Origin of the sequence: Flavobacterium supellecticarium (assembly GCF_004801375.1) — a bacterium.
Lineage (GTDB): Bacteria > Bacteroidota > Bacteroidia > Flavobacteriales > Flavobacteriaceae > Flavobacterium > Flavobacterium supellecticarium.
Map to the genome: position 1 here is coordinate 173,014 of NZ_SSNZ01000003.1, position 57,671 is coordinate 230,684.

Annotated in this window: 54 protein-coding genes (2 of these 54 only partly in view); 44 read left to right on the forward strand and 10 right to left on the reverse strand. The window is 38.5% G+C overall.

What is annotated here, in order from left to right; genetic code table 11:
- From E6C50_RS09985 to E6C50_RS10065, 17 genes are all read left to right on the forward strand, one after another.
- A protein-coding gene (locus E6C50_RS09985) for an oligosaccharide flippase family protein (RefSeq protein WP_136403091.1) crosses the window boundary here: on the forward strand, positions 1-140 show its end. It extends 1,357 nt beyond the left edge of the window; 140 of the gene's 1,497 nt are visible here — the last part of the coding sequence; the start codon falls outside the window, past its left edge; it ends in the stop codon at positions 138-140.
- Between the two features lie 229 nt (positions 141-369).
- Positions 370-1,458, forward strand: coding sequence for a non-hydrolyzing UDP-N-acetylglucosamine 2-epimerase (gene wecB, locus E6C50_RS09990; RefSeq protein ID WP_136403092.1), 1,089 nt, complete (start codon positions 370-372; stop codon positions 1,456-1,458).
- Between the two features lie 120 nt (positions 1,459-1,578).
- Complete coding sequence (locus E6C50_RS09995; RefSeq protein WP_136403093.1) at positions 1,579-2,820, forward strand: EpsG family protein; 1,242 nt, start codon at positions 1,579-1,581, stop codon at positions 2,818-2,820.
- A 90-nt stretch (positions 2,821-2,910) separates the two neighbouring features.
- Complete coding sequence (locus E6C50_RS10000; RefSeq protein ID WP_136403094.1) at positions 2,911-4,014, forward strand: glycosyltransferase; 1,104 nt, start codon at positions 2,911-2,913, stop codon at positions 4,012-4,014.
- 56 nt (positions 4,015-4,070) lie between these two features.
- The gene (gene asnB / locus E6C50_RS10005; protein WP_136403095.1) at positions 4,071-5,885 is read left to right on the forward strand and encodes an asparagine synthase (glutamine-hydrolyzing); all 1,815 of its coding nucleotides are present in this window, start codon (positions 4,071-4,073) and stop codon (positions 5,883-5,885) included.
- 187 nt (positions 5,886-6,072) lie between these two features.
- A complete protein-coding gene (locus E6C50_RS10010; RefSeq protein WP_136403096.1) occupies positions 6,073-7,140 on the forward strand; it encodes a glycosyltransferase in 1,068 nt (355 codons plus the stop codon).
- On the forward strand, positions 7,140-7,829 hold the full coding sequence (locus tag E6C50_RS10015) for a glycosyltransferase family 2 protein (RefSeq protein WP_136403097.1): 690 nt from the start codon (positions 7,140-7,142) through the stop codon (positions 7,827-7,829). The genes E6C50_RS10010 and E6C50_RS10015 overlap by 1 nt, the downstream gene beginning before the upstream one ends.
- Before the next feature lie 155 nt (positions 7,830-7,984).
- Positions 7,985-9,019, forward strand: coding sequence for a GNAT family N-acetyltransferase (locus E6C50_RS10020; RefSeq protein ID WP_136403098.1), 1,035 nt, complete (start codon positions 7,985-7,987; stop codon positions 9,017-9,019).
- A gap of 9 nt (positions 9,020-9,028) precedes the next feature.
- Complete coding sequence (locus E6C50_RS10025) at positions 9,029-9,793, forward strand: polysaccharide deacetylase family protein (protein ID WP_136403099.1); 765 nt, start codon at positions 9,029-9,031, stop codon at positions 9,791-9,793.
- 5 nt (positions 9,794-9,798) lie between these two features.
- Positions 9,799-11,016, forward strand: coding sequence for a glycosyltransferase family 4 protein (locus tag E6C50_RS10030; RefSeq protein ID WP_136403100.1), 1,218 nt, complete (start codon positions 9,799-9,801; stop codon positions 11,014-11,016).
- Complete coding sequence (locus tag E6C50_RS10035) at positions 11,016-11,618, forward strand: sugar transferase (RefSeq protein WP_136403101.1); 603 nt, start codon at positions 11,016-11,018, stop codon at positions 11,616-11,618. Before E6C50_RS10030 ends, E6C50_RS10035 begins: the two co-directional genes overlap by 1 nt.
- A gap of 1 nt (position 11,619) precedes the next feature.
- On the forward strand, positions 11,620-12,210 hold the full coding sequence (locus E6C50_RS10040; protein WP_136403102.1) for an acetyltransferase: 591 nt from the start codon (positions 11,620-11,622) through the stop codon (positions 12,208-12,210).
- 38 nt (positions 12,211-12,248) lie between these two features.
- Entirely contained in the window at positions 12,249-12,821 is a 573-nt protein-coding gene (locus E6C50_RS10045) for a sugar transferase (protein ID WP_136403103.1), read from the forward strand.
- 143 nt (positions 12,822-12,964) lie between these two features.
- Positions 12,965-14,125, forward strand: a complete 1,161-nt coding sequence (locus E6C50_RS10050; protein ID WP_136403104.1) for a DegT/DnrJ/EryC1/StrS family aminotransferase — start codon at positions 12,965-12,967, stop codon at positions 14,123-14,125.
- 47 nt (positions 14,126-14,172) lie between these two features.
- Entirely contained in the window at positions 14,173-16,152 is a 1,980-nt protein-coding gene (locus E6C50_RS10055) for a polysaccharide biosynthesis protein (protein ID WP_317128620.1), read from the forward strand.
- A 37-nt stretch (positions 16,153-16,189) separates the two neighbouring features.
- Positions 16,190-16,969, forward strand: a complete 780-nt coding sequence (locus E6C50_RS10060; protein WP_136403105.1) for a polysaccharide biosynthesis/export family protein — start codon at positions 16,190-16,192, stop codon at positions 16,967-16,969.
- Between the two features lie 6 nt (positions 16,970-16,975).
- The gene (locus tag E6C50_RS10065) at positions 16,976-19,366 is read left to right on the forward strand and encodes a GumC family protein (protein WP_136403106.1); all 2,391 of its coding nucleotides are present in this window, start codon (positions 16,976-16,978) and stop codon (positions 19,364-19,366) included.
- Positions 19,367-19,417: 51 nt separating this feature from the next.
- On the opposite strand, the gene E6C50_RS10070 is transcribed toward E6C50_RS10065, so the two are convergent.
- Positions 19,418-20,149 carry a tyrosine-protein phosphatase gene (locus E6C50_RS10070; RefSeq protein WP_136403107.1) on the reverse strand — a complete coding sequence of 244 codons (732 nt, stop codon included), beginning with the start codon at positions 20,147-20,149 and terminating at the stop codon, positions 19,418-19,420.
- A 175-nt stretch (positions 20,150-20,324) separates the two neighbouring features.
- Between E6C50_RS10070 and E6C50_RS10075 the strand changes: the two genes are divergently transcribed.
- The 22 genes from E6C50_RS10075 to E6C50_RS10180 all read left to right on the forward strand — a co-directional run bounded on the left by E6C50_RS10075 (position 20,325) and on the right by E6C50_RS10180 (position 44,368).
- Positions 20,325-21,608, forward strand: coding sequence for an ABC transporter ATP-binding protein (locus E6C50_RS10075; protein WP_136403108.1), 1,284 nt, complete (start codon positions 20,325-20,327; stop codon positions 21,606-21,608).
- Positions 21,605-22,423, forward strand: coding sequence for a class I SAM-dependent methyltransferase (locus E6C50_RS10080; protein ID WP_168732781.1), 819 nt, complete (start codon positions 21,605-21,607; stop codon positions 22,421-22,423). The genes E6C50_RS10075 and E6C50_RS10080 overlap by 4 nt, the downstream gene beginning before the upstream one ends.
- Positions 22,423-23,325: a glycosyltransferase family 2 protein gene (locus E6C50_RS10085; RefSeq protein ID WP_136403110.1), complete on the forward strand. Its 903-nt coding sequence runs from the start codon at positions 22,423-22,425 to the stop codon at positions 23,323-23,325. Before E6C50_RS10080 ends, E6C50_RS10085 begins: the two co-directional genes overlap by 1 nt.
- Complete coding sequence (locus E6C50_RS10090; protein WP_136403111.1) at positions 23,322-24,308, forward strand: glycosyltransferase family 2 protein; 987 nt, start codon at positions 23,322-23,324, stop codon at positions 24,306-24,308. The genes E6C50_RS10085 and E6C50_RS10090 overlap by 4 nt, the downstream gene beginning before the upstream one ends.
- 46 nt (positions 24,309-24,354) lie before the next feature.
- Positions 24,355-25,329, forward strand: a complete 975-nt coding sequence (locus tag E6C50_RS10095) for a glycosyltransferase family 2 protein (protein ID WP_136403112.1) — start codon at positions 24,355-24,357, stop codon at positions 25,327-25,329.
- Between the two features lie 37 nt (positions 25,330-25,366).
- Positions 25,367-26,395: a glycosyltransferase family A protein gene (locus tag E6C50_RS10100; RefSeq protein ID WP_136403113.1), complete on the forward strand. Its 1,029-nt coding sequence runs from the start codon at positions 25,367-25,369 to the stop codon at positions 26,393-26,395.
- A 10-nt stretch (positions 26,396-26,405) separates the two neighbouring features.
- Positions 26,406-27,209, forward strand: a complete 804-nt coding sequence (locus E6C50_RS10105; RefSeq protein ID WP_136403114.1) for a hypothetical protein — start codon at positions 26,406-26,408, stop codon at positions 27,207-27,209.
- Positions 27,206-28,282, forward strand: a complete 1,077-nt coding sequence (locus E6C50_RS10110) for a glycosyltransferase family 2 protein (RefSeq protein ID WP_136403115.1) — start codon at positions 27,206-27,208, stop codon at positions 28,280-28,282. The genes E6C50_RS10105 and E6C50_RS10110 overlap by 4 nt, the downstream gene beginning before the upstream one ends.
- Before the next feature lie 27 nt (positions 28,283-28,309).
- On the forward strand, positions 28,310-29,416 hold the full coding sequence (locus tag E6C50_RS10115; RefSeq protein ID WP_136403116.1) for a glycosyltransferase family 4 protein: 1,107 nt from the start codon (positions 28,310-28,312) through the stop codon (positions 29,414-29,416).
- Positions 29,413-30,090, forward strand: a complete 678-nt coding sequence (locus tag E6C50_RS10120; RefSeq protein WP_136403117.1) for an acylneuraminate cytidylyltransferase family protein — start codon at positions 29,413-29,415, stop codon at positions 30,088-30,090. Before E6C50_RS10115 ends, E6C50_RS10120 begins: the two co-directional genes overlap by 4 nt.
- Complete coding sequence (neuB, locus tag E6C50_RS10125) at positions 30,087-31,127, forward strand: N-acetylneuraminate synthase (RefSeq protein ID WP_136403118.1); 1,041 nt, start codon at positions 30,087-30,089, stop codon at positions 31,125-31,127. Before E6C50_RS10120 ends, neuB begins: the two co-directional genes overlap by 4 nt.
- 7 nt (positions 31,128-31,134) lie before the next feature.
- The gene (neuC, locus tag E6C50_RS10130; protein WP_136403119.1) at positions 31,135-32,256 is read left to right on the forward strand and encodes a UDP-N-acetylglucosamine 2-epimerase; all 1,122 of its coding nucleotides are present in this window, start codon (positions 31,135-31,137) and stop codon (positions 32,254-32,256) included.
- A 4-nt stretch (positions 32,257-32,260) separates the two neighbouring features.
- A complete protein-coding gene (locus E6C50_RS10135; protein WP_136403120.1) occupies positions 32,261-33,655 on the forward strand; it encodes a glycosyltransferase family protein in 1,395 nt (464 codons plus the stop codon).
- Positions 33,652-34,803, forward strand: a complete 1,152-nt coding sequence (locus tag E6C50_RS10140; RefSeq protein ID WP_317128622.1) for a glycosyltransferase family 4 protein — start codon at positions 33,652-33,654, stop codon at positions 34,801-34,803. The genes E6C50_RS10135 and E6C50_RS10140 overlap by 4 nt, the downstream gene beginning before the upstream one ends.
- Positions 34,800-36,338, forward strand: a complete 1,539-nt coding sequence (locus tag E6C50_RS10145; RefSeq protein ID WP_136403121.1) for a glycosyltransferase family 2 protein — start codon at positions 34,800-34,802, stop codon at positions 36,336-36,338. Before E6C50_RS10140 ends, E6C50_RS10145 begins: the two co-directional genes overlap by 4 nt.
- Positions 36,335-37,336: a glycosyltransferase family 2 protein gene (locus E6C50_RS10150; protein ID WP_136403122.1), complete on the forward strand. Its 1,002-nt coding sequence runs from the start codon at positions 36,335-36,337 to the stop codon at positions 37,334-37,336. Before E6C50_RS10145 ends, E6C50_RS10150 begins: the two co-directional genes overlap by 4 nt.
- Before the next feature lie 19 nt (positions 37,337-37,355).
- Positions 37,356-38,474 carry a glycosyltransferase gene (locus E6C50_RS10155; RefSeq protein WP_136403123.1) on the forward strand — a complete coding sequence of 373 codons (1,119 nt, stop codon included), beginning with the start codon at positions 37,356-37,358 and terminating at the stop codon, positions 38,472-38,474.
- Between the two features lie 80 nt (positions 38,475-38,554).
- A complete protein-coding gene (locus E6C50_RS10160) occupies positions 38,555-39,484 on the forward strand; it encodes a glucosamine inositolphosphorylceramide transferase family protein (RefSeq protein WP_136403124.1) in 930 nt (309 codons plus the stop codon).
- Positions 39,466-40,539 (forward strand): glycosyltransferase family 4 protein, encoded by a 1,074-nt coding sequence (locus E6C50_RS10165; RefSeq protein WP_136403125.1) that lies wholly within the window; start codon positions 39,466-39,468, stop codon positions 40,537-40,539. The genes E6C50_RS10160 and E6C50_RS10165 overlap by 19 nt, the downstream gene beginning before the upstream one ends.
- Positions 40,529-41,878: an O-antigen ligase family protein gene (locus tag E6C50_RS10170; protein ID WP_136403126.1), complete on the forward strand. Its 1,350-nt coding sequence runs from the start codon at positions 40,529-40,531 to the stop codon at positions 41,876-41,878. The genes E6C50_RS10165 and E6C50_RS10170 overlap by 11 nt, the downstream gene beginning before the upstream one ends.
- Entirely contained in the window at positions 41,847-42,863 is a 1,017-nt protein-coding gene (locus E6C50_RS10175; RefSeq protein WP_136403127.1) for a glycosyltransferase family 4 protein, read from the forward strand. Before E6C50_RS10170 ends, E6C50_RS10175 begins: the two co-directional genes overlap by 32 nt.
- A gap of 155 nt (positions 42,864-43,018) precedes the next feature.
- Positions 43,019-44,368 carry a sugar transferase gene (locus E6C50_RS10180; RefSeq protein ID WP_317128624.1) on the forward strand — a complete coding sequence of 450 codons (1,350 nt, stop codon included), beginning with the start codon at positions 43,019-43,021 and terminating at the stop codon, positions 44,366-44,368.
- A 2-nt stretch (positions 44,369-44,370) separates the two neighbouring features.
- Here the strand turns inward: E6C50_RS10180 and E6C50_RS10185 are convergent, their stop codons facing one another.
- Both E6C50_RS10185 and E6C50_RS10190 read right to left on the reverse strand, forming a co-directional pair.
- Positions 44,371-45,492, reverse strand: coding sequence for a lipoprotein N-acyltransferase Lnb domain-containing protein (locus E6C50_RS10185; RefSeq protein WP_136403129.1), 1,122 nt, complete (start codon positions 45,490-45,492; stop codon positions 44,371-44,373).
- Between the two features lie 18 nt (positions 45,493-45,510).
- Positions 45,511-46,581, reverse strand: coding sequence for a putative type IX sorting system protein PorV2 (locus tag E6C50_RS10190; RefSeq protein ID WP_449404234.1), 1,071 nt, complete (start codon positions 46,579-46,581; stop codon positions 45,511-45,513).
- Between the two features lie 147 nt (positions 46,582-46,728).
- Between E6C50_RS10190 and E6C50_RS10195 the strand changes: the two genes are divergently transcribed.
- Entirely contained in the window at positions 46,729-47,478 is a 750-nt protein-coding gene (locus E6C50_RS10195; RefSeq protein ID WP_136403130.1) for a CDP-alcohol phosphatidyltransferase family protein, read from the forward strand.
- Positions 47,479-47,482: 4 nt separating this feature from the next.
- Positions 47,483-48,367 (forward strand): glycoside hydrolase family 25 protein, encoded by an 885-nt coding sequence (locus E6C50_RS10200; protein ID WP_136403131.1) that lies wholly within the window; start codon positions 47,483-47,485, stop codon positions 48,365-48,367.
- A 34-nt stretch (positions 48,368-48,401) separates the two neighbouring features.
- Here E6C50_RS10200 and lptB read toward each other — a convergent pair whose 3' ends face one another.
- The 4 genes from lptB to E6C50_RS10220 all read right to left on the reverse strand — a co-directional run bounded on the left by lptB (position 48,402) and on the right by E6C50_RS10220 (position 51,371).
- Entirely contained in the window at positions 48,402-49,142 is a 741-nt protein-coding gene (lptB, locus tag E6C50_RS10205; protein WP_136403132.1) for an LPS export ABC transporter ATP-binding protein, read from the reverse strand.
- A 98-nt stretch (positions 49,143-49,240) separates the two neighbouring features.
- On the reverse strand, positions 49,241-49,585 hold the full coding sequence (locus E6C50_RS10210) for a carboxymuconolactone decarboxylase family protein (protein WP_136403133.1): 345 nt from the start codon (positions 49,583-49,585) through the stop codon (positions 49,241-49,243).
- A 2-nt stretch (positions 49,586-49,587) separates the two neighbouring features.
- Entirely contained in the window at positions 49,588-50,406 is an 819-nt protein-coding gene (tatC, locus tag E6C50_RS10215) for a twin-arginine translocase subunit TatC (protein WP_230978992.1), read from the reverse strand.
- Positions 50,406-51,371, reverse strand: a complete 966-nt coding sequence (locus tag E6C50_RS10220) for a KpsF/GutQ family sugar-phosphate isomerase (RefSeq protein WP_168732782.1) — start codon at positions 51,369-51,371, stop codon at positions 50,406-50,408. The genes tatC and E6C50_RS10220 overlap by 1 nt, the downstream gene beginning before the upstream one ends.
- Before the next feature lie 87 nt (positions 51,372-51,458).
- On the opposite strand from E6C50_RS10220, the gene recQ reads away from it, so the two are divergent.
- Positions 51,459-53,654, forward strand: coding sequence for a DNA helicase RecQ (recQ, locus tag E6C50_RS10225; RefSeq protein WP_136403134.1), 2,196 nt, complete (start codon positions 51,459-51,461; stop codon positions 53,652-53,654).
- Between the two features lie 81 nt (positions 53,655-53,735).
- Here the strand turns inward: recQ and E6C50_RS10230 are convergent, their stop codons facing one another.
- Positions 53,736-53,975 carry a hypothetical protein gene (locus E6C50_RS10230; protein ID WP_136403135.1) on the reverse strand — a complete coding sequence of 80 codons (240 nt, stop codon included), beginning with the start codon at positions 53,973-53,975 and terminating at the stop codon, positions 53,736-53,738.
- Positions 53,976-54,104: 129 nt separating this feature from the next.
- On the opposite strand from E6C50_RS10230, the gene E6C50_RS10235 reads away from it, so the two are divergent.
- Positions 54,105-55,667: an NAD(P)/FAD-dependent oxidoreductase gene (locus tag E6C50_RS10235; protein WP_136403136.1), complete on the forward strand. Its 1,563-nt coding sequence runs from the start codon at positions 54,105-54,107 to the stop codon at positions 55,665-55,667.
- Between the two features lies 1 nt (position 55,668).
- On the opposite strand, the gene E6C50_RS10240 is transcribed toward E6C50_RS10235, so the two are convergent.
- Positions 55,669-56,610 carry a S41 family peptidase gene (locus E6C50_RS10240; RefSeq protein ID WP_136403137.1) on the reverse strand — a complete coding sequence of 314 codons (942 nt, stop codon included), beginning with the start codon at positions 56,608-56,610 and terminating at the stop codon, positions 55,669-55,671.
- A 65-nt stretch (positions 56,611-56,675) separates the two neighbouring features.
- Positions 56,676-57,152, reverse strand: coding sequence for a GNAT family N-acetyltransferase (locus E6C50_RS10245; protein ID WP_136403138.1), 477 nt, complete (start codon positions 57,150-57,152; stop codon positions 56,676-56,678).
- A 148-nt stretch (positions 57,153-57,300) separates the two neighbouring features.
- On the opposite strand from E6C50_RS10245, the gene idi reads away from it, so the two are divergent.
- A protein-coding gene (gene idi, locus E6C50_RS10250; protein WP_136403139.1) for an isopentenyl-diphosphate Delta-isomerase crosses the window boundary here: on the forward strand, positions 57,301-57,671 show its 5' portion. It continues 157 nt past the right edge of the window; only the first 371 of its 528 coding nucleotides appear in the window; the start codon lies at positions 57,301-57,303; its stop codon lies off the right edge, out of view.

The following is a 57,671-nucleotide window of genomic DNA, read 5'->3' on the forward strand; positions in this document are numbered from 1 at the left end:
CCATTGAGAATAGTTTAATGAATCTTATTGTGGCAGGACTGTTGTATGCGACGTTAGTTTTAATGACAGGGCGTTTTTTGAAATTGAATTATTTAGAATTTTTATATCCATTACTTAATAAAATTAAAAAAAATGGTTGATGGATTTAGTTGGGCAAATAGAAAATGAAAATGTTCTGAGTGGTTCGCTTTTCTTTTGCTTAAAATACGAATAATTAAATTGCTAGATAAAATATCTTTATGATTAAAAAGGACTATAGAATTGTATCGGTCTCCTAAAATTACAAACAATAATTTTGAAATTTATAGTTAGAATGTGTTTTATGAATAGGATTGCTATAGTATATCTGATAACCATAATCTTTAAAAAATGAAAATAACCTTAATTGCAGGGGCAAGGCCTAATTTTATGAAAATTGCTCCTATAATACATGCTATTCAGAATGCACAAAAAAAGGGAAAAGACATCTCATTTCGATTAGTGCATACTGGGCAGCATTTTGACGAAAAAATGAGTGCTACCTTTTTTAGAGAGCTTAACATTCCGCAACCGGATGTTAATTTAGAATGCGGAGGAGGTAGTCAGGCAGAACAAACGGCAGCTATTATGATTGCTTTTGAAAAAGAATTGTTAATGAATCCTGTTGATTTGGTTTTGGTGGTTGGTGATGTGACATCAACAATGGCCTGCAGTATTGTTGCTAAAAAAGTAAATATAAAAGTGGCTCATGTTGAAGCAGGTATTCGTTCTTTTGATTTAACCATGCCGGAAGAAATAAATCGGATGGTTACTGATAGTATTACCGATTATTTTTTTACTACATCGGAAATTGCTAATGCTAATTTGAGAAAATCGGGGGTTTCAGAAGAAGCCATCTTTTTTGTAGGTAATGTCATGATAGATACTTTGTTGGAAAATATACCGCGCTTTTTAGCTCCCTCAGTTTTTTCCACTCTGGGGTTGCAGAAAGATAATTATCTCGTAATGACTTTACATCGCCCTGCCAATGTAGATCAAGGTGAAAAATTAAAAGAGCTGATACTAACTATTGTTAATAATGTTGATGGATTACCAGTTTTGTTCCCAATACATCCAAGAACAGCCAAAATTTTCAGTGATTTAGGAATACAAGCTGAGAATCTTTTTATAATAGATCCTTTGGGTTATTTAGAATTCAATTATTTGGTTGCAAATGCCAAGGCAGTCATAACTGATTCAGGAGGAATCACTGAAGAAACAACCGTGATGGGGATTCCCTGTATTACTTTAAGAGATAACACAGAACGACCGGAAACAATTACTATTGGGACTAATGAATTGGTTGGTACTAACCCATTAGCTTTACTTCCGGTATTGTCACAATTGCTAAATGGAAAGTGGAAAAAAGGAGGAATTCCTGAGAAATGGGATGGAATGGCAGCAGAAAGGATAGTTGAATGTCTTTTAAATTTACAGTAGTCACTGGGTTAAAGTTTTTTTGATCGTTCTGATAAGGTTATAATATTTGTCAAGCTTTGAAAAAATAAAAATGATGATTGGCGGAAGTGTAAATTGTTTAGATCTAATAATATAGTTTAAATGAATACTAAGCAAAAAGCGTGGAGTGTAAAAGAAAATAATTTAGATAGATTTATTAAAATTGTTTTTTTTATAATTAGTCCTTTTATCGGGTTTTTATATTCTTTAAAAAATATAAAAACCAAATCGTCGTATGTTATTTTCTTCCTAACAGCAATTTGTTTTGGTATTAGTTTTACTATAGAAAAACGAAGCGGAAATGAGAATGATTTAGATAGTTTTTTTTATCGGGAAGAATTTGAGTCTTTTCAAAGCCTAAATTATTTCGAGTATATAGAGGGTTTAAAAGATTTTTTAAGTTTTGACGAAGGAAGAAAAGATTATTATTATGAAACGATAGCTTTTTTTGTTTCTAGATTTACAGATAACTATCATTATTTGTTTGCTGTTTTTGCTATAGTTTTTGCTTTTTTTGCCTTAAAAACGTTTCGGTTTTTAACAGAAGAAAAGAATTTCAAAAATGATTTATCGTCTTATATTCTAGCCTATATATTTTTAACAAACCAGATTTTTAATATCAATGGAGTTCGATTTTGGACAGCAGCTTGGGTAGCTGTTTTTATAGTATTTCAGGTTTTTAGAAATAAAAAATACCACTATTTAGTATTGATGCTACTACTACCATTTATACATGGTTCGTTTTGGATATTTATTTTTGTTGTTTTTTTATATTTAATATTAAGTCGATTTTATAAAATTTTTATTGTTTTATTTTTCTGTAGTTTTATTTTTTCTTCAATATCGTTACAATTGGCAAAAGATAGTACCGATTTTTTACCAGTTTTTCTAGCTAAATTAATAGATTCTTATACCAGTACAGAAACGATTGAGAGGTTAAGTGCAGAGGGAACCGGTTTTTTTTGGATAGCTAAGATTTTCAAAACGATATCCTTTACCTATATGAATTTACTGGTGTATTTGTTTATACGAAATGAAAAATTAATTATAGGAAACTTTAAAACGGAAAGTCTTTATAAATTCCTATTAGTATTAGTCACTTTTGCAAATTTTACTATGAGTATCCCGTCTCTGGGAGGAAGATTCTTTACATTGTCTTACCCGATAATAGCTTATATATGGCTAATCAATTTTGGAAAGAACAGGTATAAATATTTACTGTACTTTTTTCCTATTGCATTCTTTTTCAATATTTATGAGCAACTTACTTTGTATTTAATGGTTACGGGCGTGTATTTTTATATTTCAAGTCCATTTTATATTGTTTATGAATACTTGTTCTAGAAGAGTTTTAGGTTGGGTGATTGTGTGGCGAATAAAGACTTCGTTTATGTGTATTTAAAATGAAAGTTGATGTAAAATGTTTTAATAAAAATGAAAAATAAAAAAATTATAATTATTGCGAGTGCTATTTTTCCATTTCAATCTCCTAGAGCTAATAGAGCGACTGAACTAGCTAAAGAGCTTGGTAAACAAGGACATGATGTAGCCCTATATGGCGTATTAGGGGATTATGATTATTCAGCGTTTGAAGCTAAAAATAACGTCAAAGTTAAAAACATTGAAAAAATGACTTTTGCAACTTTGAATAGCGATAATTCTAGTAAAGACACTTTTATAAATAAAATTTTAAGACGTTTATTAGGACGTTGGCTGGAGTTTCCAAATATTGAATTCATGTTTAAGATGACTAAAATTCTTAAAAAAGAAAAAGGGACAGACATGTTGATATCCATTGCGTATCCGCATCCTATTCATTGGGGATGCGCATTAGCAAAAATGCGAATGGGAATCGCGTTTCCTAAGCTCTGGGTGGCTGATTGTGGAGACCCTTATATGGGAAATCCAATTGAAACACCAGCTTTTTATTTTAAATATATTGAAAAATGGTTTTGTAGGAATGTAGATTATATTACGATTCCGATAGAAGAAGGCAGATCGGCATATTATTCTGATTTTAGGGATAAAATTAAAGTCATTCCACAAGGTTTTGATTTTGATTTAGTGCGTATAGATTCAAGAGAACCTAATAATGAAGTGCCGACATTTATTTATTCGGGCGTGTTTTATCAGGGAGTTAGAGACCCTAGAATGTTTCTGGATTACCTTTCAAAAGTGCCAATTAATTTTAAGTTTATCATTTATACACAATCAAAGGATATATTGGAACCTTACAAAAGTAAATTAGGAGAAAAACTTATTATAAAAGATTATTTAACCAGAGAGGAATTATTAGTAGAATTGGCTAAAGCTGATTTTTTGGTAAACTTTGAAAATGGAAACACTGTACAGTCTCCCAGTAAGTTAATTGACTATGCGTTAGCAAAAAGACCTATAATGTCAGTATCGTCTTTTACAATAGATGAAAATAATATTGATAGGTTTCTGAAAAGAGATTATAGCGGAAAGTTAGAAGTCCATAATATAGAGCAATATAATATAAAAAATGTAGCTGATAAGTTTATTGCACTTAATTAAGGCGATTTATTAAAGTAGTCTTTAGGATTATAGTATAGTGTAAAATAATAATAGTAATGTGTGGTATATATATAACTAACATTCCTTATGAAAAGGAAGAAGTGTTAGACAAACTTAACTTAATAAAGTTTAGAGGACCTGATAATTTAGGGTACTCAAAAAAAGGGAATATTTCTTTAGGTCATCTACGATTGGCTATTGTCGATTTGGATGTTCGTTCCAATCAACCATTTTTTTACGATAAATATAGTATCGTTTTTAATGGTGAAATATATAATTTTCAAGATATCAGAGATGAATTGGAAACGCTGGGGCACTCTTTTGAAACAACTGGTGATACAGAAGTTTTAGTAAAGGGATATGCAGTATGGGGTAAAGATATTTTACAAAAGATTAATGGAATGTTTGCATTCGCGATTTATGACTTTGAAAATGAAAAAGTTTTTTGTGCAAGAGACCGGCTTGGTGTAAAACCATTTTATTATTATTGGAAAGATGGTCTTTTTGAAATTTGTAGCCAATTAAAACCGCTAATGAATTCAAAGAGTGAAGTATCTGAAGAAGCGATTTCAATTTATTTAGATTGCGGTTATGTACCTTCTCCATATTCAATTTTGAAAAATGTATTCAAGTTAAGTCCTGGGAAATGTATTGAAATTGATTTAGTGGCTCAATCGATGAATATTTCTGAATATTGGAATTTGGAATCCGTTACGACTAAAGATATTTCCTATGAGAAGGCTAAAGAAGAATTACACAAATTATTAATCGATGCTGTAAAAATAAGGATGGATTCAGATGTTCCTTTAGGAACGTTTCTTTCTGGAGGAATAGATTCAGCATTGGTTACAGCTATTGCGTCTAAAATAACAGCAGAAAAGATAAATACATTTACTATTGGATTTAATGATCCAAAGTTTGATGAAAGTAAAATAGCAGAAGAGTTTTCAAAAATTTTAGGCACCAATCATAAAACTACATTTTGTGATGCCAATGATGCCTTAAAATTACTGCCGAAATTTCAAGAAGTTTATGATGAACCTTTTGCTGATAGTTCCGCTTTACCTTCATTGTTATTGAATTTAGTTACAAAAAAAGGAGTCACTGTCGCTTTATCCGGTGATGGTGGTGATGAAAGCTTTCTGGGATATAATTATTTTGAAAGTATCCGAAAAGCTACAGTTTTTTTTAAAGTTCCCTACTTTATTAGAAGTTTTATGGGGCTTTTCATAATAAATAAAAAATCAAAATTTAAAGAGTGGCTTTCAATCAAGAATATTGATGATTTTATAGTAAGGATTTTTGTTTCAATGAATAGTTTAAATTTAGTAAAAAACGATTCATGGATCAATACACATTACTCAATATTTAAAAAATTAGCATCAGATGAAAAGCAAAGAGCAGCGGATCTAAATATTAAACTTTGGTTAGAAAATGATAGTAATGTTAAGGTCGATAGAGCGAGTATGGCTTATGCCGTAGAAGTCAGAAGTCCTTTTTTAGATTATAGAATAATTGAATTTGCCAGAACGTTACCCGTACGTTTTAGATATCAAAAAGAATTAAGAAAAAAGATTTTAAGAGATATATTGGAAGAATATATACCTAGTTCCGTTTTTAATCAGCCCAAGAGAGGATTTTCTATACCATTAGATGATTGGATTAAAAATGACCTGAAAGAGGATGTTTTAAATTGTTTGAATGATTCCTTTTTGAATGGAGTGCCTAACCTGGATGTGAAAAAATTCAAAAAACAATTGTATAATCATATGGAAGGGACGGAGATGAACGGAAACAATATCTGGAAGTTATATGTACTTGCGAAATGGTCAGAGTACAATAATATCAGTCTGGCTTCAAAAATGAATTAAGACGTATTAGTGTTTTTCCGTTGCTTATAAATGAAAGAATATTGATTATTCGGGGTACTAATGTTTCTTGTTCGAAATTTTTATGTAATATGATCAGATCATGGAGTATTGAAATTATCATTGATGTCGTTACGGATCGTCTGACTCGAAATCTGAAATTAAATTAAAATAAAGAAAGGATCTTATTATGAAAAAAAAGAGCGTCGTTTTTGTTGCGGCTTCTACTCAGGGTGGCGGTGCCGAAAGAATGCAAATCAATATTATGCATTCGCTTTCTATTGAAAAATACGATGTCTTTTTTGTGAATACCAGCAGTGAGCCTAAACCGCAAACCTTAAAGCCACATATTACATATATTCAGTATAATAAAAGCCATGCTAAAAGCGCCTATCGCTTGTTGTCTAAAGAGTTAAAGGATATTAATCCACATTATATTTTTACCACATCCATTGTTGTGGCCTATTTGTTGCAGATCATACGTATGATGTCCCGACTCAAATCCAGGTTGATTGTTCGTATTGCTGTACCACCATCAGAATCGCCTCATAAGGGGGTGAAATCAGCTATTCTAAGTAGGATGAATTCGTTTACGCTTAAGCATGCCGATCTGATAATTGCGCAGACCGAATTTTCGAAAATAGATGTCGCCAGACACTACAAAGTTCCGTTGACAAAAATAAAAGTAATCAGAAATATTGTTGATCAATCGTTATTGGACGAAAGTGGCGCACTGTATTTTCCGGGTGAATTTAGTAGCGGGAATTATAATATAGTAGCTGCGGGAGCCTTGTATTCTGTAAAAGGATTTGACCTTTTGATCCATGCGATGAAAGAAGTGGTAAAGCACAATATAACGACCCGTTTATATATTCTAGGTGATGAACGATATGAGACGGGATATAAAGCCCAATTGTCGCATCTGATACAAGAGCATCAATTAACCAATCATGTTTTTTTATTGGGTCACCAATCGAATCCGTATCCGTATTATAAAAATGCCGATTTGTTTGTACTGTCTTCACGTAAAGAAGGTTTTCCAAATGTTGTTTTAGAAGCATTATATTATGGTATTCCGGTTGTTGCAACCAATTGTGTGGATTTTTCGGAGGTCATCAATAATGGGGTCAATGGATATATTGTTCCTAAAGATTCTGTAAATGATTTATCGGAAGGGGTAATTAAGGCTATAGAGCATTTGAAAAAAACTACGACTAACAAAATTGATAATTATAATTACGAGCAAATTTTTAGCTGATGTATCTAGTTTCTGTTATTATTCCGACCTATAAATCTGGTGATTATATCTATAAATGCTTCGAGTCGCTTGCTGTTCAAACTTGCGGTAATGCGGTATTTGAGGTTGTAGTGGTGTTAAATGGTGAAAGAGATCCGTATTATGATAGTATAGCGGCAGCTTTGGAAAAGCATAATTTTAACTACAAGCTGTTCTATACCGATAGCCCCGGGGTATCAAATGCAAGGAATATAGCGCTTGATTATGTCGCGAATACCAATACACCATATGTTACCTTTTTGGACGACGACGACAGATTAAGTCCGTCTTTTATAGAAGAATGTCTAAAAAAGGCACAACTGGATGGCATTGTGGTTTCCAATACCAAAACCTTTGTTGAAAACACAGACGAAAAGCTCGGCGATGATTATCTCTCCGGTTGTTTTAAAAAAAATCAGGAAAAAAAATATAATATCGTCAATTACAGGAGTTTTCTGTCAACAGTATGCGCAAAACTCATTCCGTTAGCGGTAATTGGAAAAACCAGATTTGATACACATTTTGCTATCGGTGAAGATTCCTTATTTGGTTTTGAAATATCCGGCAGAATAAATGAAATGAACTTGACAGACGAAAAAGCGGTTTATTTGAGAGGTTTACGGCCTTTGTCGGCAAGTAGAAAAAAACAAAAAAAATACCCCGTATTTTAGGTAGCTTAGGCTTGTGTAAAAAGTACTCACAGGTTTATTTTCCACATTGGAGACAGTACAATTTTAAATTATATGTAACGCGAATTTTAGCTGAAATGCAATATATTTTTAAAATCATTATCCATTAATAATAACCGACTTAAAGCAAATAAATAATGAAATATACTTTTGAAGTTATTACATCTCCCGATATGTTGTGGGATAAAATGGCCTCATGCTATGACCATACTGTATTTAAGTCCAAAAACTGGGCCAATTTTCTAAAGGAATTCTATAAGGTGGCTCCGTTTGTTGTTGCTGTATCTGAAAAAGAGAAAGAAATCGGTTATTTTTATGGACATAAAATAAAGAAATTAGGCGTTCCGATAGTAGCGTCGCCTTTTGAAGGGTGGTCAACATCGTATCAGGGTTTGTCGATGTTAAAAGAGATAACGGTGAATCAAAGATTGGATATTTACGAAGAATTAATAGCATGGTTGTTTAAGAACAAGCACTGTCGTTATTTCCAGGTTTCCGATTGGCAATTGGAAGTTGCAGAATGCCTGCATCGTAATTTTACTATTGAATTACAGAAAGGTTATGTGCTAGATCTTACCAAAGATAAGGAGGAACTGTATAAAAATATGAGTTACAGCAGTGTGCGTTATTCCATTAATAAAGCCAAAAAAAAGGGAGTAGTAGTAAAGGAGATTTCGGATGTAAAGGAATATGCTCACGAATATTATAAACAACTGAAAGAGGTTTTTCAGAGACAAGGTTTAGCGCCTACCCATTCTATGGAGCAAACCAGGACAATGTTGCAGCATACCTTTTCGGAGAATATGGTTGCGCTTTATGCCGTTAATCCTGAAGGCGAATGCCTGGCGTCAGCATTTTTTCCGTATGCGGGTAATTATGGATTCTTTTCAGGAGGAGCAAGCTACCAATCGGCACAAAGTTACTGTCCCAATGAACTGATCATGTGGAATGCTATAGAAATGTTGAAAGATAAAGGGGTGAAATATATGGAATTCGGAGGAGGACGTCGTTATAAAGAAAAGTACGGACCTACGGCGTATGTGAAACCAAAAATTATTGCATCGAGTCTGCCCTGGCTTATTCCTGCCAAAGCATTTGCCAAATCGGCCTTTTATGCCGTTAGAAAAATTGGAGCATTGCTCAAAGGTAAAAGCGTTAATGAAGGGGTGTAATACTAGTAAATGATGGGAAAAATGATTTCTTTAATGTATCATGATGTATACGAATATACAGTTCAGGAAAGTGGTTTTCAAACAGATCCAGCTAATAAATATAAAATTTCAAAAGAGGAATTTGTTAAACAAATTCAAAGGATATCCCAATATTGTAGCGATAGAAATATTTTAAAAGAAAATGTGATGCTGACCTTTGACGATGGTGGGGGTTCTTTTTATTCCATAATTGCTCCGATTTTAAAAGAGTATGGCTTTAAGGGATATTTTTTCATTAGTACCGCATTTATCAATACGAAAGGGTTTTTAACATCAGATCAGGTGATTTCGCTGCATGAAGAAGGACATTTTATAGGAGCACATTCGCATACACATCCGGGTATGCTCAATAAATTGCCGTTAGTAGAACTGGAAGAAGAGTGGTCTGTTTCTATCACAATATTAAATGAGTTGCTAAAGACTAAAACGACTTATGTGTCAATTCCTGGCGGTTCCTTTTCTAAGGAAATGGGAAATATACTCGCCAATAAGGGAATTGAATCGATATTTATATCACAGCCTACCAGTAAAATAGCGCTTATTAGTGATAATTGCCGCACTATAGGAAGATTCACAATTTATAACAATACAAAAGTTTCTGAAGTTGAAGATTTACTGAAGACTGTTTCGGTAACGCGTTTACGACAGATAGTAAAATGGAAAAGTTTACTGCTGTTTAAGTATGTATTAGGAACAAATTATTTAAGGATTCGGAAATTTTTATTGAAATCATAAAAAGCATGAAGATTTTATACCTACATCAATATTTTAAATTTCCCAATGAAAATGGAGGGACACGTTCCTATGATCTGGCTACTGGATTTGTAGAAAAAGGATATGAAATCGAAATAGTGACCTCTACTTCAGATCCGGAATATAATCAGGCGAAACGTTGGGTAAAATTGCAAAAAGATGGCTTAATAGTACATTACATTTATTTGCCGTATGGGAATCACTTATCGTATTTTAAAAGGAGTCTGGTTTTCTTTCAGTTTCTTTGGTTTGCATCATTTAAGCTGTTAACAATAAAAGCAGATTTGGTTTTAGCTACTTCTACACCTTTGTCTATAGGTATTCCTGCTTTGATAAAAAAATGGATGACTAAAACACCATTTGTTTTTGAAGCAAGAGATGTATGGCCGGAAGCGGTTATTGCTATAGGTGCAATCAAAAATATTTATTTACAGAAATTATTGTACCAACTGGAAAGAATAATTTATAAAAATGCAGCTGCTATTGTTCCGCTATCGGTTGATATGAAAAAATCCATTGTCGATAGATATCCACAATTTAAAATGAAGCCTATTCAGATCATAGAGAATATTTCTGAAATCAGACGCTTTCAAAACAACTTTAGTCAGGACAAATCATTATTGAAAGAAAAAATAGGTTTTATTCCCCGATTTACGGTTTTATATGCCGGTACTTTCGGTCGTGTAAATGGAATAGATTATGTTGTCAAATTAGCCAAAGAAGTTATAACAATAGATCCGACCGTTGTTTTTATATTAATTGGAGCTGGGGCTGAAAAAGAAATGATCAAAAAGCTCGCTTTAGATGAGGATGTTTTGGATAAAAATGTTTTTATACTGGATCCGGTTTCCAAACAAGAGTTGCCACAACTGTATTATGAATGTAATATGGGAAGTTCTTTTGTGATACCGGTAAAAGAATTGTGGGCTAATTCAGCTAATAAATTTTTTGATACTTTGGCGGCAGGAAAACCGATATTGATTAATCATCCCGGATGGCAGAAAGATAAGATAGAATCGGAGGATATGGGGTATGTACTTTCGGAAAAAATTGACAAATTTGTAGCGCGTGATTTCGTAAGCTATACTCAAAATGATGCGCTGATTCTAAAGCAATCCGCTAGGGCTTTGGAAGTTGCGAAAGATAACTATTCATTGGAAATAGCAGTTAAAAAGTATATAGCGGTTTTTAATAAGATAGTATAATGTATAAAAATTATTGTAAACCTTTTTTCGATTTTATAGTGGCTTTTTTTGGACTGCTGATTTTGAGTCCGATAGTTATTATCGTAATGATTGCTTTGTTTATTGCAAACGATGGAAAGCCTTTTTTCTTTCAGATCAGACCCGGAAAAAACGAACGCCTTTTTAAAATCGTTAAATTTAAAACGATGAATGATAAACGTGACGAGAACGGAAATTTACTGCCGGATTCCGAACGCCTGACAAGAGTCGGAAACTTTGTGCGTAAAACATCGTTGGATGAAATTCCACAGTTGTTAAACGTTTTAAAAGGTGATATGAGCCTGGTTGGACCACGACCATTACTGCCTCAGTATTTGCCTTTGTATAGCGAAACGCAAAAAAAACGCCATTTAGTAAAACCAGGAATTACCGGTTGGGCTCAGGTAAATGGACGAAATGCCATTAGCTGGCAGCAAAAATTTGAATACGATGTTTTTTATGTCAACAATATTAGTTTTAAGATTGACATGAAAATTATAATTTTAACGGTTAAAAAAGTCGTCGTTAGGGAAGGAATTTCGGCCGAAGGTGTAGCGACTATGGAAGTGTTTAAAGGAAATTAAGATGTATTTATACGGAGGGAGCGGACATTGCAAGGTTATTATAGATATCGTCGACTCGACAAAAGAGTATAAGATTGACGGAATTTTGGATGATAATCCAAAGGCGGAACATATTTGTGGTATACCGGTATTGGAGAGCACGGAATTAACAAAATTAAAAAACGAAACGTTTATCGTATCTATTGGAGATAATGCGATTAGAAAAAAAATAGCCACTTTAATAGCCGCAGATTTTGTAAGTGCGATTCATTCTAAAGCGGTTGTTTCGCCGCATGCTGTTATCGGTAACGGAACGGTAGTCATGCCCAATGCGATTGTGAATTCCGGAGCAGCAATAGGAAAGCATTGTATTGTGAATTCAGGGGCTGTAGTGGAACATGATTGCGTGTTGGAAGATTTTGTTCATATTTCTCCAAATGCTGCTTTGGCTGGAGGAGTTGTTGTGGGCGAAGGCGCTCATATTGGAATAGGAGCTACTGTGATTCCGGGAATAACGATTGGTAAATGGGCTGTCGTTGGTGCGGGAGCGGTCATCATCAGGGATGTCCCCGATGGTGCTATTGTGGTGGGTAATCCCGGAAAAGAATTGTAAGCCTAGCGATTGTTTATTTTTTATAATACTACTAAATAGTGGGAAAGCGATTTTTTGATTTCTTTTTAGCGTTGTTGTTATTGATCTGTTGTTCAGGCTTAATTGTCATAATCTGGATCTTGGCTGCTATTGAAACAAAATCCTCAGGAATATTTCTCCAAAAAAGAATCGGACAGTATGGAAAACCGTTTACCATAATAAAATTTAAAACGATGCGTTTAGTGTCTGTGAGTGGTACCAGGAGTGAAGTTGTAATTCCAACGATAGCCGCCTTTTTCCGCAAATATAAATTGGACGAGTTGCCACAGTTACTCAATATACTGTTCGGACAAATGAGTTTTGTTGGCCCAAGACCCGATATTCCCGGTTATTACGACAAATTGGTCGGTGACGAACGTAAAATTTTAGAATTGAAACCCGGATTAACTTCAGAAGCGAGCATTAAGTATTCGAATGAAGAAGAAATATTAAAAAATATTCCCAATCCTGAGAAATTTAACAATGAGGTTATTTTTCCGGATAAAATAAAAATGAATTTACATTATTATTATAACCGCAGCTTTATGGGGGATCTCAAGGTAATACTTAACACATTGCTTCGTTTTTGTTGAAAATAATTATTTTAATAAAAAGGTTTTTATACAATATTCAGGGTTTACCATGCTATATAAATAAGTATAATGTTAACAATGACAAAAGAATAATTATTTTTGCATAAAGATTGGTTCTTCTTTTTAAATAAATATGAAAAAAAATGAGTTCTGCTAAGATTTGGCTTTCTTCACCTCATATGGGAGGAACGGAGCAACGTTATGTTAATGAAGCGTTCGAAAGTAATTGGATCGCTCCTTTGGGACCGAATGTAACCGGTTTTGAAAATGCATTGCAATCCTATCTGGGAGGTATAGCCGAAGTGGCGGCATTAAGTTCAGGAACAGCAGCGTTGCATTTATCCTTAATTATGTTGGGTGTGCAGGCTGGTGATGAGGTAATCTGTCAATCCATGACATTTTCGGCTTCGGCCAATCCAATTGCCTATCAGGGAGCCACGCCCATTTTTATTGACAGTGAATCCGATACCTGGAATATGTGTCCTGTAGCGCTGGAAAATGCCATCAAAGACCGTATCGCCTTAGGAAAAAAACCAAAAGCGATTATCGCGGTACACTTGTACGGGATGCCTTATAAAGTAGACGAAATTAACCGAATTGCAGCAGCCTATGCTATTCCGGTAATCGAAGACAGTGCCGAAGCATTGGGAAGTACCTATAAAGGGCAATCCTGCGGTACTTTTGGCCAATTCGGAATTCTGTCATTTAACGGAAATAAAATCATCACAACATCGGGTGGTGGTGCTCTGGTTGTGAAAGATCAGGAACTCAAAAAGAAAATAATATTTTTATCAACTCAGGCAAGAGACGAAGCGCCACATTACCAGCATAGTGTTATCGGTTATAATTACCGGATGAGTAACATTTGTGCCGGAATCGGAAGAGGGCAAATGGAAGTGCTGGATGATCACGTTGCGTTGCGAAGAAAAGTAAACCAATATTATAGAAACTATTTTAAAAATATTGAAGGAATAACCGTGTTACAGGAGCCAACAGCCGATTATTTTTCGAATCATTGGTTAACGACAATTTATATCGATCCGGTTATTTTTGGTGTAACGGCGGCCGAGGAATTGCGACTAATGCTGGATGCCGACAATATTGAAAGCAGACCACTTTGGAAACCAATGCACTTGCAACCGGTATTCGAAAAGGCACCCTATTATGGGGGAACTACTGCAGAAGAGCTGTTTAAAAACGGACTATGTCTGCCTTCCGGTTCGAACATGACCGATGCTGAAATGGAACGGATTGGAACAGTTCTTGATATGTTTTTTAAATTGAAACTTTCGGAAGCGTTTTAATTCACCTTAATTATAGTAATAATTCATGAACAATAATACTGTTGAACTTGAAAAATAGTGTGTTTCAAGGCCTGTATTCCAATCTACAGCAGGCTTCATCAACTTTTAGGGAAGATTTTTCTTTGCAAAGTTTACGCTATTTGCCCCGATGGATTGTCTTATTTATAGACATTGCCGTTGTGATGATCGCTTCTGTGATCAGCTATTTCTTGCTCGATGGTTTGGGAATTCAGTTCCGACTGGCATTAGATAAAGACAAATTTATCTATGTTGTTAGTGTATATCTTTCGGTAACCGTTTTCTTTTTCTGGTTATTCCGAACCTATTCCGGTATTATCCGACATTCTACGTTTATCGACGGAATTCGCCTGTTTTTTGCACAATCATCTACCTTTTTGGTGATGTTTTTTATCAATGTCTACTTTGAACAGGCTATTGGTGATAAACTGTTTCTGAATACCCGTTTGTTGCTCAATATTATTATCTCTTTTATGGGGTTGTTTCTATACCGAATTGTGGTGAAACAAATTTTTGAGCATTATCTGACCGAATCTAAAAAAATAAAACTCGAAAGAGCACTGATCTATGGTACCGGTTTTAACGCGACGGCTTTGGCTAATGCGTTGCGTACCGAACGACCACAACGTTTTAAATTACTAGGATTTGTAGATTATGATGCATCCAATACCACTAAAAGGATTTTGGATATGCCCATTTATACCAGCCGAAAGAAAGTGCCGGTTTTACTACGTTCCTTAGGTGCCAATACGTTAATTCTGGCCTCAAACGATTTACAGGAAGACCGAAAAATCGAACTTATCGATGAATGTTTGGAATACGGATTTAAAGTATATACCGTACCAGTGGTGGCCGACTGGTCGGATGTGAAGGATATTTCCAAAAAAGTAAAATCCATTCAGATTGAAGACTTGTTGGAACGTAAACCGATTAAACTGGACAATACGGCCATCCAAAGGGAAATTAATGGCAAAACGGTGGTCATTACCGGTGCGGCCGGTTCCATTGGTGGTGAAATTGTAAATCAGGTCATTGCCTTTGCTCCTAAACGGGTGGTGTTGATTGATCAGGCGGAAACACCCTTATACCATTTAACGTTAGAGTTGAGTAAAAAGAAATCGGCAGCCACGATTCATTCTTTTGTAGCCGATATACGAAATAAAAAAGAGATCGAGTCGATCTTCTCCAAATACAAACCGGACATTGTATTCCACGCGGCGGCCTATAAACACGTGCCGATGATGGAAGATCACCCGATTCAGGCGGTTTTTACCAATGTCATGGGAACCCGCAATCTGGCCGATTTATCGGTAGCCTACAAAGTGGCCAAATTCGTGATGATCTCAACCGATAAAGCGGTAAATCCGAGTAATGTAATGGGAGCCAGTAAGCGGATCGCCGAAAAATATGTGCAGACCTTAAATTATCATTTGCATAATAATGGGGTCAAACATACCAAGTTTATCACCACGCGTTTCGGAAATGTATTGGGATCCAATGGATCGGTGGTGCCGTTGTTTAAACAGCAAATCGCCAATGGTGGTCCGATAACGATTACACATCCAAAGATTATCCGCTATTTTATGACCATTCCGGAAGCATGCCAGCTGGTATTGGAAGCCGGAGCGATGGGAAGTGGTGGCGAGATCTATATTTTTGATATGGGGAAACCGGTAAAAATTATCGATCTGGCCCGTAAAATGATTCGTATGGCGGGATTACAACCCGATAAGGATATCAAGATCGAATTCGTCGGATTGCGACCAGGAGAAAAATTATACGAAGAATTGTTAAACGATTCCTCTAAAACACTCCCAACGCATCACGAAAAAATTATGATTGCTATAGAAGTCTCCGATACGTTTGAAATGATTTCAGAGGCAGTAGATTTGTTGATCAATATTACGGAAGAAGGACAAGAGTTGTCCGATATTGTTATGCAGATGAAATCAATTGTACCGGAGTTTAGAAGTATGAATTCGTCGTTCTCGACCTTGGATATTAATTAAAAATCAAAAGCGTATCTTTGCGCAAAATTTATTATTTATGGAGGTAATTTCTCGCTTTTTCTGTTTTTTGGTCTTGGGAGCTTTCTTAATCTTGTCTTCCTGTGCACAAAAAAAGGATATTGTTTATTATCAAAACATTGATCAGTTTTCAAGAGAGGGATCTTCAGCATCATTCGAACCAAAATTACAACCGGACGATTTGTTAATGATTATCGTTTCGGCAGAAAACCCGGAAGTGGCGGTACCATTTAACTTATATGCAGTTACCATGCAAGGTGCTACCGAAACAGCCGCAAGCCAGCCGCGTTTACAAACCTATCTGGTGGATTCCAATGGGGAAATTTCGTTCCCGGTTATCGGAGCTATTAAACTAGGTGGATTAACCCGTAGTGAAGCCATGACAAAATTAAAAGGCTTGTTAAGTGATTATATCAAGAACCCGTCGGTTAATATGCGAATATTAAACTATAAAGTAACCGTTCAGGGAGAAGTAAACCGACCAGGAACCTACCCGATACAATCCGAACGGATTACATTACCGGAGGCATTGAGTTTGGCCGGTGATCTTACTGTTTACGGAAAACGTAATAATATTCTGATAATCCGCGAAACAGAAGGTAAGGTAACAACCACTCGTGTCGATTTAACAAAACCGGAGTTTTTCAATTCTCAGTTTTACTATCTGAAACAAAATGATGTGGTCTATGTGGAGCCTAACAAAACCAAAGTAAATTCATCGGTAATAGGACCGAATATTACAGTAGCCATTTCAGCAATTTCTTTATTAATAACCATAATTGCTTTAACCACAAGATAGATATACATGAATCAGGAATTTAATACTTTTGAGGAGCAAAACGAAAATAACTTTTCTATTCGTGAACAGATTGATAAATACTTAATCTATTGGCATTGGTTAGTACTGGGGGTATTACTTTCAGTAATAGCGGCATTCTTGTATTTACGTTATTATACATCACCTAGCTACAAAGCGGTTGCAACGATACTTGTAAAAGATGATAAAAAAGGGGGGATCGCTTCTGAATTAGCCGCTTTTTCTGATATTGGAATGCTGACAGGGGCAAAAAGTAATGTTGATAATGAAGTGGAGGTCTTAAAATCCAGAACATTAGTAGAAAACGTTATACAAAGATTAGACCTAAACATCTTTTATATAGCTGAAGGAAGAGTTAAATCTTCTTTTTTATATAAAGATTCGCCAATTAAAATGGAGTTTACCAATAAAAGTAAGGATTTTTATTTACAAAATTTTGCTTACAGAATAGAAAATAAAAGCAATAATCGTTTTGTAATCTATGATGAAAAAGAAAATAAATTAGGTGAATATTCTTATGGTAATGAGGTAAAAACCAAATACGGAACATTTATTGTAAACAAAAAATTAGAAAACCTGGTAGATGCCGAAGGTAAAAGCCATAGCAATGATCCTTTTGTTGTCCATGTTAAAATAGTGCCCTTATCGAAAGTTGCCGAAAATTTTAAAACAAAATTGATGGTAAACCCGCTAAGTAAGAATACCAGTGTTATCGAATTGTCGTTAATAGATCCTGTAAAAGAACGAGCGGAGGATTTTTTAAATGCTTTAGTTAGAATATATAACGAAGATGCCATCGCCGATAAAAATTTTATTTCCGAAAATACATCGCGTTTTATTTCGCAACGTTTGGAATTGATCACTCAGGAACTGGACGGGGTAGAGAAAAATGTGGAAGGGTATAAAAAGCAAAATAAAATTACGGACATCACTTCCGAAGCCGGTTTGTTTCTGGAAAGTGCCAGTCAGTATGAAAAAAGTGTCATCGAAACCGAAACCCAGATGAAGGTGGTCGCTTCGATGAAGGACTTTTTAAAAAATAGCAAAAAAGGAGATCTTATTCCAAGTAATCTTGTTCCAAGTAATCTTGCTTCCAACGTTACAGCCTCTACATCCATAGATGAGTTTAATAAAATGGTACTGGAACGCAATCGTATTTTAAAGAGTTCTACGCCAAACAACCCGATTATCATTGCTTTAGATGAGAAAATAGAAGCCTTAAAAATAAGCGTAGATGAAAGCCTGAACCGTATGCAATCGGCATTGACGATTAAAAAACGTAATCTGGATCGTCAGGAAGGTTTATTGGGCGGACGCATTTCCCGAATTCCAACACAGGAACGGGAATTCAGAGTGTTACAACGACAACAACAAATCAAAGAATCATTATACCTGTACCTGTTACAAAAAAGGGAAGAAACGGCAATCTCATTGGCGGTAACAGCACCAAATGCCAAAGTGATCGATGCGGCCAAAGCTTCGGATATCCCTGTTTCACCTAAAAAAAATCTGATTTATTTAGGGGCATTGTTTATGGGACTGCTTATTCCTTTTGGAATAGTTTATCTGAGAGATCTGTTGGATACCAAAGTAAAATCACGTCAGGATATAGAAGCAAAAATCAAAGCACCATTCCTGGGCGATATACCGCAATCACTTTCGGCTAATGAATTGATCACGACTACTAGTCGAAGTAGTGCTGCAGAGGCATTGCGTATAGCCAAAACAAATCTGGAGTTTATGTTAAACCATGTTCCGGATGGACAGGCAAAAACTATTTTTCTGACATCAACGTTCCCGAAGGAAGGAAAAACCTTTATCACAGCCAATATTGCCGCTACAATCGCCTTGTCGGGTAAAAAAGTGTTGTTGATCGGTTTGGATATCCGTAATCCAAGATTGGATGATTATATCCCGATTCCATCTAAAGGTCTGACCAACTACCTGTCGTCAAAAGATGATGATATCAATAGCTATATCATTAAACATAGTGGTTTCGAAGAGTTCTACGTGTTGCCTTCGGGAGTAATTCCTCCGAATCCGGCCGAATTATTGATGAGCAAAAAAGTAAATACGCTTTTTGAACAATTGAAGAAAGAATATGATTATATCGTGGTCGATACGGCTCCGGTAAGTTTGGTAACCGACACTATGTTGGTGGCACATCTCGCGGATGTCTTTATCTATGTGGTGCGCGCAAACTATCTGGATAAACGTATGCTAAATGTGCCGCAAACGATATATAGAGAGAAAAAATTACCGAATATGTGTTTGTTGTTAAACGATACGGATACGACCAAAGGCTATGGTTATGGCTACGGTTATGGTGCCGATCTTGAAGACGAAAGACCATGGTGGCAAAAACTATTTAACCGGTAAAAAACAATCCGGTTCATAAAAAAAGTCCTTATTTATAAGGACTTTTTTTGTTTATTTAAACAGTGTGTTTCGTTTCATTGCGGCGACAAGCAATAGCTCATCGATTTTTATTTTTTTTGAAAAAGAAGCAATATGATTTTTATGGTGAATATCAGAACCGGTAAAATCGATCATGTCGTTTTTAAAGAGTTTTTCAACCGCTTTGGTAACATGCTCGCCATAATAACCAACAGTCGAAAGCAAATTGGCCTGAAACAGACATCCGGCTTTTTTAAGCTTTTTATACGCTTCGAAATTGTTGTGGTAAAAATTATAACGCTCCGGATGGGCCAGTACAGGTTGATATCCGGCTACCTGTAACTCAAATAAAATATCAAACAACTGAATCGGCGGATTGATATACGACATCTCTACTAAAACGTAATTGTCTTTTAAGGTTAGCAGTTTTTCCTCTTGAAATAATTTTACAAAAGTATCATCCAGCATATATTCTGAAGCTGCTTTAAGCTGTAAAGCTCCGGCAGGTTCCGGTAAAAGTTCGTATACTTCTTGAAGTTTGTTTTCAATACTTTCACGGGTATTTTCCCAAACCGAACTACAGGTATGCGGTGTCGTTACCATACGGGCAAAACCGAATTCGCGGCACGAATCTAATAAATAAGCCGTATCGTTTTGATTTTGAGCACCGTCGTCTATCTCAAAAAGAAGATGAGAATGAATATCGGTATAGTCCTGTGGAATAAGTTCCTTTAAAAGGGGTTTGGATTTTAAAAATGATAACATGCTGCAAAGATAGCCAATTTGAGTATGCAAAAATAAACAGTAATCGGGCGAGAGAAAAGGAATCTTATAACAAAAGAAAATATTGTTTCAGGACTTTATTTCTTTAAATTTGACTCCGTCTAAAATTATAGATAAGTTTGTAAACTATTAACATTAAAACTACCAATACTATCCGGTGAAAGATGTAATTCTAAAGGCCGAACATATTTCCAAACAATATCGCTTGGGAACGGTCGGTACGGGAACCATAAGCCATGATTTAAACAGATGGTGGCACAGAGTGCGCGGTAAAGAAGACCCGTACTTAAAAATCGGTGATGTAAACGACCGTTCGAAAAAAGGGAACAGTGATTATGTATGGGCTTTACATGATATTAGTTTTGAAGTCGAGCGGGGAGAAGTTCTGGGAATAATCGGAAAAAACGGAGCGGGGAAATCCACCCTGTTAAAAATTTTATCCCGGGTAACAGCACCTACAACTGGAAGTATCAAAACCCGCGGGCGTATTGCTTCGCTATTGGAAGTTGGAACGGGTTTTCATCCGGAAATGACCGGAAGGGAAAACATCTACTTAAACGGTTCCATTTTGGGAATGACCAAAAAAGAAATCACTTCCAAAATAGATGAAATTATTGCTTTTAGCGGTTGCGAACGTTATATCGATACACCGGTAAAACGCTACAGTAGCGGAATGACCGTTAGATTGGCATTTGCTGTTGCGGCACACCTCGAACCGGAAATCCTGGTTGTCGATGAAGTATTGGCGGTTGGTGATGCCGAATTTCAGAAAAAAGCCATCGGAAAAATGCAGGACATCGCCAAAGGCGAAGGACGAACGGTGCTATTTGTTAGTCACAATATGGCGGCCGTGAAAAGTCTTTGTACCAAAGGAATCGTAATGGAACACGGTAGGGTGGTTTTTGAAGGTAATGTAGACGACTGTATTGATGAATACCTGAGAGAATCGCAGCAAAATGCAACAAGACAATGGGATAAAGACCATCCCGGATCGGAATTTTTCCGTCTGCATAAAGCGGAAGTTCTTAATCAGAATCAGGAAACCTCTCTTAATCATATGATCTCAAGTTCGGTATTGGTACGCTTTACATATGAGGTACTAAAAGACGAACAGCAGTTCACACATGGATTCAACTTATTTAATAATCAGGGCGTTCATATTCTGAGCTCACACGACACAAAATCCGATACACTTCAGGAACCGGTATCCAAAGGGATCTATACCAAAACAATTGAAATTCCCGGTAATTTACTGGCAGAAGGAGGTTATACCTGTAGTTTTGCGATTATGCGCTATAGTCCGTTTCATGTGGAATTCCACGAAATGGAAGTGGTTGGATTTAATATCATTGATGAAATGGGCGATAATACGGCTCGTGGCAATTATTCAGGACGATTCCCCGGATTGGTGCGTCCGTTGTTAAAATGGGAAAAAATATGAAAAAAGGATGGACAGGCGAACGCCTCGAAACATTTATATATAACAGAGATGCAATTGATCATTTGCATCGTTATGCAATAGCAAAACAGTATGTAGCCGGAAAAACGGTTCTCGATATTGCCAGTGGTGAAGGATACGGAACCAATCTTTTAAGTGAAAATGCGGCATTTGTATACGGTGTCGATATCGACGAAACGACCGTAGTTGCGGCAACACGAAAATACCACAAAAATAATATCCGTTTCCAACAGGGAAGTACCAGTAGCATCCCGTTGGAAAACCAAAGTGTGGATGTTGTGGTCAGTTTTGAAACTATCGAGCATCACGATCAGCACGACGAAATGATGCGCGAGATCAAACGTGTTTTAAAACCGGGTGGTATGGTGATCATTTCTACTCCGGATAAATTGTACTATTCCGATCTGCGGAATTTTAAAAATGAGTTCCATATTAAAGAACTCTATCAGCAGGAATTTGAAACCTTATTGTCGGGCTATTTTGCAAAGCAACAATTGTTGGCGCAACGCTATTGTAACGGAAATTCCGTGATTACCGATATCGCAAGTCCGGAACAACCAGTGATTATGACTGGCGATTATAAAGCTGTACAGCAAACGGATATACCCGCTTTGTATCTGGTTGCCATCGCTTCAGATGAATCGTTTGACCGACAGGGACTTTCGGTTTTCGACGGAAGCAGCATCATGGAAATAGAATACCAGCAAAAAATAGCAAAAATCTATAATTCAAATTCCTATAAAGTAGGACATAAAATATTAATGCCGTTTAAGTTCCTAAAAAAAGCCTTTAAATAATGCTGGCGATCGTAATTCCATATTACAAGATTCAGTTTTTTGAAGAAACATTGCGTTCACTCGCCAATCAGACCGATAAACGATTTATGGTATATATCGGTGACGATGCCAGTCCCGATGATCCATTGGAATTATTACAACGATTTAGCGGTCAGTTTCCGTTCGAATACCATCGCTTTGAAACCAATACCGGAGGGAATTCACTGGTCCGGCAATGGGATCGTTGTATCGATTTGATCAACGAAGAAGAGTGGATTATGATTTTAGGCGACGATGATGTATTGTCGGAAAACACGATAGCATCCTGGTATTGTAATTACGAACAGTTTAAGGATAAAACAAATGTGGTTAAGTTTGCCTCAAAAATAATTTTTCAGGAAGCAGCCCGAATTTCCGATCCTTTTCAACATCCGGTTTGGGAAAAGGCAACGGAATCTTTTTTTAAAAAAACAAAAGCACTTACGAGAAGCTCGCTGTCGGAATATATTTTTACCAAAAAAACGTACGATACTTATGGGTTTTACAATTACCCTCTGGCATGGTATAGCGACGATCGCGCTTGGATCGATTTCTCCGAACAGAAAAATATATACACCATTAATGAAAGTTTTGTCTTTATCCGATTTTCAGAAATGAATATTTCAGGCCGACAAGACAATGCCGTTTTAAAAAAGAAAGCCAAAGAACAATTTTTCGGAGACTTTATTCTAAGAAACCTGGCACTGTTTCCTAAAAAGGAGCGATTGTCATTATTGTTAACCTATGAAGTTGCGGTAAAAGACCAGCGAAAGTTAGCCTTTAAAGAATGGCTTTTGCTAGGGAAACATTATGTTCGTAATTTTACACCAATATCGTTTCTAAAATTTATCCGACGTTTTTTTATCAGTACTTTTAAAAAATGAAAGCGTTAGTATCCGTTATTATCCCAACCTATAACCGAGCCGATCTGATTGGAGCGACTTTGGACAGTATGATTGCCCAAACCTATCCGGACTGGGAATGTATTGTTGTGGACGATGGTTCGACAGATAACATCGAAGAAACCCTGTCGGCCTATAGTAATAAGGATAGCCGGTTTTACTATTATAAAAGGCCCGATAACCGAACGAAAGGCGCCAATGCGTGTCGGAATTATGGCTTTGAAAAGAGCAAGGGTACTTATATAAAGTGGTTCGATAGTGATGATATTCTGTATCCCGATTTCCTGGAAAAACAGGTTCGGTTATTGGAAGAAGATCCGGAACTGGATTTTTGTGCCTGTCTGGCGGAAGATTTTACTGAAGGTTCACCTATTAAAACCGTTTTTAGAGCCAACCGAACTCCTAAGGAAGATGTCTTAACGGCCTATCTTACAAAGAATCATTATTTTTTTACCGGTTCACCGTTATGGAGACGTACAATATTACAGGGCAAAGCTCTATTTGATGAAGAATTAGCCAATAGTCACGAAACGGATTTCCATTTCAGAATGCTGGCCAACCATTTAAAATATATATACAAAGACGATGTACTATTTGGGATCAGAAGAGGACATCAAAGTATAACACAAGATAAAACCAATGAACTTTCGTCGCATATTTCCCGACTTACGTTTTTTACAAAAGCATTTAAAATTGTAGCAACAACCGCTACGGAAAATAAAAATACGCTCCAACAATATTTATTATACCGACAGTTGAGTTCATTTTATCAGATCAAAATAAACTCCGGAAAAACAATAAAAGGATACAGTCGTCAGATACTGAAAAATATCGCCAGTACAAGCTATCCGTTAAAGGATAAACTCCGGATCTATATTGGTTTTATACTGATCACAATTTCCAATAAAGGCTATAATTTTTTAAATAGTGCAAAGGTGGACATCAATGAAGCGATCGAAAATTAAATAAGACAATAAAAGTCGACATCATAACCAAAATAAACAAAGAAAAATGAAAGTTAGTGTATGCATGATAACTTATGGACACGAAAAGTTCATACGTCAGGCGATCGAAGGCGTCTTGATGCAGGAATGTAATTTTGATTATGAATTGGTTATTGCCAACGATTGTTCTCCGGATGCCACCGACGAAATTGTAAAGGATATTCTCCAAACGCATCCAAACGCGAATAAAGTCCGCTATTTTTCCCATACCGAAAACCTCGGAATGATGCCTAATTTTCTATTCGCTATGGCGCAATGTAAGGGTGAATATGTAGCGATGTGTGAAGGTGACGATTATTGGATTACAAAAGATAAACTTCAAAAGCAAGTCGATATTTTGGAAGCGAATCCTACTATTGGATTGGTGTACACGGATGTAAAACATTATGATCAACAAACAGAAAGGTTTATTAAAAAACCAGCTGGATTGGAAGTCAGCAAAGCCGATGTTATTCGGGTAATGTTAAAAAATAAATTCATCGAGTTTCCTACGACCATGTTTCGGAAAAAGGTTCTTGATAAAGCAGTCGAAATCAACCAGACGGCACTGTTAAAAGGAGTGATTGGGGATACCCGGATTCTTTTGGAAACAGCATACCTGTCGGATATTTTCTTTTTAAAGGAAGTAACAACTGTATATCGGATTGTAGCGGGAAGTGCCAGTCATCCCAAAAATATTGACAAATATATTTTTGCGCTTAAAGATTCGTATTTATGCCGAAAAGAATTCGTAGAACGCCATAACCTGCCAAAAGTCTGGTTGTCGGATGCAGTTTGTAATACCAATAGAGGGTTGATTAATAGGGCTTTTATTGCAGATAACTATACTAATGCATTGAAATTACTTAAAAATGTAGTAATTTTTGAGATGTTTAGTTATTCGAGCAAATCGGTGATCAAACAAAAAATGACGTTGGGAATTTGGGGCAAGGGATTGCTGGCTTTGTTGGGAATCGGTGTTTTACGTCAAAAAATAAAATAATAATAATCAGGCATAAAAAGCAATTTATTCATAAACGATGCGGGTAGGATTTAATCCACATAAAGATCAAATACAACAATCGGACGATTACTTCCATCAGGTAATCCTGCCGGTCTATATTCCGTCTTTCGAAGGCTATTTTAAAGATAGTTTCGCGATACTGAAATATTGTATCGATTCGTTGTTGCTAACGGTTCATTCCAAAACCTATATCACGATTGTGAATAATGGCAGTTGTGAAACCATTGTGAACTATCTGAATGAATTACTTGCAGCTCAAAAAATTCACGAATTACTGCATACTACAAATGTCGGAAAAATGAATGCCGTTTTAAAAGGGCTGTCCGGAAATGACTTTCCGTTGGTTACTATTGCCGATTCCGATGTGATGTTTTTACCCGACTGGCAAAAGGCGACCTATGCGGTGTTTGAAAATTTTCCGAAGGCTGGTGCGGTTTGTCCAACGCCGTCGTCGCGATCCTATAAAACCTATACGGCGAATATTTTTTGGGACTATTTTTGGTCCCGAAAATTACAGTTTACAGCCGTGAAAAACCCGGAAGGATTAAAAGCATTTGGTCATAGTGTGGGAAATGAAAATTTTTACAATTGCTACCAACTGGAAAAATACCTGACGCTCACGCAAGGCAACACCAAAGCGGTGATTGGCGCGGGACATTATCTGGCAACCTATCGACATGAAATTTTTAAAAAAGGATTACCCAAGCAAACCCGATTTCGTTTAGGAGGAACCAGCGAACGGGACATATTGGATATTCCAGTGGTCAAATCAGGTTATTACCGGTTGTCAACAGAAGATAATTATGCATTTCATCTGGGAAATGTAACCGAATCCTGGATGACCGATGCGTTAGATAAACTTATAAATACACTGGTTGCGGAAGTGAAACCACCCGATTTAAAAAGCATAAAGGGTATTGGAATTGGGTATTTTGTTAAGATCCGATTATTTTCCAAAATTATATTTCATAAAAGTATTTTACCTTTATTTTTTCGTTTTAAAGGATTACCGACTCGGATGGTACAGGCCTATTTGAAAAATTAATACAATTGGAATGGTAGATAAAAATAAAATTGCAATTATAACCACAGTAGCCAGTTTTAAACTGTACACAAAAACAGCTACTTTGTTTCCCAAAGGAACCACCAAAATTGTGATCGACGGAACGCAGGGGATGTATGGAATAGACAGTATTCACTATATGTTTCGTAAATTAAAAAACAAAGGTTTCGAATGGATCATCATGGCAGATGAAGATATTTTCTTTTATGATTCCGAGTTGATTTTTGATCTGATACAGCATATGAAATCCAATGATCTGGATATTTGTGGCGTTCGGGATGGCGGAATGATAGGACATCGAAACAACAATCCCGAAGCAATTAATACCTTTTTTTCGGTTCTTAATTTTAAAAAAATTGCAGAGAAATATGATCAAAAGGAAATAATGACGTACCAACGTTATTTTCCGAATTTATATCAGGATAAGGATTATGCAGCATTGCCATATAAGTATGACGTGGCGAGTCTTAAAGAACCGTACTATTGTTTTTATTTCTGGGCACATCACAAAGGATATAAATTTCTGTATTTAGATACCATAAATCCGGTAGGAGAAGATGCAATAGGGAATATAATCCTGCTACCCAACGGACAAAAAATAGCATTTCATAGCTGGTATGCCAGAGCCTATGAAGTATATGAGGACCAAACACTGCGCATAGGAGGCTTTCTAAAAGATTTTAAAATAAACGATATGACGGTCGACTGGGCAACGGTTACCGTTATGAAAGACAATCTTCACAACTGGAAAAAAAGATTCAGAAAAATAATCAAAAAACTGATCCGTACGTCATGATTACCGTTATCTATCCTTATAGGAATCGTGATTTTGAGCGGGTGAGGCGTTCTTTGGATTCCCTGAAAATACAAACGGATACGAATTTTAAAACCGTATTAGTCGACTATGGTTCAGACGAAACAACGGCTTGTGCTGTACAGGAATTAATCCAAAATTATCCTTTTGTTGACTATCATTATCTTTTTACCGGAGCACAACCCTGGAGTCGAAGTATCGCCTTGAATTATGCCATCCGAAAAGCCGATACCGACTATTGTTTTATGGCCGATATCGATATGATTTTTGCTCCGGATTTTATTGCTTTTGCCAATCAGTATGCCCGATTGGATGAAGGTTTGTATTTCCCGGTTGGCTTTCTATCGGAAGCGGAAAGTAGTGCGAAAAAATCATTTGATCAATATGTAATAAAGTTTAGTAGTAACCGTGAAGCAGCGGGAATGTCGTTGTTTCCTACGGAAAAATTGCGGCAGATTCGAGGCTACGATCAGTTTTTTCATTTCTGGGGTTCGGAAGATAACGATATTCATAACCGCTTAAAACAGCTGGGTTGCCCGATTCGATTTTGTGATGATACAATACGGATGCTACACCAATGGCATCCCAATTTCCGACAAACGGAAAGTCCTTTGTTGAAAAGGGAATTGCAACTTTCGGGTGTGGCCGAATTAAACCAGGAGCATTTCCGATTCAATCAACAACAGCAGTTTACAACTGTCAACTCCGAAAATTGGGGCATCGTGATAAACGAAAAAGATTACAATAGCTTACAACAACTTCCGGTTCGAAAAATAACGAACCGTAAAAGTGTTGTCGATCATTTGCTATTCGGTGAATTACCACGATTGAAAGAGGGACAAACGCTTAGTGTTTGTATCGAAGAAGAACCGTCTTATAACAGTTTTAAATACAAACTCAAAAAATTGCTGGGCAAAAAGGTGCCGGATTGTTATACGCTAAAAGAATGTAACGACCTGTTGTTACGCCACATCGTTACACAATATGCTCATTTGCCATATACCTATAAAATAAGCGAAAACCTTAGCGGTATCGAGTTTAAAATAAAAAAATAGAAGCTATATTTTTTATATTTTTACCAAATGGTAGCAAATTTTCCCAAGGTAATCCTTATTTCGCAATTGCCACTGCCTTATCCGAAAATAGGGAGTTGGACAACCTTATATAAGAATTACTTAGAAAGCAATCACCAGATCGATTATATTATCTGTGAACAACCGGAAAAAAGATTCGAATCCGTAATTTATACGTTGGTTGAAAACACATTACAGGCAAAAATCATCCGAAAATGGAAGAAAAACCGCTATATCGGTTATTTGGATGCTTTGGAAAGCTTGTTGCAATCGGATCAGAAATATATCATTCAGATTGTCGACAATTACGGAATTGTGAAACCGTTAGCGGAAATGCTTACTCTAAAAGGGTTACGACAGAATTGTTATTTGCAATTTTGCTACCACGGATTTCCACCTTTTCACGAAAATTTTTCCGGAAGATGGTTTTTTGAAACTATCGATGAAATGGTTGTACTCACACACGATTCGTATAAAGCACATAAAAACTATTACACCATTTTACCAACCCGTTTTTCAGTACTTCATAATGGTGTGGATACCACAAAGTTTCACCCGGTTACACCCGTAACCAAACAACTTTTAAAAGAAGAATTTGGTGTCGCCAACAAAAAAGTTTTTGTTTGGTGTGCACAGGATCGTCCTAAAAAAGGACTACATATTGTTTTGGATGCCTGGAAAAATGTGATCGAAAAACGAGACGATTGTGTTTTGTGGGTCATCGGAACCGAACCCAAAGAGACAACGGAAGGTGTTCGTTATTTTGGAAGAATTCCGAATGATGAATTGCCAAAATACCTTCAGGCAGCCGATTGTTATTTGTTTTCAACGCTGTGTCACGAAGGTTTTGGCTTAAGCCTTATCGAAGCCCTGCATTGTGGGAATTATTGCATCGCATCCGCTTTAGGAGGAGTTCCCGAAGTATTGCAATACGGAAAGTTTGGAAAACTAATCGAAAGTCCGCATTTTGTCTCCGAATGGGAAAAAGCAATGTTGGATTTTGCAGAAAATCCCGGGCAATCTTATGCTTTTGATACCGCGTTGTATACCACCGAAAACTGGAATGCAGGAATGAATACGATTATTGCATCTGCTCAAAAGAAAATGGCCCAATGAAAACGATAGCTGTAATTCCGGCTCGCGGAGGCTCGAAACGACTTCCCGGGAAAAATATAAAACCACTCGGAGGTATACCGCTTATCGTGCATTCCATAGAATATGCCAAAGCTAATGCGGATATAATCGATGCTATCGTAGTAAGTACCGATGATCCGGAAATCAAAAAAATAGCGTTGGATTACGGAACGATTGTAATCGACAGACCTGCTGCACTTTCGGGCGATTTGGAACCAACGGTTACCGCTTTAAAACATGTGTTGGAATCGCTAACGGAAAAACCGGAAAATGTCGTTTTATTACAGGCGACAAATCCGTTACGACCGGTAGCATTACTTCGGGACAGTTTTGAAAAATATAGCGCGACCGGAGCCGATAGTTTGTTTTCGGTAACACCCATAATCCGTAAATTAGGAAAAATAACACAATCCCGGTACGTGCCGTTTAATTATGAAATCGGACAACGAAGTCAGGATATGGAACCTTTATATTTTGAAAACGGATTGCTATACATCAGTAAAACCGAACTTATTTTAGAAGCACAAAAAATTATAAGCGAACAGGCTATTCCCTGGATTGTGGAGCATCCGTTTGCCGAACTGGATATCGATACGGAAGCCGATTTTGAATATGCATCCTATCTGTATCACAACCATAAAACACCAAATAAATGAATCCTTATATTGAAATAGCTGGCCGAAAAATCGGGCCGGATTATCCGCCATTGGTAATTGCCGAAATCGGAATTAATCACGAAGGCTCGCTACAAACGGCCAAGGAAATGGTCGATGCTGCTTTTCGCGCTGGCGTGGAAGTGGTGAAACATCAGACCCATATTGTAGCCGATGAAATGAGTGGTGCCGCCAAAAAGGTAATACCCGGTAATGCCGATGTGTCGATCTATGAAATTATGGAACGTTGTGCGTTAAACGAAGCCGATGAACTCGAACTTAAAAATTATGTGGAAAGTAAAGGCATGATTTTTATTTCGACACCGTTTTCCAGAGCGGCTGCTGAACGCTTGCGAAAATTCGATATTCCGGCCTATAAGATTGGTTCGGGCGAATGCAACAATTATCCGTTACTCGAACATATCGCATCGTTTGGAAAACCGGTAATTTTAAGTACCGGGATGAATACCATTGAAAGTATTCGTAAAGCCGTTGCGATTTTTGATAAACACAGCGTACCGGTAGCGCTATTGCATACGACGAATTTGTATCCTACGCCAATCCATTTGGTTCGTTTTGGAGCAATGACCGAAATGCACAATGCCTTCCCGGATAAGGTTTTCGGATTAAGTGATCATACGTTAAATAATAATGCTTGTCTTGGTGCGGTAGCCTTGGGAGCGTCCATTTTGGAACGCCATTTTACCGATCATATGGAGCGCACCGGACCGGATATTATTTGCAGTATGGACGAACAAAATTGTGCCGATCTGATTCGGAATTCGGCCGAAATCGCATTAATGCGTGGCGGAACCAAACAGCCGGCAAAAGAGGAACAGGTAACCATCGATTTTGCATTTGCTACTTTGTGTACGATTCGGGATATCAAAAAAGGTGACGTTTTTACAAAAGAAAATATCTGGGTAAAACGTCCCGGAACCGGAAAAATACTGGCCGAACATTTCGAATCCGTATTGGGTAAAACTGCAGGACGGGATATTGCTAACGACGTACAGCTAAACTGGGATGATATAGTATAATTGCACGATGAAAAAAATTGTATTTCTAACCGGTACCCGTGCCGATTTCGGGAAAATCAAATCGCTGATCCAGGCTTTGGAAAAGCAACCGGATTTTATTCCGTATCTTTTTGTCACCGGTATGCACTTGCAGCAGGAATACGGGTATACGTGGATTGAGATTGAACGCTGTGGATTTACAAATCTGCATGCGTTTGAAAATCATACCCACGAAACAACAATGGATCTGACACTGGCCAAAACCATCGAAGGATTGTCGGCTTACTGTAAAGAGATCCAACCGGATATGATTATCATTCATGGCGACAGGGTAGAAGCGTTGGCGGGCGCTATTGTAGGATCGCTCAACAATATCCTGGTAGCGCATATTGAAGGCGGAGAAATTTCCGGAACGATAGATGAATTGATCCGACATGCGACAAGTAAGATGAGCCACGTTCATTTTGTGTCGAATGATACGGCCAAAAAGCGATTGATACAGATGGGAGAATTGGAAACGTCTGTATCGGTTATCGGTTCTCCGGATTTGGATATTATGTTTTCGGACACACTTCCCGACCTGCAAACCGTAAAAGAATACTATGAAATAGATTTTGATCATTATGCGGTGGCCATGTTCCACCCGGTGACGACCGAATTTCAAAATATGCAAGACTATGCCGATAATTTTGTTGGCGCATTATTAGAAGATGATCGCCCGTATGTGGTCATTTATCCGAATAATGATTTAGGGAATTCAGCCATACTGAAAGCTTACGAAAAATTAAAAGGGAATGATCGCTTTCGGGTTTTTCCGTCCTTGCGGTTTGAATATTTTCTGACTTTGCTCAAAAATGCCCGTTTTATTATCGGAAACAGTAGTGCCGGAATCAGAGAGGCACCGTATTACGGTTTGCCGATTATTAACATCGGCAGTCGCCAGCAAAATCGTTCTGTAAATGGTGATATTTTGAATGTAACCTACGATAAAGTGGCTATTCAGGAAGCGTTGAAGGTTATCGGTGCACATACCGTTCAAAAAATAACCGGTGATTTTGGTAGCGGAAATAGCGCCGAATTATTTGTCAGTTCTCTTAAAGAAGCGAATCTTTGGCAATTGAACCACCAAAAACAATTTAGGGATATTTAAAAAGATGTCAAAAAACAAGATTTTTATTTTGCTTCCGGACGGAATTGGGCTTCGCAATTTTGCCTATTCCCGTTTTCACGAATTGGGAGTCGAACAAGGCTACGACGTGGTTTTCTGGAATAATACCCCTTTTCAGCTAACCGGTTTAGGGTTTCCGGAAATTGTAATCCGCGAAGCGAAAAGTAACAAACGTACCGAAGTCTATAAAAATGCCCGGAAACAAATTGAATTAAACCGGAATAAAAGACAATTTAATGATGCGGTTTACGATACCTATCGGTTTCCGTATTCGTATAGAAATATAAAAACGGCACTTAAAAGTATGGCGACCCAATGGTTGACATGGCGCTATACATCCGATAGCGGAATCTTTAAAATCCGACAAAATATTCGCGAACTCGAAAAACAAACGGCCTATTTCCGGGAGTGTAAGAAAGTGTTGGAAACGGAAAAACCGGCGATGGTATTCTGTACCAATCAACGACCAATGACTGCTATTGCGCCACTTTTGGCCGCTCAGGAACTGGGAATTCCCACGGCAACGTTTATTTTTTCATGGGATAACCTGCCCAAAGCTACAATGGTAGTCGAAACCGATTATTATTTTGTCTGGAGTGCTTTTATGAAAGCGGAACTTCTAAAATATTATCCGTATATTCAATCGGAATCTATTTTTGTAACGGGAACACCGCAATTCGAATCGCATTTTGAAAAAGAACGATTGCTTTCGAGGGAGGCGTTTTTTCAAGCGAATGGATTGGATCCGAATAAAAAATATATCTGTTATTCCGGAGACGATATCACCACTTGTCCCGATGATCCGGAATACCTTGAAAATGTAGCGGAGGCTATCGAAACGCTCAATCGGGAAGGACAGGAATTGGGGGTTTTGTTCCGCAGATGTCCGGTGGATTTTTCGGATCGTTTCGATTCGGTACTGAAAAAATACAAACACCTTATCGTACCGGTAAACCCCAAATGGGAGAAAAAAGGAGGCATGTGGAATACGATTTTGCCTACTCCGGCCGATTTGGATTTGCAAATGAATACGATCGCCCATACTGAAATGGTCATCAATTTGGGATCGTCGATGGTTTTTGATTATGCCGCACATCACAAACCGTGCGCCTATATCAATTATGATGTTGAAAATAAAAAAATAGCCGACTGGTCGGTAAAAAAGATATACAAGTATGTGCATTTCCGTTCGATGCCCGATCCGAAAGCCGTGATCTGGTTGAACGATAAAAATACAATCGGTGCTGCGATTCGGGAAGTGGTGGTTAACGGAAAGAGTGATACGACAAAAGCCGAAGAATGGTTCCGGATTATCAATGCGGTTCCGCCCGAAATGGCTTCAAAAAATATATGGAACGCGATTAATACCCTGTTGTCATGATGCACATTGCTTTTTTAACACCGGAATATCCGCACGAAAAGGTACTCAACAGCGGCGGAATCGGGACCAGTATTAAAAATCTGGCGGTAGCATTAGCGCAAACTGGTGTCACGGTATCGGTAGTGGTCTACGGACAAACGGAAGATTGTGTTTTTGAAGAAAACGATGTCACGATTTATTCGGTCAAAAAACGAAAATACAAATGGGCAACCTGGTATTTTTACCGGAAATACCTGGAATCCTATCTGAATGATCTGATTGTTTCCGAAAAAATTACACTGGTCGAAGCACCGGATTGGACGGGTATAACCGCTTTTATGACATTAAAAGCACCGTTGATCATCCGTTTTCACGGTAGCGATGCCTATTTCTGTCACCTGGAAAACAGACCGCAGAAACGGAAAAATTTCTATTTTGAAAAATGGGGCATCCAAAAGGCAAAAGCCTATATTGCTCCGACAACCTTTGCCGGTGCGCTAACAAAAAAGATTTTTAATATCCGAAATAAAGAAATCGTAACGATTCATTATGGATTGAATCTGGAACAATTCCGCGATAATGGAACCCATCAGGAAGAAAACGGACTATTGCTCTATATCGGGACGATAATCCGCAAAAAAGGCGTACTGGAATTGCCCGGAATCATGAAATACGTGATCGGACAAAACCCGGAAGCGCGTTTAATTCTGATCGGAAACGATTCGTCCGATATTACAACCGGAGCGTCGTCTACCTGGGAATTACTGTCGGATGGTCTTGATGATTCGCTAAAAGATAAAATAGAATATAAAGGCAAAATACCGTATGAAAAAGTACGGACGTATATCGAAAAAGCACAGGTCTGTATTTTTCCTACTTTTGCAGAAACGTTGGGAATGGTAACAATCGAATCGATGGCCATGCGAAAGCCGGTCGTGAATAGTAATATCGGTTGGGCTAACGAACTGATTGTGGACGGAGAAAGCGGTTTTCTGGTACATCCAACGGATCATAAAACTTATGCCGACCGCATTGTACGTTTGTTAAACGATTCGGAATTACGAGAAAATATGGAGAAAAAAGCCGAAGTCAGAACGCACGAGAAATTTAATATCGCGAAAACGGTTGAACAAAATATAGCCTTTTACAAAAAGATAATCGGAACATGATCGTATTGTATCATCATCAAAATTCCGTCGCGACTGTTATGGACCTTGAAAGCGGTACTACAATCGCGGTTCCGGATTCCGGAAATATAGCCTGTAGTTTACTACGGTTGGCAACGGATTATCCGGATCGGTTGTTACTTTGGTGCGATGCAAATTATCGGGAGGAATTACATCTGGAAAAAATACCAGAACTTTTCTTCTATAAAAAAAGAATGCTATCCTATGGTATCGGAAATTTTATACCGGATGCTATTGGTTATGTAGACGAGAGTTTGTTTGCCAATCCCAATCGAAACGTAACATTCCCAACCTGGCAAATGCATGTCACGGTAGGCGGAATATATGCCGAAACTTTAAACGCATTAAAAGACCTGAAAGCCGACCGGAATTTTGCCTTTTTTTTAGGTTCTCTGGCCAAACAGGGAATGGCTATCGGATTAGCATGTTGTTCGGAACCATTACTATTCCGAAAACAATTGGATCCCAAAATTAAAACCGGACCGGAAGCGTCGGATCAATTATTGTTCCGATTTGTAAAACATCACTATCGCGGTCGTTGGATTTTGATGTTGTTGTTAAACCTGTTCTTGTACGAACGAAAAGTAACGTTATTGCCTTTTGTATTAGCTTTATTTTATAAACGAAGAACACTCTCCGGTGTAGCACTAAACAATAGCACTGAACAAATAACGGATATAAAACCTTTTGCGTTTGACGTTATCATTCCGACCATCGGTCGAAAAACATTTTTATATGATGTTTTACGGGACTTGTCGGCTCAGACATTAAAACCGAAACGAGTAATCCTGATAGAACAAAATCCGGTGGCAGATAGTAGTAGCGAATTGGATTACCTCACAAAGGAATCATGGCCTTTTGAAATCATACACCGTTTAATACATCAAACCGGAGCTTGTAATGCGCGGAATATGGCTTTGTCGTTTGTACAAAGTGAATGGGTATTTCTGGCGGATGATGATATTCGGTTTCAGTCGGATTTTTTAGAACAGGCAAGCCGCGAAATTGGCAAAACTGGAGGAAAGGTATTTACGCTAAGTTGTCTGCAAAAAGACGATATCCCGAAATATACCAACCGTCTGCAGTGGGAAAACTTTGGCTCGGGTTGTAGTATTGTACATCGCGACGCCTTGCAAGGACTTAAATTTGACATGCGGTTTGAAAATGGTTTTGGGGAAGATACCGATTTTGGAATGCAACTCCGCAATAAGGGATATGATATCTTATATTTACCACAACCCGAAATATTACATCTGAAAGCACCCGTGGGCGGTTTTAGAACCCGTCCCGTTTTGGAATGGCAAAACGATGAGGTACAACCCAAACCATCGCCTACAGTGATGCTGTTCCGACTGCTACATTATACCGAACAACAACTATTAGGATACAAGACCACACTTTGTATCAAGTTTTATACAATTCAATCGGACAAAAATCCAATACGCTATTATAAAAAGTTCGGTAAAGCCTGGAATCGAAGTACCTATTGGGCAAATGTTTTAAAAGAACGATCATGAAAAATACATTGATCATCTGTACTTATAAAAGAGCGCAATCGGTATTGCGATTGTTGCGATCGGTGGCGGTGCAAACCTGTTATCCGGATGTGATTCTTATTGTCGATGGTTCGCCAGACAATGAAACGAAAATCATTTTACAGGAAAATCCCTTTCAAAATTTAAAATACCATAAAGTTACGCCGGAAAACAGAGGGCTTACCAAACAACGCAATGTTGGGATCAGTCTTGTTCCGGCCGATAGTGATATCATCTGTTTTTTGGACGATGATACCATTCTGGAAAAAGACTATTTTGAAGCATTGCTTAAAACGTATACGTTATATCCCGATGCCAAAGGCGTGGGCGGTTATATTACCAACGAAGTAGAATGGAAACCGATCACACCGGGCTATACGATTTCGAAAAATGAATTCGAATACGACGGATGGGTACGTAAAGACGGTAGTCGTTTTGTGTTGCGAAAAAAGCTGGGACTGGATGCCGATAGACCACCCGGGTTTTTGCCGACGTTTTCACACGGACGAAGTGTTAGTTTTTTACCGCCTTCCGGAAAGACCTATCCTGTGGAACAACTCATGGGTGGTGTTTCGTCTTTTAAAAAAGAAATTTTTCAAAACTTCCGTTTTTCGGACTATTTCGAAGGCTATGGCTTGTATGAAGATGCCGATTTCTGTCTTCGGGTTTCGAAAATAGAAAAAATATATGTCAATACCAACGCCCGACTGGAACACCATCACGATGCTTCCGGACGGCCGAATCAGTATCACTATGGCCGAATGGTGGTGCGAAACGGTTGGTATGTCTGGAAAGTGGCCTATCCGAATCCGGATTGGAAATCGATCCTAAAATGGCATACGATTATCGGTTTGCTACTTTTGATACGGATTAGTAATATTGTGACAACATCCGATAAAAGAGCAGCTTGTACCGAATCGTTGGGACGATTCACCGGATGGGTCAGTCTGCTGTTTAACAAACCAAAAGAAAAGGTATAATTCCTGAAAATTTTAGAATATGAAGTTAGCTCTTATTACACATGTGCCGCATATTATCCGGGAAAACCGGTATTATGCTTATGGGCCTTATGTAAAGGAAATGAACCTTTGGTTTCAATATGTCGATACGGTTTTGTTGGTTGCTCCGATTCAGGATGGAGCCATTTCGGCGATCGATTTGCCCTACCAACATTCGAAAATCGACTTTCGCGTGGTTCCGGCTTTTTCGCTTTTGTCGGTTAAGGAAATAGTCAAAACAATAATACACTTACCGCGAATTGTCTGTGCGACTTATATCGCGATGCGCGATGCAGATCATATTCATCTGCGTTGTCCCGGAAATATGGGATTGGTAGCCTGTTTGGTACAAATGCTCTTTCCGAAGAAAAACAAAACAGCAAAATATGCCGGTAATTGGGATCCTAAAAGTAAGCAACCCTGGAGTTATCGCTTGCAAAAGTGGATTTTGGAGAATACCTGGCTTACCCGAAATATGAAAGTGTTGGTCTATGGCGAATGGGAAAATGCCAGTTCGAATATCGTTCCCTTTTTTACGGCAACCTATCGCGATAGTGATAAAAAAGAGGTTCCGTTGCGAACACTCGATACTACTATAAATTTACTTTTTGTGGGAACCTTATCCAAAGGAAAACGACCTTTGTATGCTGTACAATTGACCGAAGCCTTGCTACGGTCGGGATATGCGGTTCGTTTGGAAGTATATGGAGAAGGTACGGAACGGGAAAATTTAGAAAATTATATTCGCGACAACGCATTACAACACTATATCATATTACACGGAAATCAGGAGGCTGAAATCGTTGAAAAGGCTTATCAAAAGAGTCATTTTTTAATATTACCTTCGCAAAGTGAGGGATGGCCTAAGGTGGTTGCAGAAGCGATGTTTTGGGGCTGTGTGCCGGTTGCAACCAGAGTTTCCTGCGTGCCAACTATGCTGGATAACGGAAAAAGAGGAATTCTGTTGTCAATGTCTGTCGCAGAAGATAGGATGTTAATGGAACAATGTCTCGCAAGTCCTGCGGATTACCGGGAAAGAGCCAGACTGGGAATGGAATGGTCCCGACAGTTTACGTTGGACTATTTTGAAAGTGAAATACAAAAAATGCTAAGAAAATAATAATGCTCAAAAAAGTCGTTATATTCGGGACGATAAGCATCGTCTTGCTATTGCTTCTGATTAATTATAAAACTCCTTTTATGCAGTCGAAAGGAGGTCCGTGGTCCGTGGGTTTTGGTGAATCAACCGTGTTTCCACATAAAATTCCGATTGAAAAAGATCAAATGTACACTTTTGAACAGTTAAAAAAACAGGAAGACAGTACGACATTTCTGGCCGATCCGTTTTTTATAAAAGAAAAAGATACGTTCTATCTTTTTGTAGAACATAAAAAAACAAAACCCAACGGCGATATCGCGCTACTAACATCAACCGATGGCGTCAATTATAATTACAAAGGAGCGGTACTGACGGAAAAGTTTCATTTGTCGTATCCTCAGGTTTTTAAATATAAAAAGGAGTTTTATATGTTGCCCGAAACCAAAAGTGCCGGGCATGTATTGTTGTATAAAGCCGAGCGATTCCCGTATGGCTGGAAAGTTTGCGATACACTGATTAAAAACAGAGCGCTAAAAGATCCTTCGATTTATTTGTCGGATAGCCTTAATGTTTTGGTTGCATCTGATGATCATATGAATATGTATCTGTTTGAAGCAGACTCGCTCTTTGGAACATGGAAACCACACAAAAAGGAGGTCGCGCTTATGGGAACTGAAGCAAGAGCCGGTGGTCGCTTTTTTGCCGATAAAAAAGGCTTGTGGTTGCCGGTCCAAAATTCATCTGAAGGCTATGGTTTTGGGCTGTCATTATACCGTTTTAATTTTGCCAACAGAACGTATACCACGAAAAGAGCGTATCCGTTTTTTCTTAAAAAAAGCGAAACGATTAAAGAATTTAGCGCCGGTATGCACCAGCTCGATATACAGAAGGTTGATGGAAAATATTATTATGTTTACGATGGCAATCGGTTAGAAAGCAACAAACGGGAATTGAATATTAAAGGGCCGTTAAAATGGAATTATATCGATTTTAAAAACTGGATTTACCAACAATGCGGATTGTTCAATTAATTGATAGCCTCGAAATCGGAGGTGCCGAAAAAATGGCTGTAAGTTATGCCAATGCTTTATCGGCTGAAATTTCGTTTTCGGGACTTATCGCAACCCGGAAAGAAGGCGCTTTAAAAGACGAATTACAATCGGATGTTCCCTATTGGTTTGCCAACCGAAAATCTGTTTTGGATTTTAAAGCCTTGTGGCGAACGCGAACCTTTGTAAAAGAGCATAAGGTTTCAATACTACATGCCCATAGTAGTTCTTTTTTCTTTGCCGTATTGTTAAAAATAATTCAACCCTCTTTAAAAATTGTCTGGCATGACCATTATGGGTATAGTGATTTTGTATCGGAACGAAAAAATAAAAGGTTGTTACAATGGGCATCGTTCTTTTTTTACCGAATCATCGCTGTTAACGAAAAACTAAAAAACTGGTCCAAAAAGGAGTTGCATTGTAAAAAGGTAAAATACCTTCCTAATTTTGTAGCCGTAGTAGATAGCGAATCCGGAATTCGGTTACACGGAACGGAGGGGAAACGAATTCTTTGTCTGGCGAATTTAAGACCACAAAAAAATCATTGGCTGCTTTTAGAGGTGGCTAAAAATATAAAAAATAGCCATCCCGATTGGACATTCCATCTGGTTGGTAAAGATTTTAAAGATGCTTATTCGGAGCAGTTGCGGAAGCAGATTCATGCTTCTCAATTGCAACATACGGTTTTCCTATACGGCAGTGTGGCAGAAGTGGATGTGGTAATCCAACAGTCGGAAATTGGAATACTAACCTCCATTTCCGAAGGACTACCGGTTTCGTTACTGGAATATGGCTATTTTGGTTTGCCGGTGGTTGTAACAGCTGTAGGAGAAATTCCAACGGTAATTAACGGGACAAACGGCATTTTAATACCGGATGGCGATACCGGATCCTTTACCGAAGCGTTGCTCCAACTGATTGCAGATCCGGTAAAGCGTACAGAAATCGGAACGGCACTGCAAAAGGATATCAAACAGCATTATATAAAAGAATCCGTAGTACGGGATTATCTGAATTTTATCAGTAATGGGAACTAAAAAACAAACGACTTATATCGCTTTATTACTATTGCATATTGTGATAGGTGGTGTTATTTATGTAGTGCCGTTTTTAGCGGTATTACTAACCATGCTGACGTTTGTTTCCGGTTTGATCATCTTACTTAAAACCAGAAATAAAAATAACGAAGCCCTGTATTTGTCGGCCTATGTCGTGGGAATCGAAGTATTCCTGCGAATGACAAACGGTATGATTTTTAATGAATTCGGAAAGTATACGGTGATGATATTCCTGCTGATCGGAATGTTTTACACCGGTTTCTCCCGAAATGCATGGCCTTACTGGTTATTCCTTATTTTTTTAGTGCCGGGTATCATTGTTTCTACAGCCACCCTGTCGTATGAAACCAATATGCGTAAAGCCATCGCCTTTAATATATCCGGACCGGTTTGTCTCGGAATGGCGGCTATATATTGTTTTGACAGAAAAATAACCATAAGGGAATTGCGAAACCTGTTAACGACTTTTGCAATGCCCATAGTTACCGTAGTGACCTATCTGTTTTTGTATACACCCAGTGTACGGGATGTGGTAACCGGAACACAATCCAATTTTGAAACGTCCGGTGGTTTCGGTCCCAATCAGGTATCAACCATGTTAGGCTTTGGAACCTTTGTCTTTTTTAGTCAGTTTTTATTGAATTCGCCAACGCGGAGATTACAATTGATCAATATTGCGCTGACATTAATGACCGCCTATCGTGGAATTATTACGTTTTCCCGTGGAGGGATGATAACCGGATGTATCATGATCCTGTTATTGGTTATTATGACGTATTTTAAATTGAACAAAGAAGGACGTAGTAAAATGCTGGTGGTATTTATTTTTACCATATTGGCAAGCCTTAGCGTCTGGATTTACAGTTCCTATCAAACAAGCGGATTAATTGATAAACGGTATGCTAACCAGGATGCTCTGGGAAGAGAAAAAGAAAGTAAATTATCGGGTAGGGAAGAATTGATTAAAACGGAAATCCAAATGTTTGTGGATCATCCGTTTTTGGGAATTGGCGTCGGAAAAAATAAAGAATACCGACAGGAGTTAACCGGAATTGATCTGGCTACGCACAATGAAATTACACGAATGCTGGCAGAACACGGAATACTCGGAGTGATCAACCTGTTAATCCTCTTTATCGTACCGTTAGTGTTGAGTCTGGGGAACCGGAATCATATCTTTTTGTTTTGTTTTTTAGCCTTTTGGCTGTTCACGATTAACCATGCGGCCATGCGACTCGCCGCACCGGCTTTTATTTATGCTTTAACCTTATTAAAAGTATATCCCGATGACGAAAAAGATCCTTTACATCGGGAATAAACTGGCCGTTCATGGTCAGAATCCTACAACTATTGATACGCTTTCGGTTTTATTTGCCAAAGAGGGGTATCACATGGTCACGGCTTCGTCCCAAAAAAATAAAATACTGCGAATAGTCGATATGGTGCTAACGGTCCTAAAAAACGCGCGCTCGGCCGATTTTGTGATCATAGATACCTACAGTACGTTCAATTTTTGGTATGCGTTTATCGTGAGTCAGGTTTGCAGAATAGTTCGCTTACAATACATTCCGTATCTGCATGGTGGCGATTTACCGAAACGCTTGCAGCAAAACCCGAGATTATGCCGGATGATTTTTGATCACGCCTATAAAAACGTAGCACCGTCGGCCTATCTGATCGAACAGTTCCGACAAAAGAATGTGCCAGGTCTGATACAAATTCCAAATCTGATCGAGCGGGAGCGATATATTTTTAAACAACGAAATGTAATCAAACCCCGTTTGCTTTGGGTACGGGCATTCGCCGCAATTTACAATCCTAAAATGGCGGTCGATGTAGCCGTATCGTTACAGGAAAGATACCCGGAAACGACTTTATGTATGGTTGGCCCGGACAAAGACGGAAGTCTGGATGAAGTAAAAGCCTATGCCGATTTAAAAGGTGTGGCTGTTGCGTTTACCGGGAGATTATCAAAAGCCGGATGGACAAACCTGGCTGCTGATTATGACATTTTTTTAGCAACGTCTCATTTCGACAATATGCCGGTTAGCGTAATGGAAGCGATGGCTTTGGGCTTACCGGTTGTCGCTACAAATGTTGGTGGAATTCCGTTTTTGGTTGATAAAGATGGTGAGGCGCAACTGGTTGCCGATGGTGATATTGATGCGATGGTTGAGGCTATTCAGAAGTTAATCGAAAATCCGGATATAGCTCAAAAACAAATCGAAAATGCCTACCGTAAAGTCGAACGTTTTGACTGGAAAGAAATCAAAAAGCAATGGAAGCGATTGTTTGAGTATTAGTAATATTATTGTATGTTTGTTCTATTAAATAAAGATTAATTCTAAAAAAAACAACTGTAAGCTGTTTTAATTATATAAAAGCTTGTTTTTTTGTAGAAATACATTTCCCCCACATGAGCAGCAAAAAAATACATTTTGAAATTTCTGAAAGGAAAGTGCTTTTGCGTTTAATAGATGTTTTCGCTGTTTTTGCTGCCTTATATTTTTTGACGGTTACGTTTAAATTTCATTATTTTTCATTTAAAGAATCATCGCTCGGTTCCATACTTTTTCTGGGACTTTACATTAACCTGTTCGGAACTATTTTCGAAATGTATAACCTACAGGTGGCCAGTAATCAGTTTCAAATTGTTAAAAGTACCATATTAACGACTTGTATGACGGTGTTTTGCTATTTGCTGACTCCTGTTTTTACGCCGATATTACCGTCTAACCGTTTACAGATCATTTACTTCTTTTTTGCAATATTGCTGAGCCTGTTTGCCTGGCGGTTTTTTTACCTGCATTTTCTGGCCTCTCATCGTTTTGTGAAAAGAGTGGTTTTTGTGTGCAGTCGCGATACTATTGCGCAATTGGCACTCGAATTGGGGAAAGCCGATCCACATTATGAAATTGCCGGATTTGTTTCTTCTGAAAGTCTGGTTGTTGAAAATAAAAATACCGACGGTTTCCAGGAAATCAACTTTGCCGAATTGGAGTTTTTTGTGAAAAAACATTCGGTTGCCGAGGTGGTTATTGCTCTAAAAGGGACGAAACCGATCGCCCCCGATGTTTACCAACAGTTGCTGAATCTGCTCGAAAAAGGGGTGGTGATACGGGAATATATGCAGGTATACGAACACGCTACGCAACGGTTACCAATATTATATGCCGAAAAGGATTTTTACAGGTTGTTTCCCTTTAGCCGTAGTAATCACAATCGTTTGTATCTGATTGTAATGCGCGGTTTTGAAATTCTGTTTTCTGTTTTAGGGCTGTTATTTGGTTGTCTGTTGTTACCTATTGTTTGTATCGGAAATGCAATTAGTAATAAAGGACCATTGTTTTATACACAGGAAAGGGTTGGGAAAAACGGTATTCCGTTTCGGATTTATAAATTCCGTTCTATGATAACCAACGCCGAACAGCATGGTGCCGTTTTTGCAAAAGCAAATGATGTTCGGATAACGCCTTTCGGGAAATTCCTGCGTCGCTCCCGTATCGATGAATTTCCACAGTTTATTAATGTGTTAAAAGGTGATATGGCAGTCATTGGGCCACGTCCGGAACGTCCGGTTTTTGTGGATGCAATTTCTCAAAAAATGCCGTTTTATCAGATCCGGCATATTATAAAACCGGGGCTTACCGGTTGGGCTCAGGTGAATTATTCCTATGGGGAAAGTATTGAAGACAGTATGGTAAAACTGCAATACGACTTATACTACATTAAACATCGAAGTGTTTTTCTCGATGTGAATATTATCATTAAAACGCTGAGTACCGTTTTATTTTACAGAGGACAATAAAATTATAGCTTTTCTTTCCGAATCAAGCGGACTAATAGCGCAGTGTTTGCCAGGATAATCGGAAGCATTAACAGGAAATGGTCTTTGTTAAAAGCATAACCAATAAATGCCAGCATCGAAACAAAACAAGTATAGGCACTGATTTGGAATCCTTTTTTGTTTTTAACAATTAAAAAGAATAAAGAGATCAGGAATATTGGGCTGATCACCAAAGTGTTGTAGTTGGCCGATACTTCTTCGTGGAAGGAATAAAAGCCAACCAATGCGAAAAACAAGCCCATTAATCCCATAATCGCCAAGTAGCCAATCGCAACCGGCTTTTTGTGAGCAAACGCCACAAATAACGCCAGAGCTGCTATAAAAGTATAAATGTTATTCCAAAGAGAACCCGATGTTTCCGAAGGTTGTTGCTGGTATACGGTAACGGTTTCAGAAGCCAAAGGTATCGTACCTGTTTTAGTTTTGGAAACGCCGTCCATCAATTCCAATGGAAGAAATAATTTATCCGACTGTTTGTCGACTTTAGCTCCGAAAATAAGATTGATTCCCAGTTTTTCATAAAAACTATTCGCCAGATAGGAATTTAATATCGTACGATAGTCTTCTTTAGTATCCGGAATATCGGTGCTGATAGCCGTTTTTAGTAAGCTGTTGATCCGTTCGGCTACCATAGTGGTGCAGTTACGGTCAATAAATTTATAGGTGTAGAATTTCTGATCGGATGAAAGTACGGCTACCAAATCATTGATCAACTGTTGTTTCTGTTCCGGTGTCAGGTTTAATTTTTGCTCGTAAACCGTACGGTTTTCATATTGGTAGTTCTGAATAAATTCATCATACGAACCGGTGGCGACAAAGTATTGCATATCGCCTTTTACAAACTTCATATAAAAATTAGGCGTACTAAAATCGAAGGCACCATAGTTAAAAACCACATCCACACCATTTTGTAGGTTGTGAATCCGTAGTGCCGTATGTCCGAAAAGAGAATGCAACTGACTCCCGGAACCACAGGTTAACAAGCTGACTTCTGTTTGTTCGGATACTAATAAATTGGTTTGTGCGGAGCTAGTAGACGTGAACAGTAAAAATAAAGTCAGAATCGAAAGAGTAAAGGAACGCATGGTTTTTACGGTGTTAAGTTATCTGCTGAAAATGCCTAAATCAACTTTTAAGGAAAAAATATTGGAATACAAAGCCACACTCTGATCGCCAATATCGGTTAACGCATAATCAACCTGGATGCCTTTGTATTTAAAGCCAAGGCCAAGGTTGGGTTGGAAATTCAGCTTTTCGGAATTGTCTATTTGTTTTACATTTTGGAAATTACCCACGCCGGCACGTAAAAAAACAAGGTCGGTATAACCAAATTCAAAACCGGCTGCCGGATCGATACTTACTGCATTGGTCGAAATAATATCGTTGGTCCGGGCAAAGCGCATGTTAAGTTGCGTTGCTGCCAGAATGCTGTAATCGTAGCGGATGATAAATTTTTTGGAAAGACCAAGTTGTAATTTCGGAAGGGTAATCTCAGTGGTTTCCGGAGCCTCCTGATTCTCGCCCGGTACGGCATCTTTTATTTTGTTGTAGGCATCTTCGTCGATGGTCCATACGTTATAAGTAGTAGTAATATCGCGAACCATCAAACCTACTTTCCAATCATTTTTTTCGTATTGGATTCCCAGATCAAAACCAAATCCCCAGGAACTGGCAAAATCTCCGATAATACGACGGATAATCTTAGCATTTACACCATAATTAAAACCGTCTAACGGTAAGGCACGGGCATAGGAAAAAGTTAAACCGTAATCGGCCGCCGAAAACAAGCTGATCCGGTTGTAGTCAATATTTCCCTGACTGTCAATTAATTGGGTGGTATTGAGAATGTCGTCAACCCCAAAACGGATCAGGGATACACCCAAAGCACTGCGTTCGTCAATCTTCATCGCAAAACCGGCATAATCATACTGCGCTATGTTGGCAAAGTAACTGGCATGCATCAAACCAATCTGTTTTCCTTCTACTTTTAGCAGTCCGGCTGGATTCCAATATCCGGAATTGACATCGGCACTGTGGGCTACAACAGCATTGGCCATACCCAAAGCAGCAGCATCCACACCAATATTCATAAATTCGTTGGAATACTTTCTAATGGACTGACTGTAAGAAAGAAACTGAAATAAAAGAAATAATAGTAATAAGGTTTTTTTCAAAGCCGTTTATTTTATACAAATATGAAATAAAAATCTCAAATACTAAACTCTATTTTGTATTAACTTATTGTATTACCTTTGTCATAAAATTTGTAATTTGGTCTCTTGTGACGAGAGTTTCAAGACCTCCTAAAAAACGAAATCTATATGTCTGTAAAGAAACACATTCCCAATGTTATTACGCTTTTAAATCTTTCTGCCGGAATCTTTGCTTTGATTCATGCTTTTAACGGAAATTATAACGAAGCCTTTTCCTGTGTTTGTGTGGGTATATTTTTTGATTTTTGGGATGGCTTTTTTGCCCGGATGCTAAAAGTGCAAAGTCCGCTTGGCGTGCAATTGGATTCTTTGGCCGATATGGTGACCAGTGGTGTCGTTCCGGGTGTGGTGATGTATAAAATGCTGGCCGATATTCAGGAAAATCAACCCGATTATAACCTGACACCGGAAACCTTCTATATGGGAATTGTACCGTACCTTGGATTTTTAATCACGTTAGGATCGTGCTACCGATTGGCGAAGTTTAATATCGATACGCGTCAGACCGATTCGTTTATCGGATTGCCAACACCGGCCAATGCCTTATTGATCATGAGCTTACCGATGATTTTATTCGATAATCAGTTTGAAGCGCTTTCCAACTTGTTGAGTAATCCATATGTTTTAGTAGGAATCAGCTTGTTTAGTACCTATATTCTAAATGCCGAAATTCCTTTATTTTCATTAAAAGTGAAATACTTTAGCTGGGCGAATAATAAAATACAAATACTGTTTATGGTGGTTTCGGCCTTATTCCTGATCTTCTTCCAGTATTTGGGGATTCCGATGATCATTTTGTTTTATGTGTTGCTTTCGGTCATCACAAATAACCTAAACAAAGGAGTCAAAGCCGTTTAAGTACATGAAGAGGCGTACTGCTCCGCGAAAAAAGACAGCCGTATCCCGGAATTACAAAGCAAAAGCCAAATCTAAAAAAGGCTTTTCGACCGGGAAGATCATTTTATATGCAGCTGCCGTTGCTTTGGCAATTACTCTGGTTGCAACGGTCTACCAATATCGCAACGGTTTTCTCTATTATCTGGGATTTAAAACCGATAAAGTAGCCGGAAAGTTAAGTGCTGAGGAACGTAAAATAGCCGATGTCCGTATTTTTGAAATCCTTAGTCGGCATGATACGAAACTGGTCGGTTTTGATGTGTCCGAATATCAGGATAAAATTGATTGGGAAGTGATCGATAAAATGGAAGGGGAGTTTCCGCTTAGTTTTGTCTTTATTCGTTCCACGGCCGGAAATAACTATGTCGACGGTCGGTTTGAAGAAAACTGGGCAGCAGCTAAAAAGAATCATTTTGTCCGCGGTGCATACCACTATTACCGACCCAATGAAAACTCACTGGAACAGGCAGAATTGTTTATCAAAACGGTAAAACTGCAAAAGGGCGATTTTCCTCCGGTCTTGGATATTGAAAAACTTCCGGATGGGCAATCGATGGATAGCCTGAAAGTAGGTTTAAAACGTTGGCTAAAACGAGTGGAACGCCATTATAAAGTAAAACCGATTATCTATTCCGGCGAAAGCTATTATAAAGATTTTTTAAAAGACGAGTTTAAAGGCTATCAATTCTGGATTGCCAATTATAACTTTTTTGTCGAAAATATAAAAGACGAATGGCTGTTGTGGCAGTTTACCGAACAAGCCGAAGTTGACGGTATAAAAGGTTTGGTGGATATCAATGTTTTTAATGGGAATGGCGAAGATCTCCGGGCGATTACGATCAAAAAATAAAGGGTTATCATTTGATAACCCTTTATTTTTATATTTAAAATTCTAATTTCTTACGACGTAATTCGAAGTTTTGTCCGAGGTATACTTTTCGTACCATTTCGTCTTCGGCCAATTCTTCCGGTACACCGGCTTTTAGAATTCCACCTTCAAACATCAGATAGGTTTTGTCGGTAATAGCAAGGGTTTCCTGTACGTTGTGATCGGTAATCAGGATTCCGATGTTTTTATTTTTTAGCTGCGCTACAATACGCTGAATGTCTTCTACCGCTACCGGGTCGACACCAGCAAAAGGTTCGTCCAATAGAATAAATTTAGGATCGGTGGCCAGCGCACGTGCGATTTCAGTACGACGTCGTTCTCCTCCGGAAAGTAAATCCCCACGGTTGGTACGAATGTGTTGTAAGCTGAATTCATCAATTAGTGATTCCATTTTGGCTTCCTGTTCCTTTTTGGATAATTTAGTCAGTTGCAGTACGCTCATAATGTTGTCTTCGATGCTTAACTTTCTGAAAACGGAAGCTTCCTGAGCCAAATAACCAATGCCGTTTTGTGCCCGTTTGTACATCGGGAAGTCGGTAATGTTCATGTCGTCCAGGTAAATGTTACCGCTATTCGGTTTTACCAATCCTACGATCATGTAGAAAGAAGTGGTTTTTCCGGCACCGTTCGGACCTAATAATCCTACGATTTCTCCTTGGTTCACTTCTACGGAAATGCCCTTTACAACGCTTCTTTTCTTGTAGGTTTTGATTAGGTTTTCAGCTCTTAATTTCATTCTTATAGTCGTATAAAATTGCGTAAGGTCGTGTGTTATGCCTTATAAGCGCCTTGCAAATAAACAAATAAAGGCGTAAATGCGGAATAAATTAACAATTAATTAGTTTCTAAAGCTTCCCAGAATTCGTATGCACGTCGCAAATGTGGAATAACAATGGTTCCGCCAACCAAGGTGGCGATTCCCATGGCTTCCATCATTTCTTCACGGGTGATTCCGTTTTTATAGGCTGTTTCCAGATGGTATTTGATACAGTCGTCACAACGCAGTACGGCCGATGCGACCAATCCCAATAATTCTTTTGTTTTAACATCCAAAGCACCTTCCATATAGGCATTGGTGTCCAGGTTAAAGATGCGTTTGATGATCTTGTTGTTGTCGTTTAACAACTTTTCGTTCATTTTAGAACGGTAATCGTTGAATTCCTGTACTAAATTGGCCATGGTTATGAGTTTTTCAGTTCTTCTTTCTTAGTTACAAATTTGGAGATAAAGATGCTCAGTTCGTATAAGATTACCAGCGGAATGGTAACGATCATCTGGCTGATGACATCCGGAGGTGTTACTATGGCAGCAATGATCAAAATTATTACGTAGGCATATTTTCGGTAGGTTCTTAAAAAGCTCGGAGAGACAATGCCTAATCGTGAAAGGAAATAAATTACAATTGGTAATTCGAAAACCAGTCCGGTCGATAGCGACGTGGATTTTACCAATCCAATATAGGACTGAATGTCGATTGAGTTAACAACGAATTTACTAATGGTCAGATTGGCCAGGAAGTTAATCGACAATGGTGTGATGACAAAATAACCGAACATCACGCCGAGGAAGAAAAGCAGTGACGATACGAAAATAAAGTATCGGGCGTTGCGTTTTTCTTTTTCGTATAAAGCCGGGCTTATAAATTTCCATAGTTCCCATAAGATAAACGGGAAGGCAAGGATAAATCCAACGGTTATTGAAGTCCAGATCAACATCGCAAACTGACCTTCCATCGTACGGTTTTGTAGTTCAAACGGAAGTTCGGTCATACAGAAACTTTGATCCAGGTCGTATTTCTGAGCTAATTCACAGAAAAAGCGGTAGGTTACAAAATTACCGTCTTTCGGGCCGAATATAACGGAGTCAAAAATAAAATCACTGTAATAATAGGCTACGCATCCACCCACTAAAATGGCAATCGTACTTCGTATCAGGAGCCAGCGGAGTTCTTCCAAATGATCCAGAAACGACATTTCTTTCATGCTTTTTTTCTTTCCCATTAGATAATCCCTTCTTTTAAAATGTCGTGAATATGTATGATGCCGATATAGTGTCCTTCGTTTGCAACAACCAGCTGTGTGATGGAATTGTTTTCCATGATGTTAAAAGCATCAACAACCATATCGGTAGGTTTGACCATTTTCGGGTTTTGGGTCATAATGTCTTTTGCGGTCAGATCGCCAAAAGAATCTCTGTTGTTTAGCATTCTTCGGATGTCACCGTCAGTGATAATACCGATGATTTTGCTGTTTTCGACTACGGCGGTTACGCCCAATCGTTTTTCGGAGATTTCCATAATCACGGTTTTGATGCTGGCGTCCGGACTAACCACCGGTTTATGAGTCGCGTCCAGCATATCGCTTACGCGAAGCAGTAATTTTTTACCCAAGGCGCCACCGGGATGGTATTTGGCAAAATCCTCACTTTTAAAATTGCGGAGTTCCATCAGGCATACGGCCAGCGCATCACCCAAAACCAACTGTGCGGTCGTACTGTTGGTTGGTGCCAGATTATTCGGGCAGGCTTCGGCTTCAACATAGGCGTTTAAAACATAATCGGATTCTTTTGCCAGGAAAGATGACGTACTGGCGGTCATTCCGATCAAAGGGTTTCCGAAGCGTTTTAACAACGGAACCAGAACTTTTATTTCCGGGCTGTTTCCGCTTTTGGAAATGCAAATCACTACATCGCCGGGTTGTACCATTCCTAAATCGCCATGTATCGCTTCGGCGGCATGCAGGAACATCGATGGGGTACCGGTGGAGTTCAGTGTTGCTACTATTTTGGTAGCGATAATCGCGCTTTTTCCGATGCCGGTTACCACCAGGCGTCCGCGGCTATTGTAGATCAGGTTTACGGCTTTTGCAAAATCGTCGTCCAGGTAGTTGATCAGATTTGCAATGCTCTCACTTTCAGATTGTATGGTTTTTCTGGCTGTAGCCAAAATGCTTTCGATAGTGCTCAAATCAGAAGTTTTATAAAATTTGTGTGTATGAAAGATTTTTGTATCTTTATATTCTGCAAATTTATGTAAAATACTGTATAATAAATAATGAAACTAACCGAAATTGACTTGCACAAAGAGTTAAAAAAGTATTTTGGTTTTAACCAATTCAAAGGTTTACAGGAGGACGTTGTTCGAAGTATTATTACAGGTAATAACACTTTTGTTATCATGCCTACCGGTGGTGGAAAATCCCTATGTTACCAGTTGCCGGCATTGGTGTTAGAAGGAACTGCAATCGTCGTTTCACCGTTGATTGCCTTAATGAAGAATCAGGTCGATGCTATTCGAAGCTTGTCTTCTGAAGCAGGTGTTGCCCACGTTTTGAATTCTTCACTGACAAAAACAGAAATTAATCAGGTAAAAAAAGACATTACTTCCGGATTGACGAAGCTGCTGTATGTGGCCCCCGAATCGTTGACCAAAGAAGAATATGTCCACTTTTTACGGGAAGTTCCCTTGTCGTTTGTAGCTATTGATGAAGCCCACTGTATTTCCGAATGGGGACATGATTTCCGACCGGAATACCGCAATCTTCGCAATATCATCAAACAACTCGGTGATGTGCCGGTGATCGGTTTAACCGCTACGGCAACTCCTAAAGTTCAGGAAGATATTCTAAAAAACCTGGACATGACTGATGCCAATACTTTTAAAGCGTCTTTTAACCGTCCGAATCTGTTTTATGAAGTGCGTACCAAAACGAAAAATGTCGAATCCGATATCATTCGTTTTATCAAACAACATAAAGGAAAATCGGGGGTTATTTACTGTCTTAGCCGTAAAAAGGTTGAGGAAATTGCTCAGGTATTACAGGTAAACGGTGTCAGCGCTGTACCGTATCATGCCGGACTGGATGCCAAAACCAGAGCCAAGCATCAGGATATGTTCCTGATGGAGGACGTGGAAGTGGTGGTGGCAACCATTGCTTTCGGTATGGGAATCGATAAGCCGGATGTGCGCTATGTGATCCATCACGATATTCCGAAATCACTCGAGAGTTACTATCAGGAAACCGGTAGAGCTGGACGTGACGGTGGCGAAGGGCATTGTGTGGCGTATTACTCGTATAAAGATATCGAGAAACTCGAAAAATTCATGTCGGGAAAACCCGTAGCCGAACAGGAAATTGGTTTTGCGTTGTTACAGGAAGTTGTGGCCTACGCCGAAACGTCGATGTCACGTCGTAAGTTCCTGTTGCATTATTTCGGAGAAGAATTCGACGAAGTAAACGGAGAAGGTGCCGATATGGACGATAATGTTCGCAATCCGAAAAAGAAAATCGAAGCACAGGATCAGGTGGTGACACTACTGGAAATCGTTCGCGATACCAAACAGTTGTATAAATCCAAAGAAATCATATTTACGCTGATCGGTAAGATTAATGCAATAATTAAAGCGCATAAGACCGATGCACAGTTGTTTTTCGGAAAAGGAAAAGACTTTGAAGAAAAATACTGGATGGCACTTATTCGTCAGGTTTTGGTCGACGGTCTTTTGTCGAAAGATATTGAAACCTACGGGGTTTTAAAACTAACGTCAAAAGGGGAGGATTTTATTAAAAATCCAGGTTCGTTTTTGATGTCGGAAGACCATGAATATAACGAGTCGGATGATGAAACCGTAGTGACCGCTTCCAAATCATCGGGAACGGCAGATGAAACCCTGATGGGAATGCTGAAAGACCTGCGTAAAAAAGTAGCTAAAAAAATCGGAGTGCCGCCATTTGTGGTATTTCAGGATCCTTCGCTCGAAGACATGTCTTTAAAATATCCGATCAACCTGGATGAACTCAGTAATGTTCACGGTGTTGGTGAAGGGAAAGCTAAAAAATACGGGAAAGAATTCGTGGAACTGATCGCCCGTTATGTGGAAGATAACGATATCGTTCGTCCGGACGATCTTGTTGTAAAATCAACGGGAGCCAATTCGGCCTTAAAACTGTATATTATTCAGAATATCGACCGGAAATTGTCGCTAAATGATATTGCCGCATCAAAAGGGCTGGATATGGATGCACTGTTAAAGGAAATGGAGCAGATCGTATATTCCGGAACCAAATTGAATATCAAATATTGGATCGATGATATATTGGATGATGATCAACAAGAAGAGATTCACGAGTATTTTATGGAATCCGAATCCGATAATATTAAGGATGCCTTAAAAGAATTCGACGGCGATTATGATACTGAAGAGTTGCGACTGATGCGAATTAAGTTTATCAGCGAGGTAGCCAATTAAAAAAGAATATTTTTAGATAGTACACCTGACAGGTTTCCAAAACCTGTCAGGTGTTTTTTTATGGGAAAGTGTTTTTTGTTTTTATTCGGAATACAATTCGCCGCGGTGTGGTTTTAGTGCATCGCGAACCGAAATCATGTTTTCGTCGGTTACGACCATATAGGCAATGGCATACATTTCGTTAAGTATTTCAAACCCGGTAATGGATAATGGTAGTTTTTCCATTGCGATATATTCTTTTAAATGAATCTCGTGGTGTTCGGCCGTTTTGGCTGCAGCCGGTCCGCGAAAATCCCAAATCAGTTTTATTTGTCTGGACATTGTTTTTTATATTTAAACAACAAAATTACAAAGGATAATTTAGCTGTAAAACTGAAAAATGGATCGGGAGGAATCATTTCGGTTCCAAATCACTATTTTTGCAGTCTGATTTAAAATCAAATCCATAAAATGCCAAGAGAATTACAAATACAGGTTGCTCCGGATGTAGCAGCAAATCAGGAATTATTGCAGCAACATATTGCCAGGTTGGTACAGAGCAATGTTTCGGATATTCAGCATGTTTCGATAGTAAAACGTTCTATCGATGCGCGTCAGCGTTCGGTGAAAATCAATCTGAAAGTAGCGGTGTATTTTACGGATGAAAAATTTACGGAAATCAAAATCGATTTGCCGGATTATAAAAATGTAACCAATGCTCAGGAGGTAATTGTTATTGGCGCAGGTCCTGCCGGACTTTTTGCCGCTTTGCAATTAATCGAACTGGGATTGTGTCCGGTTCTTATTGAAAGAGGAAAAGATGTTCGCGGTAGACGTAGGGATTTAAAAGCAATCAACCGGGATCATATTGTAGATGAGGATTCCAATTATTGTTTTGGAGAAGGTGGTGCTGGAACTTATTCGGATGGGAAATTATATACCCGTTCGAAAAAAAGAGGGGATGTAAACCGTATTCTGGAATTGTTGGTGGCCTATGGTGCTTCATCGGATATTTTGGTTGAAGCGCATCCGCATATCGGAACCAATAAATTGCCGAAAATTATTCAGGATATACGGGAAAAGATCATTGAATGCGGTGGAAAAGTCTTGTTCGAAACCCGTGTTACCGATATTCTGGTAAAAAATAATGAAGTGTACGGTGTGGAAATCCATACCGGTGAACAGTTGTTGGCACAAAAGATTATACTGGCTACGGGACATTCGGCTCGCGATATTTTCGAATTATTAGATCGGAAAAAAATCCTGATCGAAGCCAAGCCGTTTGCTTTGGGGGTTCGGGCAGAGCATCCGCAATCCTTAATCGATAGTATTCAGTATTCCTGTGATTTTAGAGGTGAATTTTTGCCTCCGGCGCCATATTCAATCGTAAAGCAGGTAAATGGCCGTGGCATGTATTCTTTTTGTATGTGTCCGGGTGGTGTTATCGCGCCTTGTGCTACCAGTCCGGGCGAAGTGGTAACCAATGGATGGTCGCCTTCCAAAAGGGATCAGGAAACCGCAAATTCCGGTATTGTAGTCGAATTAAAACTGGAAGATTTTAAGCCGTTTGCTAAATTCGGTGCTCTGGCGGGAATGGAATTTCAAAAAGCCATTGAGCAAAAAGCATGGCATTTGGCCGGAGAAACCCAAAAAGTACCGGCGCAACGGATGGTCGATTTTACACAACATAAAGTATCAACGTCTATTCCGAAAACATCCTATGTTCCGGGAACGACTTCTGTGGAATTGGGACAGGTGTTTCCAGGATTTTTAACGCAGATTATGCGTGAAGGTTTTGTCGATTTCGGAAAGTCGATGAAAGGTTATCTGACGAATGAGGCGATTTTACACGCGCCGGAAAGTCGTACGTCTTCACCAGTTCGTATTCCGCGTGATAACGAAAGCTTGGAGCATTTACAAATTAAAGGACTCTATCCTTGTGGCGAAGGTGCCGGATATGCGGGTGGAATTATTTCTGCTGCTATCGATGGTGAAAAATGCGCCCTAAAAGTTGCAGAAAGTATAGCACGTTAATTTATTTTGAATCTTTAAGCCATGTTATGGCTTTTGAAACGACCTGATCGGACGAAACTTCCGCATCGGGAGCGATCGCATCTTTGTATGCCGTTTTGTTGCGATCGGCAAAATAACCGGTTGTAAACGAAATCGTAGCGCCGTCCGAAAGGATATAGGTCTCGTTTAGTGACGAAGCACCATAGGTTTTGGTTCCGAAGCTTTTGGTTTTTGGTCGGCCTTTAAAAGCAACTACAATTGCTTCTCCCGAATTTTGGGTTTTACCATCGGTTAGTATGGCAACTGGAGCACTGCTGTTTTTTAACTTGTAAAATTCGTGCAGGTCTTCTACAAGTGTTTTTCCGTAAAATATTTTTCCGTTTTCACTAATCCACGGTTCTTCATTGGTGTCATTTATAAAATAACCAACGGTTCCGTTGCCTAAAACAGGCGCAATCGCAGCCAACATCGGACTAATGGAGCTACTGTTGTTGCCTCTCAAATCTACAATCCAACCCTTGGTAGGTTGCTTGTCTTGTTCGATAATTTGTTGGATTAATTGCTGACGGTACATTTCGATCTCATCTTCGTCTTTCGGGCAATTGCCGAGATACAAATAACCAATGTCTTTTGGAATTACTCCTGATGGTAGTTCCGGAGTTGTCTCATTGTCGGTTTCTTCCGGCTCGGACGTGTTAAAAGAGCTATGGCGATCTTTTAATAATTGTAGGGCATAGCTAACCGAAGCATGAGCTTCCTGTATTGTTGCTGCTTTTCCGGCATGCGCCAATACATCGGTTCTGAATTTAGTCCAGTCGATGTGTTTCCGATTGACCGATTTGGTTTCGAGTAATGTGATCACTTCATTTAGATAGTTTTTTGCTTCCGGGGAAATTGATTGTTCTTTCTCTTTACAACCGGAAAATAATGTTGCGATAACGACTAAAATGAATAATGACCTCATGGCGGAATTTTAAATTACCGGTAAAGATACTATAACTGTGATCGGTAATAACAGGCTTTAACGCTTTATTCAGATTCTGGTTTGTCAATAGCATGATGTAACGGGCGCTCCATTTGAACCAAATCAAAACCGATATCCCAGTAATCTTTTACGATAGCTGTGGTTTCAAAACCAAATTTCTGATAAAACGGATAAACCAATTGTGAGGTTCGTACGGATATCAGATCAATTCCTTCAATCGACTGGATTTGTTGAATTCGGAATCGGGTTAATGCCGATCCCAATCTTTTGCCCTGACTTTCGGGGTTAAAAAGATCCCAGGATATCTTGGCTGTTTTACGATCTTCGGTGAGATTAAATCCGCCGGAACCCAATACTATACCATCAACTTCAACCACAAAATAATATTCCCGGTGATGGTCCAGGTATTCCGCGAAATCGGCCTCTTCGCTGGGTGCAAAATAATCGGGAATGTTTCGCTTTAAAAGCGACATAAGCTGTGGCTTGTCGCTATGCTGATACGGACGAATCTGAATATTCATTTGCTTTTGGTTTGACATTGCGATGTGAAGGTACTCAGAAAAAGTGTTAAATTATCGGAAAATACAACTCTTTTTTAGTGTCGGCAGCGGTGATCGAAAGCGATATAAACCGTTTCTTTTTTGTATTTTTGGCAGGTAATCCGAAGCTATGACAGAAGAGAAAGTAATATTAGTAAACGAAAAAGACGAACCCATAGGATTGATGCCGAAAATAGAGGCGCATGAAAAAGCGTTGTTGCACCGTGCCTTTTCGGTTTTTGTGCTGAACGATAAAAACGAAATCATGTTACAGCAACGGGCGCATCATAAATACCATTCGCCGTTATTATGGACCAATACCTGTTGCAGTCATCAACGGGAAGGGGAAAATAATATCCAGGCCGGATCGCGTCGATTACAGGAAGAAATGGGATTTACAACCGAGTTAAAAGAGCTTTTTTCCTTTATCTATAAAGCGCCTTTTGATAATGGATTGACAGAACATGAACTGGATCATGTGATGATTGGGTATTATAATGA

Bases quoted from the DNA above. Each gene is read 5' to 3' on its own strand.
- E6C50_RS10000 (WP_136403094.1), top strand. From the start codon at position 2,911: ATGAAAAATAAAAAAATTATAATTATTGCGAGTGCTATTTTTCCATTT.
- E6C50_RS10010 (WP_136403096.1), top strand. From the start codon at position 6,073: ATGAAAAAAAAGAGCGTCGTTTTTGTTGCGGCTTCTACTCAGGGTGGC.
- neuC (WP_136403119.1), top strand. From the start codon at position 31,135: ATGAAAAAAATTGTATTTCTAACCGGTACCCGTGCCGATTTCGGGAAA.
- E6C50_RS10210 (WP_136403133.1), bottom strand. From the start codon at position 49,585: ATGGCCAATTTAGTACAGGAATTCAACGATTACCGTTCTAAAATGAAC.
- neuB (WP_136403118.1), top strand. From the start codon at position 30,087: ATGAATCCTTATATTGAAATAGCTGGCCGAAAAATCGGGCCGGATTAT.
- E6C50_RS10110 (WP_136403115.1), top strand. From the start codon at position 27,206: ATGATTACCGTTATCTATCCTTATAGGAATCGTGATTTTGAGCGGGTG.
- E6C50_RS10235 (WP_136403136.1), top strand. From the start codon at position 54,105: ATGCCAAGAGAATTACAAATACAGGTTGCTCCGGATGTAGCAGCAAAT.
- E6C50_RS10200 (WP_136403131.1), top strand. From the start codon at position 47,483: ATGAAGAGGCGTACTGCTCCGCGAAAAAAGACAGCCGTATCCCGGAAT.
- E6C50_RS10080 (WP_168732781.1), top strand. From the start codon at position 21,605: ATGAAAAAAGGATGGACAGGCGAACGCCTCGAAACATTTATATATAAC.
- E6C50_RS10165 (WP_136403125.1), top strand. From the start codon at position 39,466: ATGCGGATTGTTCAATTAATTGATAGCCTCGAAATCGGAGGTGCCGAA.
- E6C50_RS10115 (WP_136403116.1), top strand. From the start codon at position 28,310: ATGGTAGCAAATTTTCCCAAGGTAATCCTTATTTCGCAATTGCCACTG.
- E6C50_RS10025 (WP_136403099.1), top strand. From the start codon at position 9,029: ATGATGGGAAAAATGATTTCTTTAATGTATCATGATGTATACGAATAT.
- E6C50_RS10230 (WP_136403135.1), bottom strand. From the start codon at position 53,975: ATGTCCAGACAAATAAAACTGATTTGGGATTTTCGCGGACCGGCTGCA.
- E6C50_RS10240 (WP_136403137.1), bottom strand. From the start codon at position 56,610: ATGAGGTCATTATTCATTTTAGTCGTTATCGCAACATTATTTTCCGGT.
- E6C50_RS10100 (WP_136403113.1), top strand. From the start codon at position 25,367: ATGCGGGTAGGATTTAATCCACATAAAGATCAAATACAACAATCGGAC.
- E6C50_RS10020 (WP_136403098.1), top strand. From the start codon at position 7,985: ATGAAATATACTTTTGAAGTTATTACATCTCCCGATATGTTGTGGGAT.
- E6C50_RS10120 (WP_136403117.1), top strand. From the start codon at position 29,413: ATGAAAACGATAGCTGTAATTCCGGCTCGCGGAGGCTCGAAACGACTT.
- E6C50_RS10040 (WP_136403102.1), top strand. From the start codon at position 11,620: ATGTATTTATACGGAGGGAGCGGACATTGCAAGGTTATTATAGATATC.
- recQ (WP_136403134.1), top strand. From the start codon at position 51,459: ATGAAACTAACCGAAATTGACTTGCACAAAGAGTTAAAAAAGTATTTT.
- E6C50_RS10085 (WP_136403110.1), top strand. From the start codon at position 22,423: ATGCTGGCGATCGTAATTCCATATTACAAGATTCAGTTTTTTGAAGAA.
- E6C50_RS10070 (WP_136403107.1), bottom strand. From the start codon at position 20,149: ATGTTATCATTTTTAAAATCCAAACCCCTTTTAAAGGAACTTATTCCA.
- asnB (WP_136403095.1), top strand. From the start codon at position 4,071: ATGTGTGGTATATATATAACTAACATTCCTTATGAAAAGGAAGAAGTG.
- E6C50_RS10060 (WP_136403105.1), top strand. From the start codon at position 16,190: ATGGAGGTAATTTCTCGCTTTTTCTGTTTTTTGGTCTTGGGAGCTTTC.
- E6C50_RS10065 (WP_136403106.1), top strand. From the start codon at position 16,976: ATGAATCAGGAATTTAATACTTTTGAGGAGCAAAACGAAAATAACTTT.
- E6C50_RS10140 (WP_317128622.1), top strand. From the start codon at position 33,652: ATGATGCACATTGCTTTTTTAACACCGGAATATCCGCACGAAAAGGTA.
- E6C50_RS10145 (WP_136403121.1), top strand. From the start codon at position 34,800: ATGATCGTATTGTATCATCATCAAAATTCCGTCGCGACTGTTATGGAC.
- E6C50_RS10095 (WP_136403112.1), top strand. From the start codon at position 24,355: ATGAAAGTTAGTGTATGCATGATAACTTATGGACACGAAAAGTTCATA.
- E6C50_RS10160 (WP_136403124.1), top strand. From the start codon at position 38,555: ATGCAGTCGAAAGGAGGTCCGTGGTCCGTGGGTTTTGGTGAATCAACC.
- E6C50_RS10135 (WP_136403120.1), top strand. From the start codon at position 32,261: ATGTCAAAAAACAAGATTTTTATTTTGCTTCCGGACGGAATTGGGCTT.
- E6C50_RS10090 (WP_136403111.1), top strand. From the start codon at position 23,322: ATGAAAGCGTTAGTATCCGTTATTATCCCAACCTATAACCGAGCCGAT.
- E6C50_RS10170 (WP_136403126.1), top strand. From the start codon at position 40,529: ATGGGAACTAAAAAACAAACGACTTATATCGCTTTATTACTATTGCAT.
- E6C50_RS10105 (WP_136403114.1), top strand. From the start codon at position 26,406: ATGGTAGATAAAAATAAAATTGCAATTATAACCACAGTAGCCAGTTTT.
- E6C50_RS10245 (WP_136403138.1), bottom strand. From the start codon at position 57,152: ATGAATATTCAGATTCGTCCGTATCAGCATAGCGACAAGCCACAGCTT.
- E6C50_RS10195 (WP_136403130.1), top strand. From the start codon at position 46,729: ATGTCTGTAAAGAAACACATTCCCAATGTTATTACGCTTTTAAATCTT.
- E6C50_RS09995 (WP_136403093.1), top strand. From the start codon at position 1,579: ATGAATACTAAGCAAAAAGCGTGGAGTGTAAAAGAAAATAATTTAGAT.
- E6C50_RS10050 (WP_136403104.1), top strand. From the start codon at position 12,965: ATGAGTTCTGCTAAGATTTGGCTTTCTTCACCTCATATGGGAGGAACG.
- lptB (WP_136403132.1), bottom strand. From the start codon at position 49,142: ATGAAATTAAGAGCTGAAAACCTAATCAAAACCTACAAGAAAAGAAGC.
- E6C50_RS10150 (WP_136403122.1), top strand. From the start codon at position 36,335: ATGAAAAATACATTGATCATCTGTACTTATAAAAGAGCGCAATCGGTA.
- E6C50_RS10175 (WP_136403127.1), top strand. From the start codon at position 41,847: ATGACGAAAAAGATCCTTTACATCGGGAATAAACTGGCCGTTCATGGT.
- E6C50_RS10015 (WP_136403097.1), top strand. From the start codon at position 7,140: ATGTATCTAGTTTCTGTTATTATTCCGACCTATAAATCTGGTGATTAT.
- tatC (WP_230978992.1), bottom strand. From the start codon at position 50,406: ATGGGAAAGAAAAAAAGCATGAAAGAAATGTCGTTTCTGGATCATTTG.
- E6C50_RS10035 (WP_136403101.1), top strand. From the start codon at position 11,016: ATGTATAAAAATTATTGTAAACCTTTTTTCGATTTTATAGTGGCTTTT.
- wecB (WP_136403092.1), top strand. From the start codon at position 370: ATGAAAATAACCTTAATTGCAGGGGCAAGGCCTAATTTTATGAAAATT.
- E6C50_RS10030 (WP_136403100.1), top strand. From the start codon at position 9,799: ATGAAGATTTTATACCTACATCAATATTTTAAATTTCCCAATGAAAAT.
- E6C50_RS10155 (WP_136403123.1), top strand. From the start codon at position 37,356: ATGAAGTTAGCTCTTATTACACATGTGCCGCATATTATCCGGGAAAAC.
- E6C50_RS10185 (WP_136403129.1), bottom strand. From the start codon at position 45,492: ATGCGTTCCTTTACTCTTTCGATTCTGACTTTATTTTTACTGTTCACG.